We start from the raw sequence: 50,146 nt of genomic DNA on the forward strand, positions 1-50,146 counted from the left end.
GAGAGCGCGGTGGCATCGGCGTTCGCGGTGTCGCGCGAGACGATGCGCGCGGTCAGCGCGCGCGCCGCCACGAGGTCGCGTTCGGCGAGTGCGCGTGCGATGGGCGCGATGTGCTCGTCGAGGCTGCGCGCGCCGAGCGCGAACCACAGCAGCGCGACGTGCAGCGCCCAGGCGAGCGGCCAGGGCAGCACGGCGCACAGCAGCGCCGCGAGCGCGACGGGCGGCGCAACGGCGGCAAGCCAGGCCGCGAGGCCGAGCGGGCGGCCTCGGCGGCCGGTGTTCAGACGCTTTTCGATGCGGTTCGCAAGCGCGCCGAACGCGACGAGCGGATGCGCGCGGCGCGGCTCGCCGATCCAGCGGTCGACGGCCACGCCGGCAACGGCGAGGGCGGCAGTGGCGGGCAGGCTCAGCATCGTCGGCATGATCCGTGTGGTTGGTTGGGTTCGGCGGGTGTGCGCTGCTCGTTCGCCCCGCGTGCCTCGCTGCACGAAGGCGCCTTGAGCACGAGCGGCAACCCGGCGGCGACGAGCGTCGCGCGGTCGGCGAGCGCTGCGATGCGCTGGTTCAGTCGGCCGAGCTCATCGACATAAAGGCGCGTAGCCGCCCCCATTGGCACCACGCCCATGCCGATCTCGTTGCTCACCACGAGCACGGTGCAGTCGGCGTGCTTCGCGCGCTCGCAGGCGGCGGCGAAGGCGTCGAGGCGCGCGCGCCAGTCGGGCAGCGGCGCTTCGGATTCGGGCGGGCACAGCAGATTGGCGAGCCAGAGCGTGAGGCAGTCGATCAACACGCACTGGCCGGGCGTGGCGGCGGCATCGAGCGCGCCCGCGAGGTCGAGCGGCGCCTCGACCAGCGCCCAGTGCGCGGGGCGCCGCGCGCGGTGGTGCGCGATGCGCGCGGCGAATTCGGCGTCCGCGTGTGCGCCCCCGGGCGTGCCCGCGGTGGCGATATAGGTGACCGGCAGGCCGCTTTCGGTGGCGAGGCGTTCGGCGTAGGCGCTCTTGCCCGAGCGCGCGCCGCCGATGATGAAGGTGAAGTCGCGCGAAATCATCGCGTGATTGTAGCGGCTAGTCCCCGACAGATTGACGGTGATCGCGGCGGGACGGCGCGCGACGGGCAGCGGTGCGGAGCGTCTGCGGCAGACGCGCACGCGATGGGATAATGCGCGTTCGCCCGACCGACCCGGCGCTTTATCGCCGTTCATCGTCATTCATCGCCCCTCATCGTCATTTGTCGCCACCATGTCCGCAATACAACCCGCCGTGCCGCGCGGCACGCTGATGATCCAGGGCACCACGTCCGATGCCGGCAAGAGCACGCTCGTGGCCGGCTTGTGCCGCCTCGCGTACCGCGCGGGCGTGCGTGTCGCGCCGTTCAAGCCGCAGAACATGGCGCTGAACAGTGCGGTGACGGCCGACGGCGGCGAGATCGGCCGCGCCCAGGCGCTCCAGGCGCTCGCGGCGGGCATCGAGCCGCATACCGACCTCAATCCCGTGCTGCTCAAGCCCAATAGCGATCTGGGTTCGCAGGTCATCGTCCACGGCAAGGCGCGCATGAATCTCAACGCGCGCGCCTATCAGGACTACAAGCCGCTCGCGCGCGAGGCCGTGCTCGAATCGTATGCACGGCTGCGCGAGCGCTACGAGACCGTGTTCGTCGAAGGCGCGGGCAGCCCCGCCGAAATCAACCTGCGCGCCAACGACATCGCCAACATGGGTTTTGCGGAAGCCGTCGACTGCCCGGTCGTGCTCGTCGCCGATATCGATCGAGGCGGCGTGTTCGCGCATCTGATCGGCACGCTTGCGTGCCTCTCGGAAAGCGAGCGCGCGCGCGTGAAGGGCTTCATCATCAACCGTTTTCGCGGCGATCCGACGCTGCTCACGCCCGGCCTCGACTGGCTCGAAGCGCAGACGGGCAAGCCCGTGCTCGGCGTCGTGCCGTATCTGCACGGCCTGACGCTCGATGCCGAGGACATGCTGCCCGGCGCCGCACACACGCGGGCGCAGGCCGGCGGCCAGACCCTGCGCGTGGTGGTGCCGGCGCTGCCGCACATCAGCAACCATACGGACTTCGACGCGCTGCGCGCGCATCCGCAGGTCGAATTCAGCTATGTGCGCACGGGCAGCGCGCCGCCGAGCGCCGATCTCGTGATCCTGCCGGGCTCGAAAAACGTGCGCGACGACCTCGCGTGGCTGCGCGCACAGGGCTGGGAAACGGCGCTTGCGCGGCATCTTCGCTACGGCGGGCGCGTGATCGGCATTTGCGGCGGCATGCAGATGCTCGGGCGTGCGATTGCCGATCCGCACGGCGTGGAAGGGGAGGCCGGCGCGGTGGCCGGCTTCGGCTGGCTCGATTACGAAACCGAGCTCACGCGCGAGAAGACGCTGAAGAACGTGACGGGGCACCTCGTGCTGCGCGACGACGCGCAGGCGGCCTGTGGCGCCGCGCAGATGCCGGCGCCGGTGCGGGGCTACGAGATCCACATGGGCGTGACGCGCGGCCCGGCGCTGGCCGAGCCCGCGCTGCGCATCGCGGCCGTCGACAGCGCACTGGAGCGCACGGCGGGCGGCGAGGCCGGGTCACTGCGCACGGACGGCGCGCAGTCGGCGGACGGCCAGATTCTCGCGACCTATGTGCACGGCCTCTTCGACACGCCCGAGGCGTGCGCCGCGCTGCTGCGCTGGGCGGGGCTCGAGGCGGCGCAACGCATCGATTACCCCGCGCTGCGCGAGGCGTCGCTCGAGCGGCTGGCCGACGCGCTCGAAGCGAGCCTCGACCTGACGCGCCTGTATGGCGCGATCGGCTGAGCGCAGGCCCGCCGGAGACGGCTGAAGCGGGCGCACCGCCCCAGCGTCATCGGCACGGCAACATGCGTGCGCCAGCTTTAGTACGCCAGCTTTAGTACAGCACCATCTGCGTGCAGCGGAAGAGGGCCGTGGTCTTGCCGTCCGGGCCGGTCAAGGTGGCGTCCCAGATCTGCGTGCTGCGCCCGAGGTGCGCGCCTGTGGCGACCACGCTCAGCGTGCCTTCGCGCGCCGTGCCCAGAAAGTTGCTCTTGAGCTCGATCGTGGTGAAGTTTTTCGCGTTCGGCGGCAGGTGCGCGAAGCAGCCATAGCCGCAGGCCGTATCGGCGAGACAGATCACCGTGGCGGCATGCAGGAAGCCATTGGGCGCGAGCAGCTCGCTGCGGATGTCGAGTTCGGCGCGCAGCAGGCCCTGGTCGAGCGCGACCGCGCGAAATCCGATCAACTCGGGCAGCCGGCCGCGCTGGCGCTCGTGCAGGGAATCGAGGGTGATATCGGTGCGCAACGTGCTCATGACTGGAAAGTTTCCTTGATTGTGGGCAAACGGGGGATCGGGATTCGAAGCGGTACGGGGCACCGTGTGCGCGCCTCGCGTCGCGGCAGTGCGATGCGCCACGCGGGCGCAGACTCGGGTCGAAACTTCGGCGCGGCCGCATTTGCCGATATTATCGGACGGTTGCGTCGGCGCGCCGCGCGCTTTGCAGCGGCTAACGTGTGGCCTGATGCCTGGTGCCTTGTACCAGGCCTCGGGCGTGAAGTTGCGGCCTCGGCGCAAGAAAAATCGGCAGAATCAGCACAATCGGCAAACCGGCTGGCCCACGCGCCAGCCTTCCTGACGGGAGCATTCATGACGGTGATCGTGGTGGCGAACCCCAAGGGCGGCGTCGGCAAAAGCACGCTGTCCACCAATCTGGCCGGCTATTTCGCGGCGCAAGGCGAGTGGGTCGCGCTCGCGGACCTCGACCGGCAGCAGTCGGCGCACGCATGGCTCGACCTGCGGCCCGCGACGCTGCCGGCCATCGAAAGCTGGGGCGTGGATCTCGACAACCCGGTGAAGCCGCCCAAGGGGCTCGAGCACGCCGTCATCGACACGCCGGCGGGCCTGCATGGCAACCGGCTCGCTGCGATCGTTGCGCTCGCGGACAAGGTGATCGTGCCGCTGCAGCCGTCCATGTTCGACATTCTCGCGACGAAGGACTTTCTGGACCGGCTCGCCAAGGAAAAGGCGGTGAAGAAGGGCGCCATCAAGGTGGGCGTGGTGGGCATGCGGGTGGATGCGCGCACGCGCTCGGCCGAGCAGTTGCAGCGCTTCGTGGAGGGGCTCGATCTGCCCGTGCTGGGCTATCTGCGCGACACGCAGAACTACGTGCAGCTTGCGGCCCACGGGCTCACGCTGTGGGATGTCGCGAAAAGCCGGGTGGAGAAGGACCTTGAGCAATGGAAGCCGATCGTGTCGTGGGTGGACGGCAACCAGGCGGGGCCCGAGGCCGCCCGGTGATGCATGCCGCGGCGGGCAGGGCGCCCGCCGCATGAGCCGAAGCCCGAGCCGAGCCGAAGCCGAGCCCGAAGCCGAGCCCGAAGCCGAGCCCCCGGCCTCTCGCGCCTTAGCTCCAGCTTTGCGTCGGCACGTGGTCGCGGCTGCCCTTGATGCGATTGTTCTCGTCGACGAACACGAGATCCGGCTTCCAGCCCGCCTTCAGCTCTTCTTCTTCCACGTTCGCGAAAGCCGCGATGATCACGAGGTCGCCCAGCTGTGCGCGGCGCGCGGCCGAGCCGTTCAGCGAGATCATGCCGCTGCCGCGCTCGCCCTTGATCGCGTAGGTCGTGAAGCGCTCGCCGTTGTTGATGTTCCAGATGTCGATGCGCTCGTTCTCGACGATGTTCGCCGCTTCGAGCAGGTTCTCGTCGATCGCGCACGAGCCTTCGTAGTGCAGCTCGCAGTGCGTGACGGCGACACGGTGGATCTTCGACTTGAGCATATGGCGTTGCATGGTGAGTCTCCTCAGGCGGGCGGGCGCGCGGCCCGCCGCGGGTGATGCTGAAAAAGCGGCTGAAAAAGGCCACCAAAAGAGCGGCCAAAGCAAGCGCGCTGAAAAACCTCTGAAAGGGCGCGAAGGCCGCGCGGCGCTCAGATCTCGAGGTTGTCGATCAGGCGCGTGGGGCCGAGCTTGGCTGCGGCCAGCACGACGAGCGGCGCATCGGCATCGGCGGCGACGCCTGGTGCGGGCGGCAGCAGGTTCGCCTGCTTGCGGATGGCGATGTAATCGGGCTTCCAGCCACGCGCGGCGAGCGTGGCCATGGCTTCGAGCTCGAGCTGCTGGAAGTCGCGGCGGCCCGAGAGCACCGACTCGCGAATCCCGCGCAGCACGCCCGCCAGTTGCGGCGCCTCTGCGCGCTCGGCCGGCGAGAGATAGCGGTTGCGCGAGCTGAGCGCGAGGCCGTCACTATCGCGCACGGTTTCAGCGGCGATTATCTCGGTCGGCAGCGCGAATTGCTTGCACATCGCGCGCACGATCATCAACTGCTGGTAATCCTTTTTGCCGAACACCGCGACGCGCGGCTGCACGCACGACATCAGCTTCATGACGACCGTGCACACGCCCTCGAAAAAACCGGGTCGGAACTCGCCTTCGAGAATGTCGCCCAGATCGTGCGGCGGCCGCACGCGATACTCCTGCGGCTGCGGATACATGTCGGCCTCGGTGGGCGCGAATAGCACGTAGACGTTTTCCTTCTGCAGCTTCTCGATGTCGTCCTGGAGCGTGCGCGGATATTTGTCGAAGTCTTCGTTGGGGCCGAACTGGAGGCGGTTGACGAAGATGCTCGCCACCACCGGGTCGCCGTGCTGGCGCGCGAGGCGCATCAGCGAGAGGTGGCCTTCGTGCAGGTTGCCCATGGTCGGCACGAACGCGGTGCGGTTTTGGCCGCGCAACTGGTCGCGCAGTTCCTGAATCGAGCTGATGACTTTCATGATCGGATGCGTTATGCCTCGCACGGGGCAAGACGGGTTGCGGCAAGCGGCGAAACGCGCGGCGCACCAGGGCGCGCGGCTGGCCGGATGGCGTGTGCCCGGCCCGTCAGGGGCAGGCGCGGGCGATTGTAGAGGATTTGGGCGTGCTGCGCAGCCGCTTCGGATGGGGGGTTATCCTGGCCCCGCGCGGAGGAGTCCGCTGGAAGTCGATATGGGGCCGGGTCAATTGGGGTGCCCAGACGGCTTGGGCAGGCACGGGGTACAGGCGGCTGGCGGCCTAGGCGGGCAAATACGCGAGGCGCACGTATATTGGCGCGAACGGCTCGGCCTGAGTGATCTCGATGAGCGACTCGCGCGCGAGTTCGAGCATGGCGATGAAGTTCACGACCACGACGGGCACGCCGCGCGTGGTGTCGAAGAGTTCCGAGAATTCCATGAAGCGCGCACCCTGGAGCCGGCGCAGGATCACGCTCATATGCTCGCGCACCGAAAGCTCTTCGCGCGAGATCTTGTGGTGCTGCACGAGTTTCGCGCGCTTGATGACGTCGGCCCACGCTGCGCGCAGGTCGTTGCTGTCCACGTCGGGAAAGCGCGGCGTGATGCTCTGCTCGATATAGACCTCGGCGCGCATGAAGTCGCGGCCGAGCTGCGGCAGGCGGTCGATGCGCTGCGCGGCGAGCTTCATCTGCTCGTATTCGAGCAGGCGACGCACGAGTTCCGCGCGCGGGTCTTCCGCTTCCTCGCCGGTATCGGCCTTCTTGACCGGCAGCAGCATGCGCGACTTGATCTCGATGAGCATGGCCGCCATCAGCAGGTATTCCGCGGCGAGTTCGAGATTGGTCTTGCGCAGTTGCTCGACGTAGCCCAGGTATTGCGTCGTGACATCCGCCATCGGAATGTCGAGCACGTTGAAGTTCTGCTTGCGGATCAGGTAGAGCAGCAGATCGAGCGGACCTTCGAACGTTTCGAGAAAGACTTCGAGCGCGTCGGGCGGGATGTAGAGGTCTTGCGGGAGCTTGAACAGCGGCTCGCCATACAGACGCGCGAACGCGACGCCGTCGACCGTGTCGGGCGTCGAATCCGTGGCGGGGGCGCTGAGCGCTTCGCCCGGGCTGGCTGTCTGGCTTGCCGGGCCCGTCGGGTGCGCCGGAGCATGATGCGCTTCGGCACCGGCTGGAAGGACATGACCTGGGTTGGCCCGTCCTTCGGCCTCGTTAGCCATGTCGGCCCCGTCGGCCTCGGCCATCAGAAGTTCTGGTAGTAGACGTAGGGCGTCTGCTTGACGCGCGAGGCTTGCTGGCGCTCGCGCTCATCGAGGTCGAGCGGCTGCTTGTCCCACAGGAGCGAGCGACCCTTGCGCTGCTGCTCTTCGAGGTCCGGCTTCTGCTCTTTGAGTTGATTCAGGAATTGCGTGATTTCCGACTGATACATGGCTAATGTCCGTCGCGAGGAGTGCGATTAGTACGATTCGTGTGCGTAGTCGCGCCAAGGCGGCCGCGTCCGATGCGCCCGCCCATGTGCGTGTCGGCCGCAATTTTACCGCAAGCGCCGGGCGCGGAACATCCTGACGGGCGGCGCGTATCGATGCCTGCCCGGCGCACCAGGGACAGCGGGGGGCGGGACTGCAGCAGCGTACCCCAGCGGGCGCGAGGGAGGATAGCCGCCGGGCGAAGACGGCGCTGGAGCGGCGTCCGGGGCGCTCGGGCTGTCCCGCTACAGCGCTTCTTTGCGGCCCTTGTTGCGCCGCATCCTGGGGTTTTCGAGCGCCGATGTGGTGAAATAGCGCGTTTGCGCCCGCATCGCCGCAAGAGACTCGCGCGCGGGGCGCCTGAAATGGGTAAAAGAACGACGGCTGGAGGTCTTGTTTGGCGGGCAGGGTGATCGAAGCGTTGCGTGTAAAGCGGCGTCCCTCGCGGGTGATGCGGCATGGGCACGCCGCCGCGGCGTGCGCCACCGGCACGCGCGTTGCCCGCTTGCGTGCCGCGGTCCACGACTTGTCGTGCCTGCCCCGCGCGCCACGCTTGCCTCGTCTCTCCCTGCGCTTCTTCGCATGGCTTGCCGCGGGCTTCCTCGCCACTCTCATGACCGCAGCGCCCGCGCGGGCCGATCTGGCCAGCCTGCTGCCGTGGTCGCACAAGCGCACCTACTACGACGTCGACATCCAGACCTCGCCGCGCGAGCTGCGCAAGCTGCTCGAAGCGCACCTCGACCTCGCGCGTTTTTCCACGCGCTCCGGCGTCAACGACGACCAGTTCGAATTTCTCATCACCGCCACGCCGCAGCAGGTGCGCGACCTCGCGTCCACGGACGGCTATTTTTCGCCGGTGGTGCGCACCGACGTGCGCACCGACGAAAACGGCAAGCGCCGCGTGATCGTGCAGGTGGACGCGGGTCCGCGCACGACCATCTCGGCGGTGGCGCTGGCCTTTACCGGACCCGTGCAGACCGAGGACCCCGCGCAGGAAAACGCCACGCGCTTTGCGTTCTCGCTGCACGAAGGCGATGCCTTCACGCAGTCCGGCTGGGACGGCGCCAAGAGCGCGGCGCTCAGGGCGTTGCAGGCGCGCCGCTACCTGGGCGCGAAGATCGTGCGCTCCGAGGCGCGCGTGGATCCGCTCAAGCATGACGCGAAACTTTCCGTGACATTCGACAGCGGCCCGACCTTCACGATGGGGCAGATCGACGTTTCGGGCACGCGGCGCTATCCGCAGAAGATCGTGAGCAACGTGAACCCGATCACGCCCGGCGAAATCTACGACGTCAGCCGCGTGACCGAGCTGCAGCGCCAGGTCCAGAACACGCCGTACTACGCGAGCGTGGCCATCGACGTGGACGACAACACGCAAAAGCCCGAGCAGACGCCGCTGCACGTGAAGGTGAGCGAGTATCCGTACAACAACTTCCGTGGCGGCGTGGGCTACTCGACCGACACCGGCGCGCATGTCCAGGGCTCGTACACGTATCTCAACACCTTTGGCTCGGCATGGCCGCTCCAGCTTTCGGGGCGGCTCGACCAGATCCAGAAGTACGGCCAGATCCAGTTGTCGATGCCGCCCGGCCCGCGCGCGTGGACCAACAGCGTGCTCGCGTCGTACACGACCACCGACGTCTCGGACACCACCATCTACAGCCTGCGCGCCGGCGTGCAGCGCACGCGCACCTCGCAGAACATCGACTATGCGTACTCGCTGCTCTACTACCAGGACCGCCTGTACCAGAACGCCGGGCCGCCCACCATGGCCCGTGCGCTCGTGCCTCAATGGTCGTGGACCCGCCGCAACATCGACGATCCGCTGTTTCCGCGTTCGGGCAATGTCGTGCGCGTGGAGGCGGGCTTCGGCGTGAAGAACGCGGGCTCCGACGCCAACTTCGTCCGTGCCTACGCGCGCGGTCAGCAGTATCTGCCGATCGGCCGAGACGACCTCATGCTGTTTCGCGCCGAGATGGGCGGCGTGTTTACGCCAAGCAGCTCCTCGAATGTGCCTGCCTCGCTGCTGTTCCGCGCGGGCGGCTCGAACTCGGTGCGCGGCTACTCCTTCCAGAGCATCGGCGACAACGTCGCGGGCTCGATCCTGCCGACCAAGTATCTCGTGACGGGATCGGCCGAATATCAGCACTGGTTCAATCACGACTGGGGCGGCGCGGTCTTCTTCGATGTCGGCACCGCCACCGATACCTGGGGAGAAAAGGTCTTCTATCCGGGCGCGGGCTTTGGCGCGCGCTGGCGCAGCCCCGTCGGTCCGGTCAATCTCGATCTTGCGTACGGTTTTCGCGACCGCAGAGTGCGGCCCTACGTGACTCTCGGAATCGCATTCTGATGATGACGCTTGCCACGCTCCGCGCCGCTTCGACGCCGCTGCTCGCCATGGAGTGCACCGCATGAGCGCGCACGAACGCTTACGTTGCGCGGGTTGGCTCGTGCCCAGGATGGCGTTTGCCGCGCCGTCGGAGGGGGGGGGGGGGCCGCCGTCTGAACCGCCGCGGGGCGGCGACGGCACGGGTGGAACGGGTGGGTCGAATGGAGCGAACGGAGCCGGCGGCGCTGGCGCCCCGCCGTCCGGCGAAGGCCGCGAGCCGGACGCACCGCCGCCGCGCCGCCGCCGCCGGGTGTGGAAATCGCTTGCGTGGGCGGTTGCCGCGCCGGTGCTGATCGTCGCGCTGGTGGCCGGGCTCGTCTACGGCGTGGCGACGACCGAGCGCGGCACGGCCTGGGCCTGGCGCGCGGCCGTGAAGGTGATGGGCGGTCAACTGGCGGGCACGCTCGACGGCGGCACCATCGCAACGGGCCTGCGCTTGCACGACGTGAGCTGGCGCGGCAAGGACGGCACGACCTTCGCGATCGACCGCGCGAGCAGCCAGTGGGCACTGGAAATTCATGAGGGCCGGCCCTGGCGCTTCGTGCTCGACTATCTGCATGTGGGCGACGTCGATGCGCGCATCGTGCCGTCCGCCACCACTGAGCCTTCGTCGCCGATGACGCTGCCGGGCGATCTGCGGCTGCCGCTCGCGCTCGAGATCCGCGATGTGCGCGTGGCGAAGCTCACGCTGCACCAAGGCACCTCGGCCACCGAGTTCTCGAATTTCGCCTTCCATGGCCGCAGCGACGGACGGCACCACGAGGCGGCCGTCGAGCAGCTCGATACGCCATATGGCGCGCTGAACGCGAGCGCGAAGCTCGACGGCGTGCGGCCGTTCGCACTCTCGGGCACCCTCGGCTACGCGGGCAAGGTGAACAACGAGGACGTGCAGATGAACGCGCGCCTGGGCGGATCGCTGGAGGCGCTCAGCGCCGAAATCGCGGCGAGCGGCATGAAGCTGACGGGGCAGGCGCACCTCGAGGCGGCGCCGTTCGCGGCGGTGCCGCTCAAGCGCGCGACGCTGGCGTTCGATCACGTGAACCCGCAGGCGTTCGCGCCGGGCGCGCCGCTCGCCGATCTCGCGTTGCGCGCCGATCTGGAACCGGCGCAGGGCGGCGTCAAGCCGTTCGCGTCCGAGGCGGCGTCGCAGGCGGCGGCGTCCGGCGCAGCCCTCGCTTCGGGGGCTTCGGGCGCTTCAAGCGCCGCGCCGGGCCACGAGAATCCCAACGCGGCCGGCTTTACGGTTGCGGGCACCGTGTCGGTCGTCAACGCGAAGCCGGGCGCCATCGATGCGCATCTGCTGCCGCTCATCGACGCGCGCACGGACGTCGTGCTCGATGCACACACGCAACGCCTCTCGAACCTGAACGTGCGGCTCGTGAAGCACGCGACGGTGACGGGCGGCGGCGTACTGAGCGGGCGTAACGGCCGCTTCGACCTCAAGGTGGCGGCACTCGATCTGAACGCGCTCGAAGGGAGCGTGCTCCCGACGCAACTGGCCGGGCCGATCACCGTGCGCCTCGCTGGCGACGCGCAGAGCGTCGCGCTCGATCTTGCCGATCCGAAGGCCGCGCTGCGCCTGCAAGGCAAGGTGACGCAGGATCGCGCGCGTCTCGCCTTCAACGACGTGCGGCTGAGCTCGGGCGCAGGGCATCTCGACATCACGGGCGCACTCAAGCATGACGCCCATTCCAGCTACACGCTCAAGGCGGTGCTGACCAATTTCGATCCGCTTGCGCTGGCGTCGCAGGTGCCGACGCGCACGAGCGCGGCACATAAGCCGGTCAAACCCGCAGCGCCCACCGATGCGCAACGCGCCGCCGAAAAGAATGCCCTGAATCCGCGACGCAACCTCGCGCTCAATCCGGCGATGAACCCCGCGCTCAATCCGGCGCAGACGAGCGAGCAGGCAAACGCGCAGAACGTCGCGCGCAATACCACTCAAAGCGCAACGCAAAGCGCCACCCAGGCCACAAAGCAAACCGCGACACCGAAAACGGCCCCACGCAAATCCGCACCCAAGGCCCCGGCGCGACGCATCGTGGCGCGCGTGAACGGCACGCTCAACGCCAGCGGCATGCTCGCGCCCACTTTCACGACGAAGGCTCAGTTCAAGCTCGGCCCGAGTGTCTACGACAACCTGCCGCTCAGCGGCGAGGGCCTCGTCCAGCTAGCAGGTTCGCGCATCCTGCCGAGCCGCGCGAATCTCTCGGTCGCGGGCAATACCGTCGATCTGCAGGGCAGCTTCGGCGTGCGTGGCGACCGCCTGCGCTTTCGCGTGGATGCGCCGCAGCTCGACCGGCTCGGCTTCGGCGTCGCGGGCCAACTGGCGGCGAGCGGCGACCTGACCGGCACCTTCGCGCATCCCGACGTGACGCTCGACTACAAGGCCGCGAACGTGGTGATCGGCGAGAACCGGGTCGGCCACGCCGAGGGCCGCGCCGAAGCGCACGACGGCGCGAACGGGGCGCTCGCCTTCAGCGCCGACGCGAGCGGTATCGCGGTGGCGGGCGTCGACATCACGACGCTGAGCGCGCGCCTTTCCGGCACGCGCGCGAAGCATGCGCTCACCGCGAGCGCGAAGGGCAAGGTGCAGGGGCAGCCGATCGACTTCGCGGTGGCGGCCAACGGCAAGCTCTCGGACACCCGCGAGGGTACGCGCTGGGACGGCACGCTCACGCAGCTCGAGAATCGCGGCGTGCCGGGCGTGAAGCTGGAGGCGCCGGTGACGGTGAGCGCGGGGCCGGGCAAGGTCACGCTCGGCGCGGCGCGCATCGCGGCCATTGGCGCCTCGCTCGACTTGAAGTCGTTCGATCTCGACCACGGCCGCATCCGCTCGGCGGGCACGCTCACGAACGTCTCGGTCGCGCGCATCATGCAATTGCGCCAGCAGTTCACGGGCGTGCCGTCCACGCTCAAATCGGATCTGGTCTTCGATGGCGACTGGGACTTTTCGATCGGCCAGAGCGCGAGCGGCTATGTGCAGGTGAAGCGCCGCTCGGGCGACATCACGACCGAGATCGGGCGCGGCCTGGCCTCGCTCGGCATCAGCGATCTGAACGCGCGCGCGGCGTTCAGCGGCGGCAACCGGCTCACGCTCACGGCGCGCGCGAAGGCGAGCCGCGTGGGCGTGCTCGACATCGACGCGAACACCACGCTCGTGCCGCGCGACGGCATGCTCACGGTGGCCGACGAAGCGCCGCTCGGCGGCACGATCAAGGCGAATGTGCCTTCGCTCAAGACCACCGGCGGCCTGCTCGGTCCGAGCTATCTGCTCGACGGCCATCTCGCGCTGGACCTCGCACTGGGCGGCACTGTTGCGAAGCCGAACCTCACGGGCTCGCTCGTTGGCGACGGCATTTCCGCGACCGTCGTCGATCAGGGGCTGGAGCTCAAGGACGGCGTGATCCGCATCGCGCTCTCGAAGAATCTCGTCGACTTCCAGCAGGTCGAGTTCCACGGCGCGACGAGCGGCACGCTGCGCGCGACGGGCCGCGTGGCGCTCGACAATGCCGAGCCCGATCTCACCGCGAACATCATCGCGGACAAGCTCGAGCTGTTTGCTTCACCCGACCGCAAGCTGTCGCTTTCGGGCAGCGCGAGCATCGCCAATGGCGGGCATCTGGGCGGCATGCAGATCGACGGCAAGTTCACCGTCGACCGCGCGCGCTTCGACATGCCGGAGTCGGCCGCGCCCGCGCTCGGCGACGACGTCGTGATCGTGCGCCCCGACGGCACGACGACGGGCGGCACGCCGCCGCCCATCGAAGAGACGGCGTCGAAAAAGCCCGCGCCGCGCTTTGCGCCGCGCTCGAACATCGCCATCAGCCTCGGGCGCGACTTCCGTTTCCACGGGCAGGGCGCGGATCTCGGTCTTGCCGGCACGATCACCGTGACCAGTGCGCCGGACGTGCCGCTGCGCGCGGTCGGCAACGTGCGGGTGACCGAAGGCTCCACTTACACGGCGTTCGGCACCAAGCTCAACATCGAGAACGGCTTCTTCACCTTCAACGGGCCGGTCGGCAATCCGGGCATCAACATTCTCGCGATGAAGCGCAACCAGCAGGTGGAGGCGGGCGTGCAGGTCACGGGCACGATCCAGGCGCCGGTGGCGAAGCTCGTCTCCGAGCCGAACGTGCCCGACAGCGACAAGCTTTCCTGGCTCCTGTTCGGTCACGGCACCGACCAGGGCAACAACGTCGGCCAGCAGAACGCGATGACGACGGCGCTCGCGCTGCTCGGCAGCGCGCAGGGCAAGCGCATCGCGCAGAGCATCGGTCTCGACGAATTCTCGATCGGGCGCAGCGAGGTGGGCCTCACCGACCCGGAAGTCGTGATGCTCTCCAAGGTCCTTACCGAACGGGTTGTGCTTGGCTACGAACAGGGCCTGCAGTCGGCCGCGAACGCGATCAAGCTCACGCTCAACCTCACTCGCTACTGGTCCGTGGCCGCTTATGGCGGCACGTTCTATGGCGCCGACGTTCTCTATACGCGGCGCTTCGATCGCATCAAGTGGTAGCGCGTGTGGGCACGCGCTGGAGGGGGTGAAGGGCGCGGGCTCTAGTGCGCTTCGGGGGGCTGGCGGGCTCGGGCGGCTGCACTGGCCGTGCCGGCGCTATCGCTGCCAGCGGCACCATCGGCACCATCGGCACCATCGGCACCATCGGCGGGCGCGCCGTCGTGCCGCGACTCGGCCGCGGCCTTCGCCAGATCCGCCGCGCGCTGCGCCGCACCGTCCCAGCCGCCGCCCAGCGCATAGAACACCGCGACCTGATCGGCGGCCACCTCACCCGAGGCGTTGACGAATTGCTGCTCGGCCTGCGCAAGCGACTTTAGCGCGGTGAGCACATCCAGATACGGCACCGCGCCATGCCGATGCAACTGAGTCGCCTGATCGAACGCCTTGCGGCTCAGGTCGCGGGCCTGGCGCAGTTGCGCGTGCCGATCGAGCTGGCGCGCGTAGCTGTCGAGCGCGGTCCCGGTTTCCTTGAGTGCATTGAGCACCGTGTTGTCATATTGGGTTTTTGCGAGATCGGCGCTTGCACCGGCTGCGCGGATCTTCGCTTTCGCGACCGCGACGTTCGGGAAGGTCCAGTTGATGACGGGCCCGAGCGTCCACGTGCGGCCGGTGGTGCTGAACGTGTTGCTCAGGTTCGAGCCGCTGAAGCCGAACGATGCGCCCAGGCTGATGTCCGGGTACAGGTCGGCCGTCGCCACGCCGATGTTTGCGGTCGCCGTTGCCAGCGCCCGCTCGGCTTGCGCGATGTCGGGACGTCGCCGCAGTAACGCGAGGCCGTCGCCGACGGGGAGCGGCTGGGCGAGCGTCGGTGGCGCCTGGCATTGCGCGGCCTCGGGGGGATACTTGTCGGGCTGTCGGCCGAGCATGACCGCGAGCGCATAGAGTGCGGCCGTGCGTTGCGCTTCCAGCGCCGGCAGTTGCGCGCGGTTGCTTTCGAGCAGGGCTTGCGTGCGGGTCACGTCGAGCTCGCTCGTGGCGCCGTGGCGGGCGAGGCGTTGCGTGGCGTCGAGCATGTCCTGATCGACCTGCACGGTGCGCTTTGCCGCGGCAATCGCCGCATTGGCCTGGCAAGCGCCAACGTAATAGCCAACCGTGCTGGCCGCAACGCGGATTTGCGTGGCGGCGAACGCGAACTGCTGCTCCTCCACGCTCGCCGATGCGGATTCGATCGAGCGCCGCACGCGCCCGAAGAGATCGAGCTCATAAGAGGCGCCGATTGACGCATTGATGGCGTTGAACACCAGCAGGACCGGTGAGCCGTATATCCAGTTGCGCTGGCGTCCGCCGTTCAGGTCCACGTTCGTCTGGGGCAATTGCGCGGCTTTTGCCTGGTCGAGTATCGATTGCGTCGCCTCGATGCGCGTGGCGGCCGCGCGCAGATCGCGGTTCTCGCGCAGCGCCTCGGCGACGTAGCCATCGAGCACGGGGTCGCCGTAGAGCTGCCACCACGGCCCCGGCGGCGATTGCGGCGAGAACGCCTTGTCGCGCGCCGCATCGAGTGTCGCCGAGGTGGCGGCGGGAGCGTGGTAGTCGGGACCGACGGGGTGCAGCAGCGAGCAGCCGCTCGCAAGCGCGCAGGCAGCGGCGAGCGCGGCGTAACGCGGCACGAGGCGGGCGGCGCTCAAGATGCGGCTCCAGCATGCGCGGCGGAGGCGGGAATCGCGGCCGCGCCGCTTGCGACCCGAGCTGCGTCAGAGGCGCCGCCGCTTGTGCCAGGCGTGCCAAGTGTGCCGGGCGTGCCGGGCGTGCCCGGTGCAGCCACTGCGCCCGGCGCGCTCTTGCTCGTGGGAAGCTTGCCGTCCTGGCCGCGCTGCCGGTCCGGCCCGAGGACGACGACCGTGGCCGTGCGCCCGGGCACCAGCGCGTCGCTCACGTATTGAGGGTCGAGCTTCACGCGCACGGGAATGCGCTGAGCGAGCCGCACCCACGCGAAGTTGGGGCTGATGCTCGGCAACAGGTTGCGGCCGATGCTCGTATCCGAATCATTCACCGCGCTGGTGATGCTCGCGACGTGACCATAGAGCAGCTTGTCGTCGCCCATCAACTGCACCTGTGCGCGGTCGTCCACATGCACGTGCTTCAGGCGCGTTTCCTGGAAATAGCCCTCGACGCGCAGCGAATCCAGATCGACGAGCGCCATCATGCCTTGGCCCGGCGTCGCGAACGCGCCCGGCCGCAGGTCCACATACGAGACGATGCCGCTGACCGGCGCGCGCACGCTCGAGCGCTTGAGGTCGAGATTGGCCGATGCCAGCGCCGCGCGAGCCTGATCGACGGCTGCGCGCGCATTGCGCAATTCGCTGTCCGACTGGTCGATGGCCTGCTGCGCGACGAGCCCGCGCAGTCCGCGGTTGCGGCTTGCCTGTTGCTGCGCATAGACGAGCGCGGCCTGGGCGCTTTCGAGGTTCGCGCGTGCGCGCTCGACCGCGATCGTGAAGCGCTCGGTATCCACCTGGAACAGCAGGTCGCCCTTGTTCACGCGCTGGTCGGCGGCGACGTGCACGTTCGTGATGATGCCGCTCACGTCCGTGGTGACGCCAATGACGTCGGCCCGCACGTGGCCATTGCGGGTGCGAGGGTCGAGTGCGTAGTAAGTCCAGACGTACCAGATGGCACAGAGCGCGGCGATGATGGCGGCAGCCATCGCCGCAATGCGGGCGATTCGAGGAATCCAGCTCATGAAGTTCTCAAGTCGTGGTGGCCAGGCGCCATTGAGCATCTCGCAGCGCGCCGAACAAGGGGGTGAGCGTCGGCCCGCCGCACACGTACAGCAGCGCAGCGAGGATGACGAAATAGAGCGCGAGGTCGAAGACGTCGCGCAGGGCGATCAGCCGATAGAACCGCACGCGATCGAGCCCGCGCCGCACCAGGAAGAGCAGCGCGAATGCGGCGACCGCGGCGAACACCAGTGGCGGGATATAGACGCCGAACAGATTGACGTCCGCAGTCATGTTCACGATCTGGATTCCTCAACAAAGGGCCGGTCAAGGGGCGGATCAAGGGACCGGTTAAAGGGCCGGTTGAAGGCGTCGAGCGCGACGCGCATCTCGACCAGCGCGCGCAAGGCCTGCGCGTTGGCGGCAGCAGCGCAGGCGGCGTCGCTGAACGCGGCTTCGAGCGCGGAAGGGAGCGGGACGGCATCGGGGCCGTTCGTACGCACCCGGCTTGCAAGGTACTCACGCAGCGTGTGCGCGGTCGCGTTGACGATCGTGCGCCGTTCGGCCTTCGTGCCGCCCCAGCGGCGCAACATGCCGAGCCCCGCGCCGATTCGCAGGACGCGCAAGGTCTGCATGCCGGGATCATCGGGTTGCGTTTCTTGCGAGGCGGGCTTGCGTGTCTGGATGACCATGAAGCGATCGAGCGTGCGCCACGCATGGCGACGCGTATCGGCACCGTGACGATCGCCTGTTTGCGTCATGTCGCGCACGCTCGATTTCACGAGCCATCGCACCGAAGCCGCGGCGGACGGCAACGGAATCAGGATGTTGGCGATTGCCGCGACCGCGATGCCGAGATACATCGCAATCACGCTGCCGAGCAGCGTATCGAACGTGGCGCCTGCCCCGTCGGAGCCGATTCTTAGCATGGCCATGGGCAGAATCGCGAACAGCACACCGCCCAGCTTGAGGATCTGGAATCCCAGCAGAAAGAGGGCAGGCAGGAGCACGAGCGCAAGCATGAAAAACGAGTCGACGGCGGGCAGCACCACGACCACATAAAACGCGACGATCGCCATCCCGATGCCGGTGATTTTCGCGATGGCTTTCATCAACAGCAGTGGCGCACTGGTCAGTGTGGCAACGGATATGAAGATCGCGCTTAGCAGCATGCCGAATGCCATCGTCGCGTCCCAGCCCGTCGCATTCCAGAGCGCGCCGAACAAGGCCATATGGAGTCCCACGCAAAGCGCGCCGCGCAGCGCGAACGCGCGGTCGACCTGGGCGAAGGTCGAGGGCGCCATGCGTGCACCGGGCGGCACCTGAACGTGCCCGGGCGCGGGCTGTCCGATCTGCGCGAGGGCGCGATGCATGAGCCGGTAGCCCGCGTAGATGCCGCGCAGGTAGCGCCGGTAGCAGAGCCTGACCGCAGCCGCGCGGTCGCGTGGGTCGATGGCGGCGGGCGGGCGCAGGCGCTGGCGCAGCGTGGCCGAGCGGGCGTCGTCGGCGCAGCCGGCCTCGATCCATTGCGCGAGCAGTTCGCGCGTGCCGATATCGTCGGGATGCGCCGCCGTGGCGCCGAACCTGCGGTCGAAGTCGCCTATCGACGAGAGCACGGGCACGATGCGGATGCCGCGCGTCACCAGCGACAAGAGCGCGCTACCGCGCTGCCAGCCGTAGCTCGATCCTTCGTAGCCCATGCCGTCGCCAAGCGGAGTCAATTGGAGCGTCTCCTGGACGACCCGAGCAGGCAACTGATGGTCGATCGGCTGGCCGCGCAGGACGCCCACGGCGACCTGGCGCATGCCGTCGAGCCACTTGCGCGTGAGCGCGGACGCGTTCGCGAGACCGTCGCGCGGAAACAGCAGCGTGTCGACGAAGATCAGCGAGCACACGCCCACCATGACGTCCTCGATACGGTCGATCGCGCGCGTGAACGCCTCGTCGGGCGTGGCCAGGCCGGGCATGGCGACCAGCAGGCAGGTGACGCCGCTCAGCAGGAACACGTAGAAGTCGGAGCGGCGGTGCCGGTTGGCGAGATACATGCCGGCCATCAGCGCGAGCGTGAGCCCGACCATGACCGCGGTGAGCGAGGTCGCGAACAGGATCGATACGGCCACCCCGATCGCGCCGCCGATCAGGCTTCCGCTGACCATCTGCATGCCCTTCATGCGCAGCATGCCCGATTGCGACTGGGCCAGGATGTACACGCACATCATTGCCCAGTAGGGGAATTGCAGGTCCTGCCAGAACGCGATGCCCAGCGCGAGGATGGCTGCGAGGTACGTCTTGAGGGAGAAGAAAAACGGACTTGCAGTGAAGCGGCTATTCATGGACACCGGAGAGTGAATTCATGCGAAGTGTGCTGTTGTGAAACGATTTCGCAAGAACGCTTTTCGCCGTGTCTGGAACGTTCGTGAAGTGCCTGGACGCTCGCTCTATCTATGCGGATCGATTCGGGAAATTTTAAAGGAGGGCTCTTGATCTTAAAATTGACTGCCTTGGTGATTATCAAATTAGATTCAGTATTCCAAATGATTTTTGAGGTGGGCGGCTGTTTGTGCGCGGTGTGTCTTTCTCGTGTCCTGGTGACGTTCCGCTTTCACCTGTCCCGCCCGACACTGTTCCCGTGCCGGTGCCGCCAACCGATTGTCACAAGGCCGCGCAAATGCAAAACACCCCGCAGCGTAACGCGCCTGCGGGGTGTTTTTGCGTCTGCTTGCGAAGCGCTCCTCGGCGAGAGGGGGCTTAGCATGGTTGGGCGATGTCTTACCTCACCCGCATGCCCGGCTTCGCGCCGCTATGCGGCTCGAGAATATAAAGGCCCGGTTCGGCCTTCTCGTCGGCGGAGGAAGCCGCGAGCACCATGCCCTCCGAAAGCCCGAACTTCATCTTGCGCGGCGCGAGGTTCGCGACCATCACCGTGAGCTTGCCCTTGAGGTCTTCCGGCTTGTACGCGGAGCGGATGCCCGAGAACACATTGCGCGTGCGGCCTTCGCCCACGTCGAGCGTGAGTTGCAGCAGCTTGTCGGAGCCTTCCACGATGTTGCAATCGACGATCAGCGCCACGCGCAGGTCGATCTTCGCGAAGTCGTCGATGGAGATGACTTCGGGCGTTTCCGGCTCGGCCTTCTTTGCTTCCTTCGAAGCCTTCGACTTCTTGTTCGCGTCGGCAGCAGCGGCGGGCGCTTCGGTCGCCTGCAGCGAGTCGCGATTCGCGGCGAGCAGCGCTTCGATCTGCTTCGGGTCCACGCGCGTCATGAGGTGCTTGTACGCGTTGATCGGTTGTTGCGACGACAACGTCTTGCCCGCGTCGGCCCATGTGAGCGGCTCGATTGCGAGGAACTGCTCGACGCCCTCGGCGAGCGTGGGCAGCACGGGCTTGAGCGCAAGCGAAAGCAGGCGGAACGCTTCGAGACTCACGCTGCACGTCTCGTGCAGCGCCACGGCGTTGGCCAGATCCTTCGCCTGCTCCCACGGCTTGGCCGTATCGACGTAGGCGTTCACCGCATCGGCAAGCTCCATCGTGTGGCGCAGCCCGCGGCTATATTCGCGTGCTTCGTAGTTCGCGGCGATCTGCGGGATCGCGGTGCGCAACTGTTCGATGAGCGGATGGGTCATCGCGCTGTCCTGCACGCGGCCCTCGAAACGCTTGATGAGGAAGCCCGCCGCGCGGCTCGCGATGTTGATGTACTTGCCGACGAGGTCGCTGTTCACGCGCGCCTGGAAGTCTTCGAGATTCAGGTCGAGGTCTTCCATCGAGCTGTTGAGCTTGGCCGCGAAGTAGTAGCGCAGCCACTCGGGGTTCAGGCCCGTGGTGACGTAGCTCTCAGCGGTGATGAAGGTGCCGCGCGACTTCGACATCTTCGCGCCGTCCACCGTGAGGAAGCCGTGCGCGAACACGTTGGTGGGCGTGCGGTGGCCCGAGAACTGCAGCATCGCCGGCCAGAACAGCGTGTGGAAGTACAGGATGTCCTTGCCGATGAAGTGGTACTGCTCGGTGTTCGTGTCGGGCTTGACCCATGTCTCGAAGTCGAGGCCGCGCTTCTCGCACAGGTTCTTGAAGCTCGCGTAATAACCGACGGGCGCGTCGAGCCACACGTAGAAGTACTTGCCGGGTGCGCCCGGAATCTCGAAGCCGAAGTACGGTGCGTCGCGCGAGATGTCCCAGTCGGCGAGCTTCGACTCGCCTGCGTCGCCCAGCCACTCGCGCATCTTGTTGGTGGCTTCGGGTTGCGCGAGACCGGCCACCCAGCCGCGCAGGAACTGCTCGCAGCGCGGGTCGGAGAGGCGGAAGAAGTAGTGCGTCGAGGTCTTGCGAATGGGCGTGGCGCCCGAGACCACCGAGTACGGATTCTTCAGGTCGGTGGGCGCATAGGTCGAGCCGCACACTTCGCAGCTGTCGCCGTACTGGTCCTTCGCGCCGCATTTCGGACACTCGCCCTTGATGAAGCGGTCCGGCAGGAACATGTTCTTGACCGGGTCGTAGGCCTGCTCGATGTCGCGCGTCTCGATGAGGTCCGCTTCCTTGAGCGCCAGGTACACCGATTCCGAAAGCACGCGGTTCTCGTCGGAGTCCGTCGAGTAGTAGTTGTCGAACGAGACGCCGAAGCTGTCGAAGTCGCGCTTGTGCTCTTGCCAGACGCGCGCGATCAACTGCTGCGGCGTGAGGCCTTCCTTCTCGGCGCGCAGCATGACCGGCGTGCCGTGAGTGTCGTCGGCACCGACGTAATAGACCTCGTGGCCATGCATTCGCAGCGCGCGAACCCAGATGTCCGTCTGGATGTACTCGACCAGATGGCCGATGTGGATCTGCCCGTTGGCATAGGGCAAAGCAGACGTGACGAGAATCTGGCGGCGGCCGCTTGGGGTAGCGTGCGCGCCGGCTGCAACGAGGTCGGTGGCGGGTGCGGACATAGGAGAGGGGGTTCCGGTGTTGCGGGAGGTCGAAACGGCGATTTTAGCAGGGTGGGCGGGCGACGCGTTTGCGCGCCTGGCGCAGTGCAATCGCGTGTGGCGGCGCGTGAGCGGGGCACGCGGGCAGGGAGCGGCCAGGTTGCCGGCGATTCCAGGCGCATTAACGAAGCATTGCGCAACGCCTTCGCGTGGTGCATCTGCAAAAACGCGGTAAAAAACGCGGCCAAAAAAAACCGGGGCAGGATGGCCCCGGAGCAACAACGACAAGAGGAGAATGGTGACGCGGCGGCATGACCGCACACGTACCGTAAAGAAAGACAGTGGAGTTGAACGAGAGTTCGAAAATTTTTTCGATTCGCTGACTTGGCCCGCTGGCTTGGCTTCGGAGCTGCCGATGGGCTGGTTTTGTGCGGGTCGACGCGGCCAGGATGGGGCTTATGCCGATCCAAAAACGGCTGGCCCAAAATGCAAAACGGGACGGCTTTGCAGCCGTCCCGCTCATCCTGTTGCCGTTTTTGCGGCGTGTGCCGCAAGGTGTGCGTGACCTGTACGACACGGCAACCTGCGGCACCGCCAGGAGCGTTTAGCCCCCTTGGTGCTGCGCCGTCGCGCGCAGATAGATTTCCACGCGGCGGTTCGCGGCGCGGCCGGCTTCGGTGCTGTTGTCGGCGACCGGCTGGGAGGAGCCGCGGCCATCGGCCGCCATGCGCTGCATGGCTACGCCGCGCGAGCCGAGGTAGTTCACGACGCTCTGCGCGCGGTTGACCGACAGCGTCTGGTTGTACGCCGGCTGGCCCGTGTTATCCGTATGGCCCACGACTTGCGCGACCACTTCCGGGTTCTGCTGCAACGTTTGCGCGACCTGGTCGAGCACCGGTGCAAACGACGGCTTGATCGCGTAGCTGTTGGTGTCGAACGTCACGTTGCTCGGAATGTTGAGCTTGAGCGAGCCGTCCGGCTGCTCGGTGATCTGCGTGCCAGTGCCCTTGGTCGCGCCCGTGAGCTTGTTGTGGATGGCGGTCCAGTTGTAGCCCGTGATGCCGCCGACCAGCGCGCCCGCGCCTGCGCCGATCGCCGCGCCCTTGCCGCCGCCGAAGATCGCGCCGATCGCTGCGCCCGTGCCGGCGCCGACGCCGGTGCCGACGGCGGTGTTGGTGCCCTGCTGGGTCGCGCAGCCGGCGACGAGCGCACCGGCGACGGCGAAGACGGACAGACGGGTCAAGATTCTTGTGTTCATTTTTCAATCCTCTCTTGGGTGAACATGACGGCTGCTTGCGCCGCTTCCGCTCCCGACTGTGCTCAGGGTCTTCGGACGGCGTGCGGCTGCAACTACTACAATGACGGCTTGGGAGCTTGCGTGAATCGTTTGGCAACTTGCAGGTCATCGCTCGACGACGACTTGACAAGTGCTCCTTTGGTGCCAAAAGGGCCGTTGCCGCGAAGCGTGCCTTGCCGCGGGCATTTGCGCAATCCAGCTTAACAATTTCTTGCGATTTCCGGCGCTGACGTGACCCCATCGTGGCATTCCGGGTCACGCGGACGCCGGTGCATTCTTGGAGACGGAGTTTCAATGAGCATTGATCGGGCATTGGTCGACGCCGCGCTGGCGGCCCTCGTGGATCCGAATACGGGCCGGCCGTACGCAGCGGCAAAAGGTGTGCGCAACGTTACGATCGAAGGCGACGCGGTGGGCGTCGAGATCGTGCTCGGCTATCCGGCGAAGAGCCAGTACGACGCGGTTCGCGCGCACGTCGAAGGCGCGCTCGCCGCGGTGCCCGGCGTCAAGTCGAGCCGGGTCGCGGTGCGCCATGAAGTTGCCGCGCACACCGTGCAGCGCGGCGTGAAGCTGTTGCCGAACGTGAAGAATATCGTTGCCGTGGCCTCGGGCAAGGGCGGCGTGGGCAAGAGCACGACTGCCGTGAACCTCGCGCTCGCGCTGGCGGCCGAAGGCGCCTCGGTCGGCGTGCTCGACGCGGACATCTATGGCCCGTCGCTGCCGATGATGCTTGGGATCGAGGGCCGCCCGCAATCGCCGGACGGCCAGTCGATGGACCCGCTCGAAGGGCATGGCGTGCAGGCCAACTCGATCGGCTTCCTGATCGAGCAGGACAACCCGATGGTCTGGCGCGGCCCGATGGCTACGTCAGCGCTCGAGCAGTTGCTGCGCCAGACCAACTGGCGCGAGCTTGACTACCTCGTGGTGGACATGCCGCCGGGCACGGGCGACATCCAGCTCACGCTCTCGCAGAAGGTGCCGGTCACCGGCGCCGTGATCGTGACGACGCCGCAGGATATCGCGCTGCTCGACGCGAAGAAGGGTCTCAAGATGTTCGAGAAGGTGGGTATTCCCATCCTCGGCATCGTCGAGAACATGGCCGTTCATGTCTGCTCGAACTGCGGTCACGCCGAGCACATCTTCGGCGCGGGCGGCGGCGAGCGCATGGCCAGGGAGTACGGCGTGGAGGTGCTCGGCAGCCTGCCGCTCGACATCGGAATTCGCGAGCAGGCCGACTCGGGCCATCCGACCGTAGTGGCCGATCCGGATGGCGCCGTGGCGGCGACGTATAAGGCGATTGCCCGCCGCATCGCGGTCCAGATCGCGGAGCGCGCGCGCGACATGAGCTCGAAGTTCCCGACCATCGTCGTGCAGAACACCTGAGCGGCGCTTTTGGCGTGGCTCAAGCAGGCAAACTGTCCCCGTTTGAGCCGCGGCTGCGCGGCGCACCAGCCGCATGCCTCGTTCAGCCTTGCTGCACAAGGCTTGCGGCGTGCGAGGCGGCGCTCACGCCGGGCGCGCGCGAGGCCATCCGCGCGGTATCATGTGACATTCAAGGGTCCGGATCGGCGGCCGCAGGGGCGGCCGCACGCGGACATGAGGATTGCATGGGCAAAGGAATCGACAGGGCAGACCACAGACTCACGGGCCGCGCAGCCGTGCTGGCCTTGGTCGCCTGCATGCTGCTGGCCGGCTGTACGAGCTTCATGGGCCGGCAGGACAAGCGCGCGCTCGCGCAGGCTCTGCCTACTGTCGGCAACCAGGTGCGGGGCACCGTCTCGTTTGTCGAGCGCTCGGACGGCGTGCAGGTGAGCTACAACCTCATGGGCCTGTCGCCGGACAGCGACCATGCGGTGCAGGTCCACGATCGCGGCGACTGCAACGCCGCCGACGCCTCGAGCGCCGGCGCCGTCTTCGCGCCCGCGGCCGATCGCCTCAAACCGGGTGTGCGCGTGGAGGGCGACCTCGGCAATATCCATGCGGATTCCAACGGCGTCGCCATTGGCTTCATCGTGGCGCCGGACGTCTCGCTCGACGGCGTGCGCTCGGTGCTGCAACGCTCGGTGCTCGTGCATCGCGACCCCATCGACCCCTACGCGTATCCCGCGCGCGGCACTGGCCCGGCGCTCGCCTGCGGCGTGATCAAGGCGCAGTGACGCTCGTGGTGACACGGTAGCGGTGCACTTCCAGGCACGCCGATCCACATCGCGTAAAATAGGCGCCTTTCGTATGGCGGCAGCCCGCCCCAAGGCGGGACGGCAGGGTGCGCGAGGCGCGTCCGTGGGCCGTCTGCGGGCCATCCGTGGGCCGTTTGCGGCTCTATCCCGCAATATCTTTTTTTCGTTCCCCGTTTTTACTGGACCGTAGCGCAACATGGCAATCAAATCCGACAAGTGGATCCGGCGCATGGCCGAAGAGCAGAACATGATCGAGCCGTTCGTGCGCGACCAGGTCCGCATGTCCGAAGACGGCCGCAAGATCGTGAGCTACGGCACCTCGAGCTACGGCTACGACATTCGCTGCGCCGACGAATTCAAGATCTTCACGAACATCAATTCGACGATCGTCGACCCGAAGAACTTCGACGAAAAATCGTTCGTGGACTTCAAGGGCGACGTCTGCATCATCCCGCCGAATTCGTTCGCGCTCGCGCGCACGGTCGAGTACTTCCGCATTCCGCGCAATGTCCTGACCGTGTGTCTGGGCAAGTCCACCTATGCGCGCTGCGGGATCATCGTGAACGTCACGCCGTTCGAACCCGAGTGGGAAGGCTATGTGACGCTCGAGTTCTCGAATACGACACCTTTGCCTGCCAAAATCTACGCGAACGAAGGTGTGGCCCAAGTGCTCTTCTTCGAGAGCGACGAGGTCTGCGAAGTGTCTTACGCGGATCGCGGCGGCAAGTATCAAGGCCAGCACGGCGTCACGCTGCCCAAGACCTGACGTTCGAGCGCACACAACCCACTGGACATACGCTATACGGGGACCGCTGCGCGTTACATGCAGCGGTCGTTTCTTTTGGAGAATTCGCCCATGAAGTTTCGTTTTCCCGTCGTCATCATTGACGAAGACTTTCGCTCCGAGAACATCTCGGGTTCCGGCATCCGGGCACTCGCCGAAGCCATCGAGAAAGAGGGCGCGGAAGTCCTCGGGCTGACGAGCTACGGCGACCTCACGTCGTTCGCGCAGCAATCGAGCCGCGCGGCCTGCTTCATCCTCTCGATCGACGACGACGAGCTGTTGCCCTACGTGGAAAGCAACGGCGACGGCGAAGCGCCCGAGCACGCACCCGCGATCATCGCGCTGCGCGCGTTCGTGGAAGCGGTGCGCAAGCGCAACGCGGACATCCCCATCTTCCTGTACGGCGAGACGCGCACCTCGCGCCACCTGCCCAACGACGTCCTGCGCGAACTGCATGGCTTCATCCACATGTTCGAGGACACGCCGGAGTTCGTCGCGCGCCACATCATCCGCGAGGCGCGGGTGTATCTGGACGCGCTCGCGCCGCCGTTCTTCAAGGAGCTGGTGAAGTACGCCGACGAAGGCTCGTACTCGTGGCACTGCCCGGGCCACTCGGGCGGCGTCGCGTTCCTGAAGAACCCGCTCGGCCAGATGTTCCACCAGTTCTTCGGCGAGAACATGCTGCGCGCGGACGTCTGCAACGCCGTCGACGAGCTCGGCCAGCTGCTCGACCACACGGGTCCCGTGGCGGCATCGGAGCGCAACGCGGCACGCATCTTCAGCGCCGACCACGTGTTCTTCGTCACCAACGGCACCTCGACCTCGAACAAGATCGTCTGGCACGCCACCGTGGCGCCGGGCGACATCGTTCTCGTGGACCGCAACTGCCACAAGTCGATCCTGCATGCGATCACGATGACGGGCGCGATCCCCGTGTTCCTCACCCCCACGCGCAACAACTTCGGCATCATCGGCCCGATTCCGCGCGACGAGTTCAAGCCCGAGAACATCCGCAAGAAGATCGAGGCGAATCCGTTCGCGCGCGAGGCGCTCGCGAAGAACCCGAAGGCGAAGCCGCGCATCCTCACGATCACGCAGAGCACCTATGACGGCGTGGTCTACAACGTCGAGATGATCAAGGACCTGCTCGGCGACATGCTCGATACGCTGCACTTCGACGAAGCCTGGCTGCCGCACGCCGAGTTCCATTCGTTCTACCAGGACATGCACGCGATTGGCGCGGGCCGTCCGCGCACCAAGGCACTGGTGTTCGCGACGCACTCGACGCACAAGCTGCTCGCCGGTATTTCGCAGGCATCGCAGATCGTCGTGCAGGACTCGGAGGACAGCGTGTTCGACCGTCACCGCTTCAACGAAGCCTATCTGATGCACACGTCCACGAGCCCGCAGTACGCGATCATCGCGTCGTGCGACGTGGCCGCCGCGATGATGGAAGCGCCGGGCGGCCCGGCGCTGGTGGAAGAGTCGATTGCCGAGGCGCTCGACTTCCGCCGCGCCATGCGCAAGGTGGACGCCGAATACGGCGACGACTGGTTCTTCAAGGTCTGGGGCCCGGACGATCTGGCCGAGGAAGGCATCGGCTCGCGCGACGACTGGATGCTGCGTCCGAACGATCGCTGGCACGGCTTCGGCGCGCTCGCCGAAAACTTCAACATGCTCGACCCGATCAAGGCGACCATCGTCACGCCGGGTCTGGACGTGGAAGGCGACTTCGGCGAGACCGGCATTCCGGCGGCCATCGTCACGAAGTACCTGGCCGAGCACGGCATCATCGTGGAGAAGACGGGCCTGTACTCGTTCTTCATCATGTTCACGATCGGCATCACCAAGGGCCGCTGGAACTCGATGGTCACGGAGCTCCAGCAGTTCAAGGACGACTACGACAACAACCAGCCGCTCTGGCGCGTGCTGCCCGAATTCGTCGCGCAGCATCCGATGTACGAGCGCGTGGGCCTGCGCGACCTGTGCCAGCAGATCCACAGCGTCTATCGCGCCAACGACATCGCGCGCCTCACGACCGAGATGTACCTCTCGGACATGGAGCCGGCGATGAAGCCGTCCGATGCGTTCGCGAAGCTCGCGCACCGCGAGATCGACCGCGTGGCCATCGACGAACTCGAAGGCCGCGTCACGTCGATCCTGCTCACGCCGTATCCGCCGGGCATTCCGCTCTTGATTCCGGGCGAGCGCTTCAACAAGACGATCGTGAACTACCTGAAGTTCGCGCGCGAATTCAACGAGCGCTTCCCGGGCTTTCACACCGACATCCACGGACTCGTGGGCGAGACCATCAACGGCCGCATCGAGTACTTCGTGGATTGCGTGCGCGCTTGAGGGCGGGCGGCATGACGGTGCGGATTCTGCGTTCTTTCGTGACGGCGCTGGCAACGGCGGCGACTCTTGGGATGGCGTTGGCGGCGACCCTTGGTATGGCGCCGGCGGCGCATGCCGAGGTGGCGGCCGCCGACCCGATCGACGCGGGCATGCGCACGTGTCTCGCGCGCGCCGACCGCTCCTCGACGGCGGGCCAGATCCAGTGCATGGACGAGGCGCGCACCGCGTGGCGTGGTGCCGCCGACGCGGCGCTCACGCAATTGATCGCGAAGCTGCCGCCCGCGCAGCAAAAGCGCTGGCGCCTGAGCCAGACAAAATGGGCGGCGTGGCGCGATGCCGAGGACACGATGCTCGGCGCGGCCTTTGCGACCACGAGTGGCTCGACCTATCAGCTCTATGAAGCGGACATGCGCCTGCAGCCGGTGCGCGAGCGTGCGCTTGCGCTGCGCGGCCAGGTCGGGGCGGCCGCCGACGACGCGCCGCCGCGCGTGCGCGCCTGTAGCGCCGATGCGCGCTGCGAGCACGTGAGCTACGACTTGAATCGCTATTACCGCAGGCTGTATGCGCGCATGCCGGCGCATACGCGGCCCGCGCTCTCGCGCGCGCAAAGCGCGTGGCGCGCGTATCGCGACGCGACCACGCCGCTCATCGACGAGCGCACGCGCCTCGACCTGCTCGGGGCACGGCTCGCGACGCTCAAGCGTTTGTCGGAGACGGTCAATAACCGGTGATCATTCGCGCTGCCGCATGATCGGAAAGCAGGCGCTCGGGCACACGCCCGAGCGCCTGTTTCTTTTCAGTCGAAGATGAACTGCTCCGGCTCGCGCGCCGCAGGCGTGGTGGGGTCGCCCAGCAGGTCGTGCAGCGCGGCCTCGATGCTCTCCGACATCGCGTTGAGCGCGAGGTCGTTTTCATCGGTGCCGAACGGGTCTTCGAGCTGCGAGGCGATGGCTTCGTGCGCCATGAACGCGTAGGCCACGAACACCGCGAAGATCGGCGTGAGCGCGCCGATGCTGTCGACGAGGCCGAACGGCAAGAGCGCGCAGAAGAAGTACACGGTGCGGTGAATCATCACCGTGTAGGCGAACGGCAGCGGCGTGGAGACGATGCGCTCGCAGCCGCCGATCACATCCGAGAGTCCGTTGAAATTGCGCTCGAAGGCGAGCACCGCGTAGCCGTCGACGTGGCCCGCGCGCACTTCGTTGCGCAGCCATTCGGAGGCGCATTGCAGCAGCGTCATGGGGCGGTAGCGCGAGGCCATCGCACGCTCCACGACATCGCGCGGCAGGCGCGCTTCGAGGTCCGCGCGCGGGTCGGTGTGGCGCAACTGGTGGCGCAGCGCGTGCGGCAGCGCGCAGAGCAGTTCGGCGAACGGACGCACGTGTGCCCGTGGATCGTCGCTTTGTACGAGCGTGAGCGACTCGCGCACGAGGGAGCGCGTCTCGTTGAGCATTTGCCCCCATAGCTTGCGGCCTTCCCAGTAGCGGTCGTAGCTCGCGCTGTTGCGAAAGCCGAGAAACACCGCGAGCGCGATGCCGATGAGCGAGAACGGCACGGTGCTCATGTTGACCGTGAGCTTGAGGATGTGGTCGTGCGCGGCGACCGCGACGATCGAAATGGCCAGCACGAGCATGAGGCGCGACAGGAGCTGCGGCAGCACGGAGCCGTGCCACGCGAGCAGCATGCGGAACCAGTGGAGGCGTGGGCGGACGATCATCGGGGTAGGCGAGTCGTGGATGGGCGGGCAAAACCAGTCTCAAGCGCCATGATAGGCGTGGGGTGCGAAAACCGGGCGTACACTTCGACCGATTTGCATTGTGCACAGTGCGCGAGCTTGGGACGCATGCGCACGCATGCATGTGAACGAGCAAATAAAAAACGGGCGCGCGGCGGTGTTCGCCGCGCGCCCGTTTGCCCGGCGCTTCATGGCTGGGCGATGGCTCGTGACGAGCCCGCCGTGCTTACTTGAGCGCCGCGCGCGCCGCCGCGATGGCCGCGCGCACCTGCTCCGGCGCGGTGCCGCCCGCATGGTTGCGCGCCGAGACCGAGCCTTCGAGCGTCAGCACTTCGAACACGTCCTCGGCCAGCAGATGCGAAACGGCCGGCAGCTCGCGGCGCATCTCGTCGAGCGTGAGGTCCGCGAGATCGCAATTGCGGTCCACGCAGATGCGCACCGCGTGCGCCACGGCTTCGTGCGCGTCGCGGAACGGCAGGCCCTTTTTCACGAGGTAGTCGGCGAGGTCGGTGGCCGTCGAGAAGCCTTGCAGCGCGGCCGCGCGCATCGCCTGTTCCTTCACCGTGATGCCCGCGACCATCTCCGCGAAGATGCGCAGCGTGTCGGCAACCGTATCGACGGTGTCGAACAGCGGCTCCTTGTCTTCCTGGTTGTCCTTGTTGTACGCGAGCGGCTGGCCCTTCATCAGCGTGAGGAGCGCCATCAGATGGCCGTTCACGCGGCCGGTCTTGCCGCGCGCGAGCTCGGGCACGTCCGGGTTCTTCTTCTGCGGCATGATCGACGAGCCCGTGCAGAAGCGGTCGGCCAGATCGATGAAGCCCACGCGCGGGCTCATCCACAGCACCAACTCTTCCGAGAAGCGCGAGACGTGCGTCATCACGAGCGCGGAGGCCGCCGTGAATTCGATCGCGAAGTCGCGGTCGGAGACGGCGTCGAGCGAGTTCGCGCAGATGCCGTCGAAGCCCAGCGTCTTCGCCACGGCGAAGCGGTCTACGGAAAAGCTCGTACCCGCGAGCGCCGCCGCGCCCAGCGGCAGGCGGTTCACGCGCTTGCGGCAGTCGGCCATGCGCTCGGCGTCGCGCGAGAACATTTCCACGTAAGCGAGCAGGTGGTGACCGAAGGTGACTGGCTGCGCGACTTGCAGGTGCGTGAAGCCGGGCATGATCGTGCCCGAGTGTTGCTCGGCCAGATCGAGCAGCGCGCCGCGCAGGTCGCCGAGCAGGCCGCCGATGCGGTCGATCTCGCCGCGCAGCCACAGGCGGATGTCGGTCGCGACCTGGTCGTTGCGCGAGCGGCCCGTGTGCAGGCGCTTGCCCGCGTCGCCGATCAGGGCGGTCAGGCGCGCCTCGATGTTCAGGTGCACGTCTTCGAGATCGAGCAGCCACTCGAATTCGCCGCGCTCGATCTCGCCCTTGATTTTCGCCATGCCGCCCTGGATGGCGGCGAGGTCGTCGGCGGAGATGATCTTCTGCGCAGCCAGCATCGACGCGTGCGCGAGCGAGCCCTCGATATCGACGAGCGCGAGGCGCTTGTCGAAGAAGACCGACGACGTATAGCGTTTGACCAGCTCCGACATGGGCTCGGAGAAGCGAGCCGACCAGGCTTCGCCTTTTTTGTGCAGTTGGGACGTCATGGTGATGGGCGTGAACGAGCGATGATGAGCGTGAAAAAGCGCGGGCCGCGCGGCCTCGCGAGAATGCGGCGCACGGCGGGAAGAAGCCGATTTTACCATCGGCGGAGTGGGGCGCCGGTGCTGGCGCCGCAGCGCTCAGAGCCGCACCAGCACGACCAGCTTCAGATCTTCGCGGTGCGCGGGCTTGAGTGTGATCTGGTCATAGGCGACGTGGCCGTGGCGCGGGTGATTGAACTCGCGCCGGCCGCCTTCGCGCTCGAACACGTCCTGCGAGCCCCAGAAGCGCGCGAACTCGTCGCTCGCAGCAAGAAGCGAATCGATCAGCGCGCGCGTGGGCGCGTCGTTCAGGTGGCGGATCGAATCGGCGCGGAATTCGGCGGCGAGGCGCCGCGCGCGCGTCTCCCAGCCGACGATCAACTCGCGCCCGAGCGGCTGGGTGAAGGTGAAGCGCAGCAGGTTGCGGTCGTGATCCGCGTCGAGCCAGCCCGTGAACAGGTCCGCCGCATGGGCGTTCCAGGCGAGCGCGGTCCACTGGCGGTCGAGCACGTAGGCGGGGGCGTCCACGAGTTGCACGGTTTGCAGGAGTGTGGCGGGCGCGTCCGCGGCGCTGGCCGGATCGGGTTCGGCGGGATCGCGCTGGGCGGCCAGTTCGAACAGATAGGCGCGCTCGGCGCGCGAGAGGCGCAGCGCGACGGCGATGCGCGCGAGCGCGTCCGCCGAAGCCGAGACGGGCCGGCCCTGCTCGATCCACGTGTACCAGGTGGGGCTCACGGCGCACAACTGAGCGACTTCCTCGCGGCGCAGGCCGGGCGTGCGGCGGCGCGGGCCGGGCGGCAAGCCGACCTCCTGTGGCGAGAGCCGCTCGCGATGGGCGCGGATGAATTCGCCCAGCGCGCGGGCGGGCGTCGCTTCGAGCGTTTTGGAGGCGCCGGATCCGGCGGCCGGCGTTCCTGCGGCGGGGGTGTCGAGGCTCATATTGCGTGGGGCAGGTGCTGGCGATACCAGAATAATCGCTTAACTTGTACTGGTACAAAACGGCCTCTATTGTAACGGCTGACGCGGGGCCGTTACGTCATTACGTCGTTAAGTCGTTACGTCCCTGTGCCCCGCGCTCAACGAAGAAAAAGCAGAAAAAGCGCCGGTGCCGCGCGACACACTGGTCGTCCGTGGCACTAGGCAGGCCGTTCACACAAGGAGCAAGCGATGAAGCATCACGATCAGGTTGCCGACGCATTCGGCTCGACCGCCGCCGCCTACCTCACGAGCCAGGTCCACGCGAGCGGCGCGGATCTGGAGAATCTCGCCGCGACGTTCGCGGCCACCTGCGGCAATGCCGTGGTGCTGGATATGGGCTGCGGCGCGGGGCATGCGAGTTTCGCGGTGGCGCCGCACGTGCGCGAAGTCGTGGCCTACGACATTGCTCCGCAGATGCTCGCCACGGTCGAGGCCGCCGCGAAAGAGCGGGGCCTCGCGACCATCCGCACGCAGCAGGGCGCCGCCGAGGCGCTGCCGTTCGCCGACGCCACCTTCAACTGGGCGGTGAGCCGCATGAGCGCGCACCACTGGCGCGACGTGCCGCGCGCGCTCGCCGAGGCGCATCGCGTGCTCAAGCCCGGCGGGCGGCTGAAATTCATCGACATCGCCGGTATCGACGATCCGCTTTACGACACGCATATCCAGGCGATCGAGTTGTTGCGCGACGCGTCGCATATTCGCGACTATCGCGCCGACGAATGGCTTGCGATGCTCGATCGCGCGGGCTTCGACGCAAAGGTGACGGAGCGCTGGCGCATCGCGCTCGAGTTCGATTCGTGGGTCGCGCGCATGCGCACGCCGCCCGAGCGCGTCACGGCAATCCGCTCGATGTGGGAGCGTGCGCCCGATGAAGTGCGTCAGTACTTCGATATCCAAAGCGATGGCTCGTTCAAGCTCGATGCCCTCATGATCGAGGCGACGCGGCGTGACTAAAGTTCGCCAGGTGGTCGATGTAATAAAAAACGGCGTCATGCCCGCGAAGGGCATGACGCCGTTTTTTCGTGTGTGGGGGCTGTGGACGCGTCTCGTATGCGCTGGTACGCGTTAGCGATTGATTTCCGATGCGCGGAGTGTGAACACCTTGCCGTCGAAAGCGTAGTAATACGTCCCATGTTCGGGGCTTTCGTTGCGGCTTCCGTGCACAATTAGTAGACAACTATTTGCGCGGTACGAAAGTGGCTCGGTTACGTCCAGAGGCCAGTCGGAGACCGAGAACGGTAGTGATGTAACGCGGCCGGATTGGGTATCTATAGCCGCGGCCATGACACAGCCAGCCCCGCAGCCCCATGACGCAAGGACGTAGCGACCCGCGAAATTGATCGGCCCTTTTGCCGCATCGCGAATGGCGGTCCGATACTGTCGCATGCGTGCGTCGGCAAACGTCATGTGCGGAGTTCCACGCCTCATTTGAACCTTCGCAGGACAATCCTCAAACGTTGGCGAGCGCTGTGCATGGCTGACGCCCACTACTGCGGACAAGGCGAGCATGGCGAGCAGTTTTGTTTCCGGGCGCATGAGTCAATACCAGTGATGGGTTTTCCAGAAAGCTTTTGCCGCGCGTGCCGAATGATATCGGCCGTAAATATACCGGATACCACCTTGACACTCTTCCCGTGCATTGCCGAATGAGGCCGCACCGCGAGGGTTCAAGTTGTACTGAGCCGCCAATAACTGAAACAGGCCACGTGCGGTAGATGCTCCATTTCGGGCATCGACTACGCCCGCAGATTCCTGCGCCATGATCCAGAGCAGATCATTGAAATCTGCCTCCGAAATGTTTTCGGCGCGCATGGCGTCGCGCAGCGCGCTTTGGACATAGATCGGTACCACGCTGGCGTGTTTTTCTGTCCAGCCGCGCTTGCGTGCTTTCGTGGGGCGATGAGAATGAGCATGCGAAATCGCCATATTGAAGTCTCCATCGTTGGGTGAATTGCCACGATAGGTTGGAGTGCTTCACTAGCGATTTGTCGGTGGTCAAAGACGTTGAATGCTGTCGGCACTGGATCGAACGATTTCGAGTCGAGGCCCTGATTCGTCAATTCGAACAGTTCTCAGGGGTATTAGCGCGGCCCACATATAAAAAAACGGCGTCATGCCCGCGAAGGGCATGACGCCGTTTTCATGAGCGCGGACGCTCAAGCCAGGCGATTCATCAACCCGTGATTCATCAACCCGTATTGCGCAGCCCCGCCGCGATCCCGTTGATCGTCAGATGAATGCCGCGCCGCACGCGCGGGCTCGGGTCGCCGGCGCGATAGCGCTTGATCAGCTCGACTTGCAAGTGATTGAGCGGATCGAGGTACGGGAAACGGTTCTTGATCGAACGCGCGAGCAGCGGGTTGTCCGCGAGACGGCCGCTCGTACCCGTGATCTCATCGAGCACCCTGGTCGTGCGCTCCCACTCCGCGACGATGCGATCGAACACGTGCTTGCGCAGCTTCTTGTCGGCGACAAGCTGCGCATAGCGCGACGCCACCGCGAGGTCGGTCTTCGCGAGCGTCATGTCCATGTTCGAGAGCAGGTTCGCGAAGAACGGCCAGGTCTTGTACATCTTCTTGAAGAGCGCGAGACGGCGCGTGCGTTCCGCGTCGTTGCCCGCTTCGTCGAGATACGCGGCCACCGCGCCGCCAAAGCCGTACCAGCCCGTGAGCAGCAGGCGGCATTGGCCCCACGAGAAGCCCCAGGGAATCGCGCGCAGGTCGTCGATCTTGCGGTTCTTCGGGTCCTGTAGCTTGCGCGAGGCGGGCCGGCTGCCGATGTTGAGCTCGGCGATTTCGGTGATCGGCGTCGAGGCGAAGAAGTAGTCGGTGAATCCGGGCGTCTCGTAGACGAGCGAGCGGTACGCCGCCATCGCCGCATCGGAGAGCTTCTGCATGGTCTCTTCGAACACCGGGAGCTGATCGGGCGAGTTGTCCGCGGCTTTGCCCATCGGCAGCAGCGTGGCTTCGAGCGTCGCGGCGATCACCGTTTCCAGGTTGCGGCGGCCGATCTGCGGATTGCCGAACTTCGAAGCGATGACTTCGCCCTGCTCGGTGAGGCGGATCTGGCCTTCGACCGTGCCCGGCGGCTGCGAGAGGATTGCGTTGTAGGTCGGGCCGCCTCCGCGGCCCACCGTGCCCCCGCGGCCATGGAACAGGCGCAGCGTGATGCCGCGCTCCTTGAAAAGCGCGACGAGCGCGAGCTCGGAGCGGTAGAGCTCCCAGTTCGAGGTGAGGAAGCCGCCGTCCTTGTTGCTGTCCGAGTAGCCGAGCATGATTTCCTGCTCGTTGCCCCAATGCTCGACAATGCCGTCGATGCCCGGCAGCGCGAGCAGGTCACGCATGATGTGCGTGGCGTTGCGCAGGTCGGGGATCGTCTCGAACAGCGGGATCACCATCAGCGCGGCCTTCGCGGGATCTTCCGCGTGGCCGAGACGTCCGCTCATGAGGCCCGTTTCCTTTTGCAGCAGCATAACTTCGAGCAGGTCGGAAACCGTTTCGGTGTGCGAGATGATGTAGTTGCGCACCGCGCGCGCGCCGAACTTCTCGCGCGTCACGCGTGCCATCTCCAGCACGCCGAGTTCGCTCTTCACGAGCTCCGAGTAGTCGAGGTAGGGCGAGCGCAGCGGGCGGGCGTCGGCGAGTTGCGTGCGCAGCACGGTCTGCTTTTCTTCCTCGCTGAGCACCGCGTAGTCGGCCACGGCGCCTGCGCGCGAGAGCAGTTCGGCGATCACGGCTTCGTGGATGTCCGAGCTCTGGCGCAGGTCGATCGACGCGAGATGGAAGCCGAACACATCGACGGCACGCATGAGCGGCGCGAGACGCGTCGTTGCGAGCGAGGCGCCGTGATGCTCGGCGAGCGAATCCATCAGGACATGCAGGTCGCGCGAGAACTCGGACGCATCGGCGTAGGGCGTTGCGCGCACCGGCTGGGCGTTGCGGCCCGCGCTGCGCACGGCCACCACGCCTTCGCCCAGACGCACGCGCGCGCTTGCCGCGAGGCGCGTATAGACGCCGATCAGCGCGCGGCGGTACGGCTCGTCCACGCGGTGCGGCGACTGGTCGGGCGAGGCCTCGGCGAGCGCCTTGAGCGCGTCGCTCGCGCCGGCGAGCAGGTTCGACACGGACAGCTCCGCGCCGAGCTTGTGCACTTCTTCGAGGTAGTGCTGCAGGATCACCTGTGCCTGGCGCTCGCTCGCTTCTTCGAGCGTGGAGGCGGTGACGTTCGGGTTGCCGTCGCGGTCGCCGCCGATCCAGCTACCCATCTGGAAGAACGCGGGCAGGCGCGCGTCGACGCCGTGCTCCTTCAGCGACGTCTCGATCTCGCCATACAGCGCCGGGATCTCGGTGAGGAAGGTCGTGTGGTAGTACGAAAGCGCGTTCTCGATTTCGTCGCCCACGGTCAGGCGCGAGTCGCGCAGCATGCGCGTTTGCCAGAGCGAGGTCACGCGCGCGCGCAACAGCGCTTCGTTTTGCTCGCGCTCGCGCTGCGTGAGCGGCTGGTCGCGTTCGGCCAGCAGCCGTGCGACGTCGTGCTGCGAATCGAGCGTGCTCTTGCGCTGCACTTCCGTGGGGTGCGCGGTGAGCACAGGCACGATCAGCGCATCGTTGAAGAACTGCTGGAGCACGGGCGTGGCGGCCGCGCCCGCTTGCGCGAGGCGCTCGAGCGAATGCGCGATGGTGCCCGCCTGCGGCGCCGAGCCCGCGAGGTCGTGGATGCGGCGGCGGCGGTTGCGGTGGCGGTCCTCGGCGATGTTCGCGAGGTGCGAGAAATAGCTGAACGCGCGCACGACGCTCACGGTCTGCTCGGGCGACAGAGCGCGAAGCTGCTTTTCCAGCGCGAGCGCGGCGGTGTTGTCCTCTTCACGGCGAAAACGCACGGCCGTCTGGCGAATCGTCTCCACCACGTCGAACACGGCGTCGCCTTCCTGCTCGCGCAGCACCTCGCCAAGCAGCCGGCCGAGATAGCGAATATCTTCGAACAGCGGCTGGTCTTTGTCGTCGCGCGCGCGGCCGTTGCCGTTGCGCGCGGCGGCTGCGGGCTTTGCGGGCTTCGTGGCGGCTTGCACGGCCTTGGGGCTTTTCGCGGACTCGGTGGCCTTGGCGACCTTGGTGGGCTTGGCGGCCTTCGTGGCTTTAGTGGCTTTCGTTGCCTTCGTGGTCTTCGTCGCTTCTGCCGCTTTCGTGGCCTTCGTCGTTTTGGTCGAGGCTTTCACGGTGGTCGTTGCCTTGGCTTTTTTGGCGGACGACGGGGCGACCGTTTCGGCGGCCGTGGAAGAGGCGGGTTGCGATGCGTTGTTGCGGCGCTCTGCGCGCGCCGATCCGGAAGACTTCACGATGTTTTCCTCAGGACTAGCCAGGAGACGGACAAGTTGATCGGGAACTGCCAACTGCATGGCCGCGGCGCGAGCCACGGTCGGGGTACGTCAGGGGTAAAACCGGGGTACAACGAGGCACAACGGGGTGCAACCTGGAAGCGATGGACGTGCCATCCTGTGCGTGCCGTACCTGCGTTGCGAACACCTTCGCGCGCACATTATGAGACAACGAGCGGACGAATCGGACAGGGCCGGTTTTGCCGGGGAATATTGGGGACGCTGGGGGAGTTGAGGCCGCGCACGCGGCTCGGGTTCGGGCGCGATGCGCCGAACCGGGTCTCTTCCTTGCCACCGCACACGCTCACCAGAGGGCTTCGTGGGCCCTATCGGCGCCCGAGGGGCAAGCCGAAAAAGGGGCGCGTGCTAACATTGCCTGTTATCCGATGTTGTTTTTTCGAACCCGTCATTCGATGTGCTTGCCATGAATTCCGAGACGTTATCCGCGCCCACGCCCCGCACCCTTGTGATCGCTTCGCGGGAGAGCCGCCTTGCGATGTGGCAGGCGGAGCATGTGCAAGCTGCGCTGCACAAATTATATCCATCCTGCGACGTGAAAATTGTCGGAATGACGACACGTGGCGATCAAATTCTCGACCGCACGCTTTCGAAAGTCGGCGGTAAGGGTCTGTTCGTCAAGGAGCTGGAACAGGCGCTGGCCGAAGGCTGCGCCGATCTGGCCGTGCATTCCCTCAAGGACGTGCCCATGGAACTGCCCGAGGGCTTCGCGCTCACGGCCATCATGGAGCGCGAGGACCCGCGCGACGCCTTCGTCTCCAACGACTACGACTCGCTCGCGGCGCTGCCGCCGGGCAGCGTCGTGGGCACCTCCAGTCTGCGCCGCGAGTCGATGATCCGGGCGCGCTATCCGCATCTCGACGTGAAGCCGCTGCGCGGCAACCTCGACACGCGCCTCGGCAAGCTCGACCGCGGCGACTACGCGGCCATCATTCTCGCGGCGGCGGGGTTGAAGCGCCTTGGTCTCGGCGCGCGCATCCGCGCGCTGCTGGAGCCGGCGGACAGCCTGCCGGCGGCGGGGCAGGGCGCGCTTGGCATCGAGATCCGCGCCGACCGCGCCGATATGGCCGCGTGGCTCGCGCCGCTGCACGACGACGCCACCGCAAAGGCCGTGGAGGCCGAGCGCATGGTGTCGCGCGCGCTGGGCGGCAGTTGCTCGGTGCCGCTCGCCGCTTACGCGCAGTGGCACGACGGCCGGCTCGCGCTGCGCGGCACGATCGCCATGCCCGACGCGAGCCGCGTGCTTGCCGCCGAGGGCGACGCGGCGCCGGCCACGGTCGCAGACGCCGTCGCGCTGGGCCGCCAGGTCGCGGACGCGCTGATCGCCCAGGGCGCGCTCGAGATCGTGCGCGCGCTTTCCGAGACAAGCGCCGACGAGGCGCGCGCGCCGAACGCGCCGCCGGCCGGCAAGAACGGCGCGGGCGGTCCGGACGATGCAGGTGATTCAGGTGATTCAGGTGACTCGGGCGCTGGCGCGCCAGACGAGACGGGCGCGCGATGACGGCCCCGTGGCAGCCGCGTCGCGGCGGCGTGAAGGCTCCCGCGCAGCCCGACGAATGGGGCGGGCCGACCGATCACGGCACGAGCGCGGGCGGCACGCCATCGGGCCGCGCCGCTGGGGGGCACGTTTCGGGCTCCGCCTCGGGTTCCGCTTCCGGCCACATTTCGCGCGCGTCCGAGCCGTTCACGGTCGTCATTACCCGTCCGGCCGGTCAGTCGCAGACGCTCGCCGCTCAACTCCAGGCGCGCGGTCTGCGCACGTTTGAATTCCCGCTCATCACGATCGAACCCGTGCGCGACGACGCACCGTTGCGCGAAGCGCTCGGCGCGCTCGACCGCTATGCGCTGGTGGTGTTCGTCTCGCCCAACGCCGTCGACCGCGCGTTCGCGTGCTACGGCTCGATTTCGTCGATCTGGCCGCATGCGCTGCCCGTCGCCGTGGTCGGGCCCGCAAGCGTGGCCGCGCTCGCGCGCCACGGCGTCGCGGCGCCTGCGCATCGTGTAATCAGCCCGACGGGCACCGCCGACGAAGAACCCGCGCGCTTCGACTCCGAATCGCTCTACGCCGCGCTCGAAAAAACGTTCGGCGCGAATGCCTTCATGGGCAAGCGCGTGCTGATCGTGCGCGGCGACGGCGGCCGCGAATGGCTCGCCGACCGCCTGCGCGAAGCGGGCGCCGAGGTCGAGGCGGTCGCGGCCTACCGCCGTGTCGTGCCCGAGCCGCCCATCGGCGTCTGGGAGACGGTGCACGCGCTGCTCGAAGGCGCGCCGCACGCCTGGCTCGTGACCAGTTCCGAAGGCGTGCGCAATCTCGATGAGCTTGCGCGCGAGCATCTCACGGCGGGCGAGATCGTCGAGCTGCGCCACGCGCCGCTCGTCGCGCCTCATGGGCGCATCGGCGAGACGGCGCGCGGATTGGGTTTTGATAGGATTACGGTGTCCGGCGCGGGCGACGAGCGCATCGTCGAAACACTGCTGGGCCTCGCGGCATCCCTTGCGGCATCCTCGGTTTCTTCCGTAGCGCATTCAGCTGCGCCTCCTCGCGGGGCACAGGCAGCTCAACCGGTTCAGAACACCCCGGCCTCGCCGCCGGCACAATCACGCATGACTGATTCGAACGATTCCAGCCACGTTCCCAATCGGGGCGCCGCATCTACCGCATCTCAAGGTAGCAGCGGCAGCCAGGGCACGCAGCCGGCCGCCGCGAGTGCGCGTCCGGCATCCGCCGCTTCCGCTTATTCATCCGCGCCCTCCACGTCATATACACAGCCTGCGAACGCACGGCGCGGCGGCGCGGGCACGGCGATCCTCTGGCTCGTCGTGGTGCTCGTCGCGGCGGGCGCGGGGGCGGGCGGCTATGCCATCAACCGCAAGCTCGACCGCATGGACGCGGCGCTCGTGCAGCGCCAGCAGGCCGCCGAGCAGCAGAGCGCCGCGCTGCGCGCGCGCGCCGATCAGGCCGTGGCAAGCGCACAGCAGGTCGACAAGCAGATGGCGCTGCTCGAAGGCAAGATCGCCGATGCGCAGACCTCGCAGCAGGCGCTCGCGCAGCAATACGCCGATCTCGCGAAGAACCGCGACGACTGGACGCTCGCCGAGGTCGGCCAGATGCTCGCGAGCGCGAGCGAGCAGCTTCAGCTCACCGGCAACACGCAACTCGCGCTCTTCGCGCTGCAAAGCGCGGACACGCGCCTTGCCGCCTCGGACAGCCCGCAAGCGCTCGCCGTGCGCAAGGCCATCGCGCAGGACGTCGACAAGCTCAAGGCCGCGCCGTCCACCGACCTCCCGGGCCTCGCGATCAAGCTCGACACCGCGCTCGCCGCGGTCGACACGCTGCCGCTCGCCGGCGAGGCGATCGTCGCGCACACCAAGCCGGAGGCCGCCGAGCCCGTGGACGTCGCGAAAACGGCCGCCGCGACCGGCGAGCCGCGCTGGCGGGCGTGGCTCGACACCTTCGTCTCCGGTGTCGGCAAGCAGATCGCGAGCCTCGTGCAGGTGCGCCGCATCGATAACGCCGACGCCATGCTCACCTCGCCCGACCAGGGCTATTTCGTGCGCGAGAACCTGAAGCTGCGCCTGCTCTCCGCGCGCCTGTCGCTGCTGTCGCGCAACGAGCCCACGCTCAAGTCCGACCTCGCCGCCGCCGATACGGCGCTTTCGCGCTATTTCGACGGCGCGTCGAAGGAAACGCAGAACGTGCGCGACCTGCTCAAGCAGGTGGGCGCCGGTTCGGGCGCGGTCACGCTGCCCACGCTCGACACGAGCCTGAAGGCGCTCCAGCAATACCGGAGCCGGGGATAACACATGGCGATCCGTGGACTTATCTGGCTGGCGATCCTCTTCGCGGTTGCCGTCGCGCTCGCCACCGTGGGCCGCTTCGACGCGGGGCAGGTGCTGCTCGTCTACCCGCCGTATCGCGTGGACGTCTCGCTCAACCTCTTCGTGGTGGGCATCGTCGTGGCGTTCCTGCTGCTCTACGCGATCCTGCGCTTCGTGCGCAACATCGTGACGATGCCGCGCCGCGTCGCCGCCTACCGCGCGCGCATGCGCACGGAAAAGGCGAATTCGGCGCTGCGCGACGCCGTGGGCAATCTCTACGCGGGCCGTTTCTCGCGCGCCGAAAAGGCCGCGCGCGATTCGCTCGTCGACGAGAAGAACAAGGGCGCTGCGGGCCTGATCGCCGCGAACGCCGCGCATCGTCTGCACGAGTACGCGCGCCGCGACGACTGGCTCACGCAGGTGGACGACCCCGACCTTCAGGAAGCGCGCCTCATGGCCACCGCCGACATGCGCGCCGATGGCCGCGATGCGGACGGCGCGCTCGCCGCGCTCACCGAAATGCGCTCGCAGGGCGGCCGCCGCATTCACGCGCAGCAAATTGCGCTGCGCGCGCAGCAGCAGCTCAAAAACTGGAGCGAAGTGCTCAAGCTCGTGAAGACGCTGGAAAAGCGCGAGGCGCTGCATCCGGCCGTGGCGGTGCGCCTGCGTCAGCTCGCGGCGGAGAACCTGCTGCGCGACCGTCGTCATAACGCGGATGCCTTGCTCGAGCTCTGGCACGCGCTCACGCCCGTCGAGCGTCATTCGCCGCGTCTTGCCGACTGTGCCGCCGAGCTGCTGATCGCGCTCGACCGCCCGAACGAGGCGCGCAAGATCGTCGAGGAAGCGCTCGCGCAGAACTGGGACGCGCGCCTCTTGCGCCGCTATCCGGACACGGTGGGCGCCACGGCGTCCGGCAATGACGCGCTGCCGCTCATCCAGAAGGCCGAGGCGTGGCGCAAGGAGCGTCCCGAGGACGCCGACCTGCTGTTCGCGCTGGGTCGCCTGTGCCTGAAGCAGCAGCTCTGGGGCAAGGCGCAGTCGTTCCTGGAGGCGGCGCTCAAGTCCGCGAACGCGAGCGACAACGAGCCGCTCAAGATCCGCTCGCACCGCGCGCTCGCGCGTCTGCACGAGGAGCTCGGCGATGCCGGCAAGGCCGCCACGCACTATCGCGAGAGCGCGCTGGCGATGAACGTCGTTTAAGGCGTATTTTCAACGCGCGTTGCAAGCTGCACGGCGCATCACCGCTATCACCAGCATCAACGCAAAACGGCCGCTTTCGAGCGGCCGTTTTGCGTTTTGGCGTGCGGCTTGACCGGCCGCTCAGGCGCCAGCCATGCCCTAGCGGTTCACCAGTTTTTTGGGCGCGCACAGCGCGAGCACGCCGCCAAGGATCATGAACGCCGCGAGCATGTACATGCCCGAGTCGTTCGCGGCCGTGACCTGCTTGAGCCAGCCCACCGCATAGGGGCTCAGGAAGCCGGCGAGATTGCCGATCGAGTTGATGAGCGCGATGCCCGCCGCCGCGCCCGTGCCCGCGAGCCAGGCCGTGGGCAGGCTCCAGAACAACGGCAGCGTGGTGAGAATGCCGACGGTGGCGATCGTGAGCGCCGTCATCGCGAGCGTGGTGTTGTGCGCCCACGTGACCGAGAGCACGAGGCCGATCGCGCCGATCACGGCCGGAATCGCGATGTGCCAGCGGCGCTCGCGCGTGCGGTCGGCGCTCTTGGCGGCGAGCACCATGCCGACCACTGCTGCCGCGAACGGAATCGCCGCAAGCAGGCCGATCATGAGCGCGTCCTTCACGCCCGTCGCCTTGATGATGGTGGGCAGCCAGAAGCTCACGCCGTAGAGGCCCATCACGAACGAGAAGTAGGTGAAGCTCATCACGAGCACGCGCGGGCTCGTGAGCACTTTGGCAAGCGGAAGGTCTTCCTTGGTGGCGTCCTCGGCGGCGATGTTGCGCTCGAGCAGCGCGCGCTCGTCGCTGGTGAGCCACTTCGCTTTGCTGATGCGGTCGTCGAGCACGAAGAACACCAGCACGCCGACGATCACCGAAGGCAGCCCTTCGAGCAGGAACAGCCACTGCCAGCCCTGCCAGCCATTCGCGCCGTCGAAGGACTTGAGGATCCAGCCCGAGATCGGCCCGCCGATCACGCCCGAAAGCGCGATGGCCGTCATGAACCAGGTGGTCATGCGCCCGCGCCGGTGCGCCGGATACCAGTAGGTGAGGTAGAGGATGATGCCCGGGAAGAAGCCGGCCTCGCACAGGCCGAGCAAAAAGCGCATCACGTAGAACATGGTGGGCGTGGTCACGAACATCGTCAGGATGGAGACGAGGCCCCACGTGACCATGATGCGCGCGATCCACACCCGCGCGCCCACGCGATGCAGGATCACATTGCTTGGCACTTCGAACAAAAAATAGCCGATGAAGAAAATGCCGGCGCCGAAGCCGTAGACCGCATCCGAGAGATTGAGCGCCGTGCTCATTTGCAGCTTGGCGAAGCCCACATTGACGCGGTCCAGATATGCGACCACGTAGCAGAGCATCAGAAGCGGGATGAGGCGCCACGCGACCTTGCGGTAGGTGGCTTCTTCGAAGGCGGAGGGCGAAGCGCCCGCGTCCGCATGCGGCAGGTGATTTGCTGGACTGGCCATGGTGTCTCCATAGACATGGATCGGGGAAAATACCGATAAGTCAACCACTTAGGGCGTTGTTGCGGCGCACCCGGGCGTGCGCCGGGTGCGCGTCAGAGTGTGTTGGCGCGAACAATAGCAGGACTAAATGCAGGCAGGACTATACGCAGCGCCCGCCGTCCACTTCGATGCAGGTGCCGGTGATGAAGGCGGCTTCGTCGGAGGCGAGATAGAGGCACGCGTTCGCCACGTCCTGCGGCGTGGAGAAGCGTCCGAGCGGAATGCCCGCGATGAAGCGCTGGCGGTTCTCGGGCGTGTCGGGCACGCCCATGAATTCGGCGGTGAGACCCGTGTCGCCGATCACCGGATTCACGCAGTTCACGCGAATCTGGTCGGGGCCGAGCTCGGCGGCGAGCGCCTTGCTCGCCACGATCATCGCGCCCTTGCTGCCGTTGTACCAGACGAGTCCCGGGCGCGGCCGGATGCCCGCCGTGGAGGCGATGTTGACGAACGCGCCGCCGCCGTGCTCGCGAAAGTGCGGCACGAACGCCCGCACGCTCCAGTAGAGGCCCTTCACGTTGACCGCGTAGACGCGGTCGAATTCGGCTTCGCTCACTTCGAGCACGGGCTTGTTGCGATGCGTGGTGCCCGCGTTGTTGACGACGATCTGCACGCTGCCGAAGTCCTCGACAGCGGCTTCGCGCAGCGCGTGCCAGTCGGCTTCGCGCGTGATGTCGCCCGTAACCGCGATGGCCTTGCCGCCCGCGAGCGCGATCTCGCTCGCCACGCGTTGCGCCGCGTCGCCGTTCAGGTCGTTGACGACGACGTTCGCGCCTTCGCGCGCGTAAGTCTTCGCGATGCCTTCGCCGAAGCCCGAGCCGGCGCCCGTCACGACAGCCGTCTTGCCTTTGAGTCGCATGATGTCTCCGTGTGCTTTATCGATGCAGGTTGTTGCAATGAGAAACCGCGTTAGCCGTGCCGCAGCGCAATGGTCTTCAGCACCGTGAAGCCGTAGAGCGCCTCGAAGCCTTTTTCGCGTCCGTAGCCGGACATGCGCGTGCCGCCGAACGGCAACTCGACGCCGCCGCCCGCGCCATAGTTGTTCACGAACACCTGGCCCGCGCGCACGCGCCGCGCCATGCGCATCTGGCGCGCGCCGTCGCGCGTCCATATGCCTGCCACGAGCCCGTAGGGCGTGCCGTTGGCGAGCGCGACCGCCTCGTTTTCGTCGTTGAAGGGCATGGCCGCGAGCACGGGGCCGAACACCTCCTCTTGCGCGAGCCGGCTTTGCGGCGGCACGTCGCGCAATAGCGCCGGCGCTTCGTAGAAGCCGCCCGTGGGCGCATCGGCTTCGAGCTTGCCGCGTGCGGCTGTGGCAATGCCGTCGCGCTGGGCTTCGTCGAGGAAATCGCGCACGCGCCGCCGCTGCTTCTCGCTGATGAGCGGCCCGCAGTCGAGATTGGCGCTCGCGGGCCCGACGCGCAGCGCCGTGAACGCCGCCGCGAGCCGCTCCAGCAGCGGCTCATAGGCGGCGCGCTCGATCAGCACGCGGCTGCCCGCCGAGCAGGTTTGCCCCGCGTTCTGCACGATGGCGGCGACGAGCACGGGCAACGCCGCGTCGAAGTCGGCATCGGCGAAGACGATCTGTGGCGACTTCCCGCCAAGCTCCAGCGTGACGGGCACGTGGTTGCCGGCGGCCGTCTGCGCGACGAGCTTGCCGGTTTGCGGCGAGCCCGTGAACGAGATGTGGTCGATGCCCGGGTGCGCGCCGAGTGCCGCGCCCGCCTCGTGGCCGAGGCCCGTGACGATGTTCAGCGCGCCGGCGGGCAGGCCGGCTTCGTGCGCGAGCGCCGCCACTTCGAGCAGCGAGACGCAGGCGTCCTCGGCGGGCTTCACGACGCACGCGTTGCCGGCCGCGAGCGCCGCGCCCACGCTGCGCCCGAAGATCTGCATCGGGTAGTTCCACGGCACGATGTGGCCCGTCACGCCGTGCGGCTCGCGCACCGTGAGCACCGTGTAGCCCGCCTGGTAGGGCAGGGTCTCGCCGTGCAGCTTGTCGGCGGCGCCAGCGTAGAACTCGAAGTAGCGCGCGAGCGCGGCGGCGTCGGAGCGCGCCTGCTTGAGCGGCTTGCCGGTGTCGCGCGCTTCGAGCTGCGCGAGTGCTTCCTGATGCTGGGCCACGAGGCCGGAGAGCTTGAACAGCAGGCGTCCGCGCTCGGCGGCGCTGAGTGCGCCCCAGGTGCCTTCATAGGCATCGCGCGCGGCGGTGACGGCTGCGTCGATGTCGGCGGCATTGCCGCGTGCGAGCTGTGCGAAAGGCTGGCCGGTGGAGGGATCGATTGCGGCGAAGGTCTCGCCGCTGGCGGGCGAGTGCCACGTGCCGCCGATGAAGTGCTTCGCTTCTTCCATGCATGCGCCTCGTAAAGGGGTGAAACGAGGGAAGGGAAATGCAAAACGGGCAATGCCGCCGGCTTGGGGCGCGGGTGGGTGCTCCGCGATGTGTCCTGCCCCGTGTGTGTGTTGCGTTGGGGCGGCGCCGGCTGGGCCATTATCGCGCCAATCGCGGCCATCACGCGCGCGAATTCAGCGGGCGCTTCATCCGCGTGCGGGAAAGCCCTGGGCCAAACCGTCAGACGCCGCAGCCGATTGGCTATAATGAGCGCCAACTCCCAACGTCCGGTTGCGCGCCGGAGCGCAGTGCGCGTTTTGGCTTGCATGGCCTGGTTTGATCGTGTCTGGCCGTGTTCGACCTCATCCGCGCCGCACGCCGCGTCCCGCGCACGCAACCGTCGCTTTTTCCTTTTCAACAGAGAACGCTCATGAGCTTCGCAAATGTCCCCGCCGGCAAGGATCTGCCGCAAGACTTCAACGTGATCATCGAGATTCCGGCGCAAAGCGATCCGGTCAAGTACGAAGCCGACAAGGACCTGGGCCTGCTCGTGGTCGACCGCTTCGTCGGCACGGGCATGCGCTATCCGGTGAACTACGGCTTCATCCCGCAGACGCTTTCGGGCGACGGCGACCCCGTCGACGTGCTCGTGATCACGCCGTTCCCGCTGCTGGCCGGCTCCGTCGTGCGCTCGCGCGCACTCGGCATGCTGCAGATGACCGATGAGTCGGGCGTCGACGCCAAGCTGATCGCCGTGCCGCACGACAAAGTTTGCCCGATGACGGCCAACATCAAGTCGCTCGAAGACGTGCCCGCGTACCTGATGGACCAGATCAAGCACTTCTTCGAGAACTACAAGGCGCTCGAAAAGGGCAAGTGGGTCAAGGTCGACGGTTGGGTTGGCATCGAAGCCGCCCACAAGGAAATCACCGACGGCGTCGCGAACTTCAAGAAGTAATCAAGAAGCAAGCGAGGCTGGCCGCAAGACCGGAAAGCCCGGGTTTGCCGGCAAGGCGCTCCGCAAGGGGCGCTTTTTTTTCGCCCGCGTTTTTTGTAGCGGACGATGGCCCGAGATCAAAGCCGGCCTCGAATTCGCCTCGGTTGTAGAGGTCGGTCAGCTCCGTGTTCTTGAGCGTGCGATAGCCCCAGATCATGCCGTCGATGTCGGCGGCTGCGATGCGGCCTTGCGCGAAGCCACGCTGCATCGCCAGGATAACGGCGGAGGCGGGAAGGGGCTTTAGGCCTGGGCGGGACCGGCGTTCGTGCCGGCGCTCAAGCGGGAGGTCAGACGGACGCTTAAAAACGGACGCTTAAGCAAGCGCCGGAAATGGACACGCGGACACGCCTCAGCTCAGGCCCTCGGCTTCCGGTTCTGCGCTGTCGGGCAGCACGGGCAGTGCGGGTGGCGCGGGCAGCACCGATTCCAGCGTGCGCTCGCCCGCTGCGAGCGCGCGCTTTTCGCGCGGCGCGAGGCGCTTGACCCGGTATTCGGCGCGCAGGGCGCTCGCGCGGTCGGCAAGCTCGAATTGCGCGAGCACGCGCACCGGCTTGCGCGAGCGCGTATAGCGCGCGCCGGTGCCGTTCGCGTGCTGCGCGAAGCGCGCTTGAACGTCGACGGCGATGCCCGTGTAGACGCTGCCATCGGCGCATTCGAGCAGGTAGAGGAACCACGGCATGTTGGGAGACGCGATGATCGTTTGAACGGTGATGGGGGTGGCACCCGGCTTATGCGCGAAACGGATTGTGCTCGTTCAGCTCATGAACGTAGGCATGAATCTGGTTCGTCTCGCTTTGAAGAAAGTGGGCGACGGCATCGGCGAAGGCGGGATGCGCGAGCCAGTGCGCCGAGCGCGTGACGGTGGGCAGGAAGCCGCGCGCCATCTTGTGTTCGCCCTGCGCGCCGCCTTCGAACACGGCGAGCTTCTCCTCGATGCAGAACTCGAGCGGCTGATAGTACGCGGTCTCGAAGTGCAGGCAGGGCACGTGTTCGAGCGCGCCCCAATAGCGGCCATAGAGCGTGCCGCCACTCTCGTCGCGCTGGTAGACGACGAGCGAGCTCGCGATTGGCTTGCCCTCGTATTCGGCGATCACGAGCATCAGGTTCTCGGGCATCGCCTCGCCAATCGCGCGGAAGAAGTCGAGATTCAGATACGGCGACGAAAAGTGCTCGCGATAGGTCTGCCGGTAGCAGCGGCTGAAGAAGCGCCAGTGTTCGTCGCGGATGTCCTCGCCGCGAATGCGCCGGTGCGTCACGCCCGCGTCGCGCACCTTGCGGCGCTCGGCACGGATGTTCTTGCGCTTCTTTTGCTCGAGCGTCGAGAGAAAGTCGTCGAAGTCGCGGTAGCCGTCGTTGAGCCAGTGAAACTGCACGCCTTCGCGCTGCATCATGCCGAGGTCGGTGAGCATGGTCGCGTCCTCGGCGGTGGGAAAGAGCACGTGCAGCGACGAGACATCGGCCTGCTCGGCGAACGCGACCAGCGTGGCGGCCAGATGGCGGCGCGCGGTTTCATCGGCGGCGATCAGGCGCGTGCCCTGCACGGGCGTAAACGGCACCGCGCACAGCAGCTTCGGGTAGTACTCGAGGCCGTTGCGCTTGTAGGCGTCGGCCCAGGCCCAATCGAACACGTATGTAGTCAATCGATTTAGAGCACTTTGTGACTGGGTAGGGTTTACGTGCATCTATATCTAAGCTTTTCGAAGGCGACCGCAGGGAGCCGAGCTGTTTTTAGGTTGAGGGCAAGCATGCCCGAAACCGGGTGGGGGTCCGGGGGAGGGGCTGAAAAAAATATAGCATAAGTCATTGAAAAATATATTTTTTCTGCTGATTTTCGCTCTACAGTTAATACGGTTATTAACCGCTGTCCGGAGATGGGCCATGGACGCGTCCAGCACCGTCGATACAGATGTCATTCTCGCGAACGACCGCGACCGGCGCGTGTACGACTATCTGATTGCAACCTGCGGTGAAAGTAAGGTCGCGAATGCACGACAGCAACTGCCCGGTCGCACGCGTCCATACGTTTCCAATATCGCAAAAATGCTCGGCGTGACCATCCCCGATGCGGTTGTGATAACGCCGAGGGCAGAAGGCAATGTCCCATTGGCAGTTGAAGGTTGGGACGGCGGGTGCGGCATAGGTTAGGCGACCTTTCGATCATGGTCAATGTTCGTTGTTGAGGGCGGACGCTTCAGCGCCGCTGCGAGTACCCA

General features: G+C 66.8%; 40 protein-coding genes and 1 pseudogene (1 of these 41 only partly in view). 16 read left to right on the plus strand and 25 right to left on the minus strand.

Going from position 1 to position 50,146, the window contains the following annotated elements; translation table 11 throughout:
* Together cbiB and cobU are read right to left on the minus strand one after the other, a co-directional pair.
* Nucleotides 1–413, minus strand: the start of a protein-coding gene (gene cbiB, locus L5014_RS18460; protein ID WP_238465219.1) for an adenosylcobinamide-phosphate synthase CbiB. It extends 523 nt beyond the left edge of the window; 413 of the gene's 936 nt are visible here — the first part of the coding sequence; the start codon lies at nt 411–413; its stop codon lies off the left edge, out of view.
* Nucleotides 407–1,051: a bifunctional adenosylcobinamide kinase/adenosylcobinamide-phosphate guanylyltransferase gene (gene cobU, locus L5014_RS18465; protein WP_238465220.1), complete on the minus strand. Its 645-nt coding sequence runs from the start codon at nt 1,049–1,051 to the stop codon at nt 407–409. Before cobU ends, cbiB begins: the two co-directional genes overlap by 7 nt.
* A gap of 190 nt (nt 1,052–1,241) precedes the next feature.
* Between cobU and L5014_RS18470 the strand changes: the two genes are divergently transcribed.
* A complete protein-coding gene (locus L5014_RS18470) occupies nt 1,242–2,807 on the plus strand; it encodes a cobyric acid synthase (RefSeq protein WP_238465178.1) in 1,566 nt (521 codons plus the stop codon).
* Between the two features lie 91 nt (nt 2,808–2,898).
* Here the strand turns inward: L5014_RS18470 and L5014_RS18475 are convergent, their stop codons facing one another.
* Complete coding sequence (locus L5014_RS18475; protein ID WP_238465179.1) at nt 2,899–3,318, minus strand: PaaI family thioesterase; 420 nt, start codon at nt 3,316–3,318, stop codon at nt 2,899–2,901.
* Nucleotides 3,319–3,651: 333 nt separating this feature from the next.
* Here L5014_RS18475 and L5014_RS18480 point away from each other — a divergent pair, with 333 nt between their 5' ends.
* Nucleotides 3,652–4,302: a ParA family protein gene (locus L5014_RS18480; protein ID WP_238465180.1), complete on the plus strand. Its 651-nt coding sequence runs from the start codon at nt 3,652–3,654 to the stop codon at nt 4,300–4,302.
* A gap of 106 nt (nt 4,303–4,408) precedes the next feature.
* Here L5014_RS18480 and panD read toward each other — a convergent pair whose 3' ends face one another.
* The 4 genes from panD to L5014_RS18500 all read right to left on the minus strand — a co-directional run bounded on the left by panD (nt 4,409) and on the right by L5014_RS18500 (nt 7,206).
* Nucleotides 4,409–4,795, minus strand: a complete 387-nt coding sequence (gene panD / locus L5014_RS18485) for an aspartate 1-decarboxylase (RefSeq protein WP_028207747.1) — start codon at nt 4,793–4,795, stop codon at nt 4,409–4,411.
* A 137-nt stretch (nt 4,796–4,932) separates the two neighbouring features.
* Nucleotides 4,933–5,775, minus strand: a complete 843-nt coding sequence (gene panC / locus L5014_RS18490) for a pantoate--beta-alanine ligase (protein ID WP_238465181.1) — start codon at nt 5,773–5,775, stop codon at nt 4,933–4,935.
* Between the two features lie 277 nt (nt 5,776–6,052).
* Nucleotides 6,053–7,024 (minus strand): segregation and condensation protein A, encoded by a 972-nt coding sequence (locus tag L5014_RS18495; protein ID WP_420800094.1) that lies wholly within the window; start codon nt 7,022–7,024, stop codon nt 6,053–6,055.
* Entirely contained in the window at nt 7,021–7,206 is a 186-nt protein-coding gene (locus tag L5014_RS18500) for a DUF3460 family protein (RefSeq protein WP_238465183.1), read from the minus strand. Before L5014_RS18500 ends, L5014_RS18495 begins: the two co-directional genes overlap by 4 nt.
* A 650-nt stretch (nt 7,207–7,856) precedes the next feature.
* On the opposite strand from L5014_RS18500, the gene L5014_RS18505 reads away from it, so the two are divergent.
* Together L5014_RS18505 and L5014_RS18510 are read left to right on the plus strand one after the other, a co-directional pair.
* Entirely contained in the window at nt 7,857–9,593 is a 1,737-nt protein-coding gene (locus L5014_RS18505) for an autotransporter assembly complex protein TamA (RefSeq protein ID WP_238465221.1), read from the plus strand.
* A gap of 61 nt (nt 9,594–9,654) precedes the next feature.
* Nucleotides 9,655–14,151 (plus strand): translocation/assembly module TamB domain-containing protein, encoded by a 4,497-nt coding sequence (locus L5014_RS18510; RefSeq protein ID WP_238465184.1) that lies wholly within the window; start codon nt 9,655–9,657, stop codon nt 14,149–14,151.
* A gap of 41 nt (nt 14,152–14,192) precedes the next feature.
* On the opposite strand, the gene L5014_RS18515 is transcribed toward L5014_RS18510, so the two are convergent.
* The 5 genes from L5014_RS18515 to metG form a co-directional block, all read right to left on the minus strand.
* A complete protein-coding gene (locus L5014_RS18515; protein WP_238465185.1) occupies nt 14,193–15,776 on the minus strand; it encodes an efflux transporter outer membrane subunit in 1,584 nt (527 codons plus the stop codon).
* The gene (locus L5014_RS18520) at nt 15,773–16,831 is read right to left on the minus strand and encodes an efflux RND transporter periplasmic adaptor subunit (RefSeq protein ID WP_238465186.1); all 1,059 of its coding nucleotides are present in this window, start codon (nt 16,829–16,831) and stop codon (nt 15,773–15,775) included. The genes L5014_RS18515 and L5014_RS18520 overlap by 4 nt, the downstream gene beginning before the upstream one ends.
* Before the next feature lie 7 nt (nt 16,832–16,838).
* Nucleotides 16,839–17,102, minus strand: a complete 264-nt coding sequence (locus L5014_RS18525) for a DUF1656 domain-containing protein (RefSeq protein WP_238465222.1) — start codon at nt 17,100–17,102, stop codon at nt 16,839–16,841.
* 2 nt (nt 17,103–17,104) lie between these two features.
* Nucleotides 17,105–19,141, minus strand: coding sequence for an FUSC family protein (locus L5014_RS18530; RefSeq protein ID WP_238465187.1), 2,037 nt, complete (start codon nt 19,139–19,141; stop codon nt 17,105–17,107).
* A 436-nt stretch (nt 19,142–19,577) separates the two neighbouring features.
* Nucleotides 19,578–21,725, minus strand: a complete 2,148-nt coding sequence (metG, locus tag L5014_RS18535) for a methionine--tRNA ligase (protein ID WP_238465188.1) — start codon at nt 21,723–21,725, stop codon at nt 19,578–19,580.
* A 437-nt stretch (nt 21,726–22,162) separates the two neighbouring features.
* Between metG and L5014_RS18540 the strand changes: the two genes are divergently transcribed.
* Nucleotides 22,163–22,312 carry a hypothetical protein gene (locus tag L5014_RS18540; protein ID WP_238465189.1) on the plus strand — a complete coding sequence of 50 codons (150 nt, stop codon included), beginning with the start codon at nt 22,163–22,165 and terminating at the stop codon, nt 22,310–22,312.
* Here the strand turns inward: L5014_RS18540 and L5014_RS18545 are convergent.
* The gene (locus tag L5014_RS18545) at nt 22,309–22,962 is read right to left on the minus strand and encodes a YiaD family glycine zipper/OmpA-like lipoprotein (protein ID WP_238465190.1); all 654 of its coding nucleotides are present in this window, start codon (nt 22,960–22,962) and stop codon (nt 22,309–22,311) included. The genes L5014_RS18540 and L5014_RS18545 overlap by 4 nt on opposite strands.
* A gap of 333 nt (nt 22,963–23,295) precedes the next feature.
* Here L5014_RS18545 and apbC point away from each other — a divergent pair, with 333 nt between their 5' ends.
* From apbC to L5014_RS18570, 5 genes are all read left to right on the plus strand, one after another.
* Nucleotides 23,296–24,384 carry an iron-sulfur cluster carrier protein ApbC gene (apbC, locus tag L5014_RS18550; protein ID WP_238465191.1) on the plus strand — a complete coding sequence of 363 codons (1,089 nt, stop codon included), beginning with the start codon at nt 23,296–23,298 and terminating at the stop codon, nt 24,382–24,384.
* A 224-nt stretch (nt 24,385–24,608) separates the two neighbouring features.
* Nucleotides 24,609–25,157 (plus strand): superoxide dismutase family protein, encoded by a 549-nt coding sequence (locus L5014_RS18555; RefSeq protein WP_274389415.1) that lies wholly within the window; start codon nt 24,609–24,611, stop codon nt 25,155–25,157.
* Nucleotides 25,158–25,374: 217 nt separating this feature from the next.
* The gene (gene dcd / locus L5014_RS18560) at nt 25,375–25,944 is read left to right on the plus strand and encodes a dCTP deaminase (protein WP_238465192.1); all 570 of its coding nucleotides are present in this window, start codon (nt 25,375–25,377) and stop codon (nt 25,942–25,944) included.
* A 90-nt stretch (nt 25,945–26,034) separates the two neighbouring features.
* Nucleotides 26,035–28,317, plus strand: coding sequence for an arginine/lysine/ornithine decarboxylase (locus L5014_RS18565; protein ID WP_238465193.1), 2,283 nt, complete (start codon nt 26,035–26,037; stop codon nt 28,315–28,317).
* A gap of 11 nt (nt 28,318–28,328) precedes the next feature.
* Entirely contained in the window at nt 28,329–29,048 is a 720-nt protein-coding gene (locus L5014_RS18570) for a lysozyme inhibitor LprI family protein (RefSeq protein ID WP_420800093.1), read from the plus strand.
* 65 nt (nt 29,049–29,113) lie between these two features.
* Here the strand turns inward: L5014_RS18570 and L5014_RS18575 are convergent, their stop codons facing one another.
* The 3 genes from L5014_RS18575 to L5014_RS18585 all read right to left on the minus strand — a co-directional run bounded on the left by L5014_RS18575 (nt 29,114) and on the right by L5014_RS18585 (nt 32,660).
* The gene (locus L5014_RS18575) at nt 29,114–30,034 is read right to left on the minus strand and encodes a bestrophin family protein (protein ID WP_238465194.1); all 921 of its coding nucleotides are present in this window, start codon (nt 30,032–30,034) and stop codon (nt 29,114–29,116) included.
* Between the two features lie 244 nt (nt 30,035–30,278).
* Nucleotides 30,279–31,685, minus strand: a complete 1,407-nt coding sequence (gene argH / locus L5014_RS18580; RefSeq protein WP_238465195.1) for an argininosuccinate lyase — start codon at nt 31,683–31,685, stop codon at nt 30,279–30,281.
* A 135-nt stretch (nt 31,686–31,820) separates the two neighbouring features.
* Nucleotides 31,821–32,660 carry a helix-turn-helix transcriptional regulator gene (locus L5014_RS18585; RefSeq protein ID WP_238465196.1) on the minus strand — a complete coding sequence of 280 codons (840 nt, stop codon included), beginning with the start codon at nt 32,658–32,660 and terminating at the stop codon, nt 31,821–31,823.
* 228 nt (nt 32,661–32,888) lie between these two features.
* Between L5014_RS18585 and L5014_RS18590 the strand changes: the two genes are divergently transcribed.
* The gene (locus L5014_RS18590; protein WP_238465197.1) at nt 32,889–33,653 is read left to right on the plus strand and encodes a class I SAM-dependent methyltransferase; all 765 of its coding nucleotides are present in this window, start codon (nt 32,889–32,891) and stop codon (nt 33,651–33,653) included.
* 111 nt (nt 33,654–33,764) lie between these two features.
* On the opposite strand, the gene L5014_RS18595 is transcribed toward L5014_RS18590, so the two are convergent.
* The 3 genes from L5014_RS18595 to ppc all read right to left on the minus strand — a co-directional run bounded on the left by L5014_RS18595 (nt 33,765) and on the right by ppc (nt 38,034).
* A complete protein-coding gene (locus L5014_RS18595; RefSeq protein WP_238465198.1) occupies nt 33,765–34,106 on the minus strand; it encodes a hypothetical protein in 342 nt (113 codons plus the stop codon).
* 132 nt (nt 34,107–34,238) lie between these two features.
* Complete coding sequence (locus tag L5014_RS18600; RefSeq protein ID WP_238465199.1) at nt 34,239–34,625, minus strand: aggregation-promoting factor C-terminal-like domain-containing protein; 387 nt, start codon at nt 34,623–34,625, stop codon at nt 34,239–34,241.
* A 262-nt stretch (nt 34,626–34,887) separates the two neighbouring features.
* On the minus strand, nt 34,888–38,034 hold the full coding sequence (gene ppc / locus L5014_RS18605) for a phosphoenolpyruvate carboxylase (protein ID WP_238465200.1): 3,147 nt from the start codon (nt 38,032–38,034) through the stop codon (nt 34,888–34,890).
* Between the two features lie 463 nt (nt 38,035–38,497).
* On the opposite strand from ppc, the gene hemC reads away from it, so the two are divergent.
* Genes hemC through L5014_RS18620 form a run of 3 tightly spaced genes read left to right on the plus strand, consistent with a single transcriptional unit; the run spans nt 38,498 to nt 43,110 of the window.
* Nucleotides 38,498–39,592 carry a hydroxymethylbilane synthase gene (gene hemC / locus L5014_RS18610; RefSeq protein ID WP_238465201.1) on the plus strand — a complete coding sequence of 365 codons (1,095 nt, stop codon included), beginning with the start codon at nt 38,498–38,500 and terminating at the stop codon, nt 39,590–39,592.
* The gene (hemDX, locus tag L5014_RS18615) at nt 39,589–41,892 is read left to right on the plus strand and encodes a fused uroporphyrinogen-III synthase HemD/membrane protein HemX (RefSeq protein WP_238465202.1); all 2,304 of its coding nucleotides are present in this window, start codon (nt 39,589–39,591) and stop codon (nt 41,890–41,892) included. The genes hemC and hemDX overlap by 4 nt, the downstream gene beginning before the upstream one ends.
* Nucleotides 41,893–41,895: 3 nt before the next feature.
* Nucleotides 41,896–43,110, plus strand: a complete 1,215-nt coding sequence (locus L5014_RS18620; protein ID WP_238465203.1) for a heme biosynthesis protein HemY — start codon at nt 41,896–41,898, stop codon at nt 43,108–43,110.
* Between the two features lie 138 nt (nt 43,111–43,248).
* On the opposite strand, the gene L5014_RS18625 is transcribed toward L5014_RS18620, so the two are convergent.
* The 3 genes from L5014_RS18625 to L5014_RS18635 form a co-directional block, all read right to left on the minus strand.
* Nucleotides 43,249–44,568, minus strand: a complete 1,320-nt coding sequence (locus tag L5014_RS18625; RefSeq protein ID WP_238465204.1) for an MFS transporter — start codon at nt 44,566–44,568, stop codon at nt 43,249–43,251.
* 139 nt (nt 44,569–44,707) lie between these two features.
* On the minus strand, nt 44,708–45,466 hold the full coding sequence (locus tag L5014_RS18630) for an SDR family oxidoreductase (protein ID WP_238465205.1): 759 nt from the start codon (nt 45,464–45,466) through the stop codon (nt 44,708–44,710).
* Nucleotides 45,467–45,516: 50 nt separating this feature from the next.
* A complete protein-coding gene (locus L5014_RS18635; RefSeq protein WP_238465206.1) occupies nt 45,517–46,956 on the minus strand; it encodes an aldehyde dehydrogenase family protein in 1,440 nt (479 codons plus the stop codon).
* Nucleotides 46,957–47,366: 410 nt separating this feature from the next.
* Here L5014_RS18635 and ppa point away from each other — a divergent pair, with 410 nt between their 5' ends.
* Nucleotides 47,367–47,894: an inorganic diphosphatase gene (gene ppa, locus L5014_RS18640; protein WP_028222277.1), complete on the plus strand. Its 528-nt coding sequence runs from the start codon at nt 47,367–47,369 to the stop codon at nt 47,892–47,894.
* Here the strand turns inward: ppa and L5014_RS18645 are convergent.
* The 3 genes and pseudogenes from L5014_RS18645 to L5014_RS18655 all read right to left on the minus strand — a co-directional run.
* Nucleotides 47,884–48,090: a hypothetical protein gene (locus L5014_RS18645; RefSeq protein ID WP_238465207.1), complete on the minus strand. Its 207-nt coding sequence runs from the start codon at nt 48,088–48,090 to the stop codon at nt 47,884–47,886. The two genes, ppa and L5014_RS18645, sit on opposite strands and share 11 nt — an antisense overlap.
* A 192-nt stretch (nt 48,091–48,282) precedes the next feature.
* The gene (locus L5014_RS18650) at nt 48,283–48,612 is read right to left on the minus strand and encodes a GIY-YIG nuclease family protein (protein ID WP_238465208.1); all 330 of its coding nucleotides are present in this window, start codon (nt 48,610–48,612) and stop codon (nt 48,283–48,285) included.
* Between the two features lie 49 nt (nt 48,613–48,661).
* Nucleotides 48,662–49,564 (minus strand): annotated as a pseudogene (locus L5014_RS18655) (GNAT family N-acetyltransferase); the annotation flags it as partial.
* 247 nt (nt 49,565–49,811) lie between these two features.
* Between L5014_RS18655 and L5014_RS18660 the strand changes: the two are divergent.
* Complete coding sequence (locus tag L5014_RS18660) at nt 49,812–50,078, plus strand: CppA family protein (protein ID WP_238465209.1); 267 nt, start codon at nt 49,812–49,814, stop codon at nt 50,076–50,078.
* The last annotated feature ends 68 nt before the right edge of the window (nt 50,079–50,146 follow it).

It is taken from the genome of Paraburkholderia tagetis (genome assembly GCF_022213065.1).
Taxonomy (GTDB): Bacteria; Pseudomonadota; Gammaproteobacteria; order Burkholderiales; family Burkholderiaceae; genus Paraburkholderia; species Paraburkholderia tagetis.

What these genes read in the sequence shown, in the direction of transcription:
- cobU (WP_238465220.1), bottom strand. Translation starts at nt 1,051, where the DNA reads ATGATTTCGCGCGACTTCACCTTCATCATCGGCGGCGCGCGCTCGGGC.
- L5014_RS18470 (WP_238465178.1), top strand. Translation starts at nt 1,242, where the DNA reads ATGTCCGCAATACAACCCGCCGTGCCGCGCGGCACGCTGATGATCCAG.
- L5014_RS18475 (WP_238465179.1), bottom strand. Translation starts at nt 3,318, where the DNA reads ATGAGCACGTTGCGCACCGATATCACCCTCGATTCCCTGCACGAGCGC.
- L5014_RS18480 (WP_238465180.1), top strand. Translation starts at nt 3,652, where the DNA reads ATGACGGTGATCGTGGTGGCGAACCCCAAGGGCGGCGTCGGCAAAAGC.
- panD (WP_028207747.1), bottom strand. Translation starts at nt 4,795, where the DNA reads ATGCAACGCCATATGCTCAAGTCGAAGATCCACCGTGTCGCCGTCACG.
- panC (WP_238465181.1), bottom strand. Translation starts at nt 5,775, where the DNA reads ATGAAAGTCATCAGCTCGATTCAGGAACTGCGCGACCAGTTGCGCGGC.
- L5014_RS18500 (WP_238465183.1), bottom strand. Translation starts at nt 7,206, where the DNA reads ATGTATCAGTCGGAAATCACGCAATTCCTGAATCAACTCAAAGAGCAG.
- L5014_RS18505 (WP_238465221.1), top strand. Translation starts at nt 7,857, where the DNA reads ATGACCGCAGCGCCCGCGCGGGCCGATCTGGCCAGCCTGCTGCCGTGG.
- L5014_RS18510 (WP_238465184.1), top strand. Translation starts at nt 9,655, where the DNA reads ATGAGCGCGCACGAACGCTTACGTTGCGCGGGTTGGCTCGTGCCCAGG.
- L5014_RS18520 (WP_238465186.1), bottom strand. Translation starts at nt 16,831, where the DNA reads ATGAGCTGGATTCCTCGAATCGCCCGCATTGCGGCGATGGCTGCCGCC.
- L5014_RS18525 (WP_238465222.1), bottom strand. Translation starts at nt 17,102, where the DNA reads ATGACTGCGGACGTCAATCTGTTCGGCGTCTATATCCCGCCACTGGTG.
- L5014_RS18530 (WP_238465187.1), bottom strand. Translation starts at nt 19,141, where the DNA reads ATGAATAGCCGCTTCACTGCAAGTCCGTTTTTCTTCTCCCTCAAGACG.
- metG (WP_238465188.1), bottom strand. Translation starts at nt 21,725, where the DNA reads ATGTCCGCACCCGCCACCGACCTCGTTGCAGCCGGCGCGCACGCTACC.
- L5014_RS18540 (WP_238465189.1), top strand. Translation starts at nt 22,163, where the DNA reads ATGCCGATCCAAAAACGGCTGGCCCAAAATGCAAAACGGGACGGCTTT.
- L5014_RS18545 (WP_238465190.1), bottom strand. Translation starts at nt 22,962, where the DNA reads ATGAACACAAGAATCTTGACCCGTCTGTCCGTCTTCGCCGTCGCCGGT.
- apbC (WP_238465191.1), top strand. Translation starts at nt 23,296, where the DNA reads ATGAGCATTGATCGGGCATTGGTCGACGCCGCGCTGGCGGCCCTCGTG.
- L5014_RS18555 (WP_274389415.1), top strand. Translation starts at nt 24,609, where the DNA reads ATGGGCAAAGGAATCGACAGGGCAGACCACAGACTCACGGGCCGCGCA.
- dcd (WP_238465192.1), top strand. Translation starts at nt 25,375, where the DNA reads ATGGCAATCAAATCCGACAAGTGGATCCGGCGCATGGCCGAAGAGCAG.
- L5014_RS18565 (WP_238465193.1), top strand. Translation starts at nt 26,035, where the DNA reads ATGAAGTTTCGTTTTCCCGTCGTCATCATTGACGAAGACTTTCGCTCC.
- L5014_RS18570 (WP_420800093.1), top strand. Translation starts at nt 28,329, where the DNA reads ATGACGGTGCGGATTCTGCGTTCTTTCGTGACGGCGCTGGCAACGGCG.
- L5014_RS18575 (WP_238465194.1), bottom strand. Translation starts at nt 30,034, where the DNA reads ATGATCGTCCGCCCACGCCTCCACTGGTTCCGCATGCTGCTCGCGTGG.
- argH (WP_238465195.1), bottom strand. Translation starts at nt 31,685, where the DNA reads ATGACGTCCCAACTGCACAAAAAAGGCGAAGCCTGGTCGGCTCGCTTC.
- L5014_RS18585 (WP_238465196.1), bottom strand. Translation starts at nt 32,660, where the DNA reads ATGAGCCTCGACACCCCCGCCGCAGGAACGCCGGCCGCCGGATCCGGC.
- L5014_RS18590 (WP_238465197.1), top strand. Translation starts at nt 32,889, where the DNA reads ATGAAGCATCACGATCAGGTTGCCGACGCATTCGGCTCGACCGCCGCC.
- L5014_RS18595 (WP_238465198.1), bottom strand. Translation starts at nt 34,106, where the DNA reads ATGACGTTTGCCGACGCACGCATGCGACAGTATCGGACCGCCATTCGC.
- L5014_RS18600 (WP_238465199.1), bottom strand. Translation starts at nt 34,625, where the DNA reads ATGGCGATTTCGCATGCTCATTCTCATCGCCCCACGAAAGCACGCAAG.
- hemC (WP_238465201.1), top strand. Translation starts at nt 38,498, where the DNA reads ATGAATTCCGAGACGTTATCCGCGCCCACGCCCCGCACCCTTGTGATC.
- hemDX (WP_238465202.1), top strand. Translation starts at nt 39,589, where the DNA reads ATGACGGCCCCGTGGCAGCCGCGTCGCGGCGGCGTGAAGGCTCCCGCG.
- L5014_RS18620 (WP_238465203.1), top strand. Translation starts at nt 41,896, where the DNA reads ATGGCGATCCGTGGACTTATCTGGCTGGCGATCCTCTTCGCGGTTGCC.
- L5014_RS18625 (WP_238465204.1), bottom strand. Translation starts at nt 44,568, where the DNA reads ATGGCCAGTCCAGCAAATCACCTGCCGCATGCGGACGCGGGCGCTTCG.
- L5014_RS18630 (WP_238465205.1), bottom strand. Translation starts at nt 45,466, where the DNA reads ATGCGACTCAAAGGCAAGACGGCTGTCGTGACGGGCGCCGGCTCGGGC.
- L5014_RS18635 (WP_238465206.1), bottom strand. Translation starts at nt 46,956, where the DNA reads ATGGAAGAAGCGAAGCACTTCATCGGCGGCACGTGGCACTCGCCCGCC.
- ppa (WP_028222277.1), top strand. Translation starts at nt 47,367, where the DNA reads ATGAGCTTCGCAAATGTCCCCGCCGGCAAGGATCTGCCGCAAGACTTC.
- L5014_RS18645 (WP_238465207.1), bottom strand. Translation starts at nt 48,090, where the DNA reads ATGATCTGGGGCTATCGCACGCTCAAGAACACGGAGCTGACCGACCTC.
- L5014_RS18650 (WP_238465208.1), bottom strand. Translation starts at nt 48,612, where the DNA reads ATGCCGTGGTTCCTCTACCTGCTCGAATGCGCCGATGGCAGCGTCTAC.
- L5014_RS18660 (WP_238465209.1), top strand. Translation starts at nt 49,812, where the DNA reads ATGGACGCGTCCAGCACCGTCGATACAGATGTCATTCTCGCGAACGAC.